The following is a 56,918-nucleotide window of genomic DNA, read 5'->3' on the forward strand; positions in this document are numbered from 1 at the left end:
ACGAACTGCTTACACAACAATGGTCGATAATCAGATTCAACTCATTAAAGTAACCGTAGACGGTATCGAAGTCGAGGTAGAGCCGGGGACAACCATCCTTCAGGCTGCCCGCAAGATCGGTCCCGAAGTGGCCCCGCCGGCCATGTGCTACTACCAGCCCCTGAAAGGTAGCGGCGGCAAATGCCGGGCTTGTCTGGTCCGGGTAGCGGCCGGTTCGGCCAAAGATCCGCGCCCCATGCCCAAGCTGGTGGCCTCGTGCATTACACCCGCGCAGGATGGCATGGTGGTCGAAAATTTCAGCAGCCCACAGGTGCTCGACGCTCGTAAAGGCGTGGTGGAATTTCTGCTCCTCAACCACCCCCTCGACTGCCCCATCTGCGATCAGGCCGGGGAGTGTGACCTCCAGAATTTCGCGTTTGAACACGGCACCTCGGCCACGCGCTACGAAGAGGACCGCCGCACGTTCGAGAAGCACGATTTGGGTCCGTATATCCAACTGCACATGACGCGCTGCATTTTGTGCTACCGCTGCGTGCATACCGCCGACCAAATCACCGACAAGCGCGTTCACGGCGTATTGGGCCGGGGCGACGCCGCTGAAATTGGCACGTATATCGAAAAAGCCATCGATAATGATTTTTCGGGCAACGTGATCGACGTGTGCCCAGTGGGTGCATTGACCGACAAGACGTACCGCTTCAAAAACCGGGTGTGGTTTACCAAACCCGTAGATGCCCACCGCAACTGCCCTACCTGCTCGGGTAAGGTGTCGCTCTGGTATCGGGGCGCCGAGGTGATCCGCGTCACGGCCCGCAAAAACGAGTGGGGCGAGGCGCAGGAGTTCATTTGCAACACCTGCCGGTTCGAGAAAAAAGAAACCGCCGACTGGGTGATTGAAGGGCCAACGAAGATTTCGCGGTCGTCGGTGATTTCGGCCAACAAGTACCGCGCTGACCTCCAGAAGCCCACGTTTGGTGACCGCGTAGCTGCCGCTGAGTACAAACCCATCGACGACAAGCGCGACACCAGCCAACTCGGCATTCAACAGCTTCCCCCCGAACGTTTCGCCAAAACGCTGCCATCAGCGAAAGAATAGACGCTATACTTTGGACACTGGACGTTGGACAACTGAAAAGTCCAGTATCCAGTGTCTGACATCCAGTATCCTCAAAAATGGAATTAACCATTCTCGTTATCAAGTCGCTCGTGATTCTGGCTGTGTTCGGAATCACGTTGCTCATTGCTACCTACTCGACCTATGCCGAGCGGAAGGTAGCCGCGTTTTTGCAGGATCGCATCGGGCCAAACCGGGCGGGTCCGTTTGGGTTGCTTCAGCCCATTGCCGACGCCGGTAAGATGTTTTTCAAGGAAGACTTCATCCCCGCACAGGCCAACAAGTGGCTGTTCATTCTGGGTCCGTGTCTGGCCATGCTTACGGCCCTGATGTCGAGCGCGGTGATTCCCTTCGGCGACAGTATCCGCTACGCCAGCTTCGACGTGCCGGTGCAGGGTATCGATGTCAACGTTGGTGTCTTGTACGTGTTCGGCGTGGTGTCGTTGGGTGTGTATGGCGTCATGATTGGCGGTTGGGCATCGAACAACAAGTTTTCGCTGCTGGGAGCCATCCGGGCGGCATCGCAGAACATTAGTTACGAAGTGGCACTGGGCCTTTCCATTATCGCCATCCTGATGATGACCGGTTCGCTGTCGCTGCGGCACATCGTGAACGAGCAGAACGGCTTTTTGCAATGGAACGTCTTCACCCAGCCATTGGGCTTCGTGATCTTCCTCACCTGCGCCTTTGCTGAGTGTAACCGCACCCCCTTTGATTTACCTGAGTGCGAAACCGAGCTTGTAGGCGGCTACCACACCGAATACAGCTCAATGAAACTGGGTTTCTATCTCTTCGCCGAATACATTAACATGTTCACCTCGTCGGCCATTATTTCGACGTTGTACTTCGGCGGATTCCAGTATCCATTCATGCATCAGGTACACGATGCGCTGGTGAACTCGCTGGGCAGCACCGTTGGTCATAATATTGCCACGGGTATTGGTACGGCGGTTTTGTTCGGCAAAATCTTCTTTTTCATCTTCTTTTTCATGTGGGTACGCTGGACGATTCCCCGCTTTCGGTTTGACCAGCTGATGAACCTCGGCTGGAAAACGCTGATCCCACTCTCGATCTTGAACGTAGTATTGACCGGTGCGGGCCTGCTGTTCGACAAGTTTAAGTACGCGACCTGGCTTATCGTCATCGTGATGATCGTCCTGGCCGCCACCAACGCCATCAAAGCACCCCGACGTAAACCCGTGGCCGTGCCACAGGTTTAAGTTTTAAACGTTTACTGTTCTCAGACAGAAAACACCTTCAAATGTTAACAAATCGATCAAAGCAAGTCAGTAACAAGGAGATGACCCTGGCCGAGCGGATGTATCTGCCTGCCGTTTTAGGTGGTCTGGCTATTACGATCCGGCACTTCTTCATGAAGAAGGCCACGATCCAGTATCCCGAAGTGAAGCGGTATCTGGGTCCGGTGTTTCGGGGGCATCATGTGCTGAAGCGCGATGAGCAGGGCCGCGAACGTTGCACGGCCTGTGGTCTGTGCGCCGTTGCTTGCCCCGCCGAGGCCATCTCGATGGTGGCGGCCGAGCGCAAGAAGGGCGAGGAAACCCTCTACCGCGAAGAGAAATACGCGGCGGTCTACGAGATCAATATGCTCCGCTGCATCTTCTGCGGACTCTGCGAAGAAGCCTGCCCCAAACAGGCTGTGTATCTCCGCCACGACCGCATGGTGCCCGTGTTTACGGAGCGTGATCAGGTCATTTACGGTAAAGACCGCTTGGTCGAAAAGCTCGACGACCGCTACATTCGTAATAACCCCGATGCACAAGCCACCCCCACCGAGCCAACCCTCTCGCGGTCGGTGGGATAAAAAGAGTTTAACGTTTAATGTCCAACGTTTAATGTTGCTTCGCGCTCTGGGATTCCAGGCGCGAAGCAACCGTAACGCGAAGCAACATTAAACGTTGGACTTTAGACTTTAAACTCTTTCCTATGAATCAGTTCAATACCTTTTTGGCGAGTTTCAAGAACCTGACAACGGCGGGTTATTTGTTTTACGGTTTGGGCCTGATTACGCTGATTAGTGCCATTTCGGTGGTGACGGCTAAAAACCCCATCCACAGCGTGCTGGCGCTAATTTTTACGTTCTTCTGCCTCACGGGGCACTACATGCTGCTGAATGCGCAGTTTCTAGCTATCGTGAACATCATCGTCTATGCTGGGGCCATTATGGTGCTGTTTCTGTTTGCGATCATGTTTTTGAACCTGAAAGAAGAAGACGAGGAAGCCAAAACCAATGTAACAAAAATGGCCGCTGTTATTGTGGGCGGCGTACTGATGGTGCTCTTGTTGTCGATCTTCAACTATGCCCCGGTGGGCACCTTTAACCCTGCCTCGTTCGATGCCAAAACGGGCTTGGTAGAGCGCCTCGGCATTGTGCTCTACAGCGACTATATCTTGCCATTTGAACTAGCCTCCATCTTGTTTTTGGTGGCTATGGTAGGGGCCGTAATGCTGGGCAAACGCGAGGCGGGTGATCCTCACTTTTGAGCCGACCTAGCTTCTTTATTCATGACAAAGCCGCCTCTGGGCGGCTTTTTTTGTTTATAAAGTATGACTGTCGCATCGCCGAAAACCCTCCGTCTGATCCTGGGCGACCAACTCAATAGTCAGCATTCCTGGTTTCGTACGGTAGACCCGGCTGTGGTGTACGTACTCATGGAAATGCGCCAGGAAACCGACTACGCCCAGCATCATATTCAGAAAGTAGTGGCCTTTTTTCTGGCCATGCGCCACTTTGCCGACGCACTGCGGCAGGCTGGCCATATGGTCACCTACCTGACCCTCGACAACGGGGCTAACACCCAGTCGTTGCCGAACAACATCAGGGAGCTGATTGACTTGCAGGGATTTACTAAGTTCGAGTACCTGTTGCCCGATGAGTACCGTCTCGATAAGCAATTAGCGGAGTTGGCAGATTTGTTGCCCATTGAGACGGGGGTGGCCGATACGGAGCATTTTTACACCAAACGCGATGATTTTGCCAAACGCTTTGGTGCCCGGAATTTCATCATGGAGCCCTTCTACCGCGACATGCGCCGCAAGCACGGTATCCTGATGGAAAGCAGCGACCCCGACGCCCAACCTGCTACGGGTCAGTGGAACTACGACGCCGACAACCGCAACGGCCTGCCCAAAGGGTTTGTTGGTCCCCCCGCCCGCGAACACCCACGCGACGTAAGCGACATAGTACAGTGGCTTCGGCAACAAGGTGTTGAAACAATGGGCACCATTGACCCGTATCGGTTTTTGTGGCCGGTGACACGAACAGAGTATCTTGACATGCTCGACCACTTTGCTGACAACCTGCTCTATGCCTTTGGCACGTATCAGGACGCAATGGCCCCCGCCGAATGGTCGCTGTTTCATTCGCGGTTGTCGTTTGGCATGAACAGTAAACTCATTTCTCCACGCGAGGTGATTGACCGCGTAGTGGCTGCCTACTGGGCTGACCCTGAACGCATCAGCTATGCGCAGGTAGAAGGATTTGTGCGGCAAATTTTAGGGTGGCGCGAATACATGCGGGGCGTTTATTGGGCTAAAATGCCCGAGTTCGCCAACCTCAATTTCTTTAATCATCAGCGGAGATTACCCCACTATTATTGGGATGCCGACACCCGCATGAACTGCATACACCATGCCGTGCGCCACTCGCTGACCTATGCCTATTCACACCATATTCAGCGGCTGATGATAACGGGTAACTTCGCCCTGCTGGCTGGTATTCATCCCGACGAGGTCGATGCCTGGTATCTGGGCGTGTACATCGACGCCATTCAATGGGTTGAAATTACCAACACGCGGGGCATGAGTCAGTATGCCGACGGGGGTATTGTGGGCACAAAGCCATATGTGTCATCGGCAGCCTACATCAACAAAATGAGCCACTACTGCACTGGTTGTCAGTATGATAAGGCCAAAAAAGTGAATGATGGGAAGGGTAAACCCGCCTGCCCGTTTAACAGCCTGTATTGGGATTTTTACGACCGCAACCGCGCCAAACTAGAGCGTAACCCGCGCATCGTATGATGTATCGGCTCTGGGATAAAATGCAGCCTGTCGACAAGACCGCCATCTTGCAACAGGCTCAAACCTATTTGGCGCAGTTGGAATCCCTCTGAAAGCCGTATGCATGCATACTATTTTTTCTATCTTTGTACGATTCCTGATTTGAATTTGTTATTGAGCAAAGACGCATTTACACGCGTCTCTACGACATATGGACGCATACATTGTAGCGGGCTTTCGCAGCCCAGTTGGTAAAGCCCCCCGCGGTGGCCTCCGCTTCACCCGCCCCGACGACCTAGCCGCCGAGGTTATCAAACACATGCTGGCGCAGGTGCCCAACCTCGACCCCGCTCGCGTAGAAGACCTTATTGTAGGCAATGCCGTGCCCGAAGCTGAGCAGGGTATGCAGATTTCGCGGTACATCGCCCTGCTCTCTTTACCCACCAGCGTACCCGGCTTAACCATCAACCGCTACTGCGGGTCAGGTCTGGAAGCCATTGCCATTGCGTCGGCGAAAATTCACGCGGGTATGGCCGACTGTATCATTGCGGGCGGCACCGAATCAATGTCGATGGTGCCGGTGATGGGTTGGAAAACGGCCCTGAACTATGACATCGCCAAGTCGCACCCCGACTATTACATTGGCATGGGCCTCACCGCCGAGCAGGTAGCTGACCAGTTCAAGATCAGCCGCGATGCGCAGGACGCCTTCGCGCTGGAGTCGCACAAGCGGGCGCTGGCGGCACAGGCCGAGGGTAAGTTTACGGACGAAATAGTGCCCATCAACGTCAAGGAGACCTATTTTGATCAGGAGAGCGGCAAGAAAAAGACTCGCGAGTGGACCGTTTCGCAGGACGAAGGCCCGCGCAAAGACACGAGCGCCGAAGGTCTCGCCAAACTAAAGCCCGTCTTCGCGGCGGGTGGTTCGGTCACGGCGGGTAACTCGTCGCAAACCTCCGATGGGGCGGCGTTTGTGATCGTGATGTCGGAACGGCTGGTGAACGAGTTGAATCTGAAGCCTATTGCCCGGATGATGTCCTACGCCTCGGCGGGGGTTGAGCCGCGCATTATGGGCATCGGTCCCGTAGCGGCCATTCCCATTGCGTTGCAGAAGGCCGGTCTGAAGCAGGACGATATTGACCAGATCGAGTTGAACGAAGCCTTCGCTGCTCAGTCACTTGCTGTTATACAGGAATTGGGTCTCGATCCGTCGAAGATCAACCATAACGGCGGGGCCATTGCCCTGGGTCACGCCCTCGGTTCAACGGGTGGCCGGTTAACGGTACAGCTCTTAAACGAAATGCGCCGCCGCGACGAGAAATACGGCATGGTGTCTGCATGCGTTGGTGGCGGTCAGGGTGTCGCCGGCATTTTTGAGCGGCTGAATTAACTAGTTGATTTTAAGAGATTTATACCAGTAGCTGGGCCACTTCTATGAATGGTTCAGCTATTTTTTTGTAACTTGTATAACTTACTTACAAGCACTTATGGCGGCTATCACTCACCTTTCCCAACTTGACCCCAACGGAACGTACTCTTATGCTGACTACCTGACCTGGCATATTGAGCAGGCTTTGGAAGTGATTAAGGGTAAGATTTTCCCAATGGCTGGTCCCAGTCGAACACATCAGAAACTTTCTTGGAGACTAACAATCGTGTTTGACAATTATTTTAAAAACCACCGCTGTGAAGCTTATGCAGCACCCTTTGATGTTCGACTATATGACCGCAAGAAGTCTCAGAAAGCAGATAAAGATATTTATACTATTGTACAACCTGACCTTTGCGTCATTTGCGATCTTGACAAGTTAGACGAGCGCGGTTGTCTTGGTGCGCCGGATTTGATCGTCGAGATTCTTTCTCCTGGTAATTCTGCCCGCGAAATGAAAATTAAGAAAGACCTTTATGCAGAGACGGGGGTCCGGGAGTACTGGATCGTTGACCCAGTTCATGAGACAGTGACCCGCTATAATATGGCAACTGAAGACACATATGATCGGCCTCTCATTTTTGTTAGTAATGAAGTAATGCCGTCTGCCATTTTTGCCGATTTTATACTAAACCTAGAAGACTTATTTCCTACGGCACAAGTGGGTTCGTAAAGTTGATTAAAACCACCTCATCTTGGCCTGTCCGGAAATAGAACTTACTTCGTTTAATCTGAGTTTACTGATAGCGTAGTTCAACGGATAGAATACATCTCTAACTAAGATGCTGATAGGGGTTCGAGTCCCCTCGCCGATACCCGGAAATGCCCCTACATCACTGTAGGGGCATTTTTATTATAATTTGTATCAGTTACTATACGACCGCCGACGCCTCACCAACCAACTCGTGCTTCACCAAATACTCGGCGATTTGGACGGCGTTGGTGGCGGCCCCTTTGCGGAGGTTATCTGCTACAATCCAGAGATTGAGTGTGTTAGCCTGGCTTTCGTCGCGGCGGATGCGGCCTACGAATACTTCGTCTTTACCGTGGGCAGTCAGGGGCATAGGGTAAACCTTATTGGCGGGGTCGTCCTGCACAACCACGCCCTCGGCCTGGGTCAGCAGGTCGCGTACTTCCTGCACGTCGAAATCGCGCTCGAACTCGATGTTAACGGCCTCAGAATGACCACCAATGGTCGGGATACGTACAGTCGTGGCCGTCACCCGAATCGAGTCGTCGCCCATGATTTTGGTGGTCTCTTTTACCATCTTCATTTCCTCTTTCGTGTAGCCATTGTCGAGGAATACGTCAATATGGGGCAGCACGTTCAGGTCAATAGGATGGGGGTACACTTTAGCCACTGAGTCGTCACCGTTGCGTTCGGCAAAGAGCTGATCTACAGCGGCTTTACCCGTACCCGTCACCGATTGGTAAGTGGAAACGACCACGCGCTTGATACCATATTTCTCGTGCAACGGCTTGAGTACCACTACCATCTGAATCGTCGAGCAGTTGGGGTTGGCAATGATCTTGTCGGCGGCGGTGAGGGTGTCGGCGTTTACTTCGGGCACTACCAGTTTCTTGGTCGGATCCATGCGCCAGGCCGACGAGTTGTCGATAACGGTGATACCTGCTTCGGCAAAGCGCGGAGCCAGTTCGAGGGAGGTGCTACCGCCCGCCGAGAAGATGGCAATCGCGGGTTTGCGGGCGATGGCCTCATCGAAACCGACCACTGTAACGGGTTTACCCTTGAACATCACCTGTTTACCCACTGACCGCTCAGAAGCGACAGCAATTAGTTCGGTGACCGGGAAATTCCGTTCGGCCAGTACTTTCAGCATCTCGCCACCGACTAAGCCTGTGGCCCCAACGACTGCGACTTTCATAGAAATTGATCTGTTTTATTGAAAAATTGCCCGCAAAAGTACGCCATAATTCCGTAAATTGTCAGCTACGGTTTCTTTAAAAATACATAGCCCGACAGGTCATGTCGGGCTGTGTTTATGTTGGTCAACAATTAATTGATTAACGGGCTCCAAAGAAGTAGCCAATGTTAAGGCCGAAGGCAGTATTTAGTAAACTTGTACTAGTTCCTGTGCCTTGAGAAGCATCTTTCGCCAGGTTTATAAAACCGGGTGAAAAATACGCCGACAGCGTCAGACCCCCGGCAGTGTCGTAACCCGCCGATAGCGTAGCGCCCAGGTCAAACCGATTTTGTGCGTCGTCAACGGTGCTACTGCTTGTAGTACCGTCAGATTGGCTTAATAGGTACGCCACGTATGGCCCTGCCCCAAGCGTCACCTTGCCAGACCCCGCCGACAAGCCATACATAAACTGAAGGGGGACTTCTAAATAGTTTAACGTCAGCGAGTTGCCAGACCCCGTTCCACCACCAAACGAACTAGGTAGGCTAAACCCCTTGGTTGAGTATAGAAATTGTGGTCGGAATGATAGGGCATCACTCCCGAAGGGCAGGTCGACCATCACACCCGCCCGAAACCCAATTTTCCTGTCGAATGAAATATTGACGCCGCTGCTGGAAATGGAAAGGTTCGATGATTGGACGCTTCCCTGAATGCCAAATCTGGCTTGACCGTAACTAGCGAATGTGCTGAACAATAGCCCGATAAAAACGATGCACCGTGTTTTCATAACCGTGAGAAACTGAGTTAGTTGAAGACACAAGTACGTAATTTTTCGTTGCACAGAATACACCAGATACACACCTGTAAATAGATTTTTAATACAAGGGCATCTTCGTTTATGTCAAAAATAAACCCAACCAAACCAGGTCATAACCGGGGCTATTTTCTCCTGATTAGATAACCGATGCTAACTCCGTATGACCGGTTGTACAGCGTGCCGCCAAACGAGGATGGGTCGAGTGTAGTGAGGTTAGTAGGGTTGATGGCGGCCAGGTTCAGCGACGAGCGTTTCGAGTAGTTTAGCAAGCCGTAGGAATAGTAGCCGGATATTGAAAAACCTACAGTAAGTTCATACCCTATAGAACCAACGGCACCAAAATCCCATTTGTTGAAATTATCGATGTTGAATTCAATCGGTTTGTCATTGATCGACCCCCCCGTAGCCCCAGCAATATAGGGTCCGGCCCCGATCAGTAGTTTACCCGGCCCGGCGGGCAGACCATACATCAGTTGCACGGGTAATTCGAGGTAGTTGATGACCACGGCCGAGTTGAGGCCACTGCCAAACTGTTTCGGGTCAATGCTACCGCCCAGGCCCAACTTCGTGACCAGATCGGTGGCAAACTGCACGATGTTGGCATTGCCGCCCTTGGTTGAGTACAGCAACTGCGGCCTGACAGACCAACTTGCCGACAGGGGAATATCGGCCATAATACCGCCCCGAAAACCACTACGCTGGCTAATAGGAATGGTCACTTTACCAAGGGTAGTTAACGACGATAAATCGACGCTGGAGTAGATCGTAGACGACTGCCAGCCACCCTGTATCCCGAAACGTACCTGCCCGATAGCATTTGCCACGCAGAGCAACAGGGCAATACCAGTTATCAGAAACTTGTTCATACGTGTTTGTCTGTTCGTGTGGCTGCAAAGCAACAGGATAACGAATCAGTAGCCAACCCGTTGTAGCATTAAAACAGAATACCCCGGCCGTTGGGCCAGGGTATAACAGATAGGGAGCTAACGAAACTTAGTTGCCCGTGCCAAAGAAATAGCCCAGGGTAAGCCCGAATGACCGGTTCTGGACCGTACCCGAAGGTACGAAGTTGGGGTTGTTGGGGTCTGGGTTGGTGGTATTAGGCTCTGAAGAAACGGTATTGGCCAGACCATGCGAATAGTATGCCGAAAAGCTTAGGCCCGCCGGTGTTTCGTAGCCCAACGACAAAGCCGCCCCATAATCAATGCGGGGTACGCCTGGTTCAAACGGCACGTCTGTGCCGTCTACCGAACCACTCAGGGCATAAGCCACATAGGGGCCAGCGCCCACCACAATCCGGCCCGAACCAGCATCGAAACCGTACATGGCCTGCACGGGCATTTCCAGGTAGTTGGTGGTAATCCGAATGGCTGTTGCCTCGCCCAGCAGTCCGCCGCCGAGGCCACCACCGAAGCCGCCAAACAAGGCGCTGAAGTCAACTTTATAGCCTTTGGTAGAATACAGTAGCTGCGGCCGCACCGACAGCCGGTCGGTCACGGGAATGTCGGCCATTACGCCGAACCGATAACCCCACGACGACTTCAGGAACGTGCTGACGTCGATACCGCCAATGCCGCCGCTGCTGATGGAAATATTAGATGATTGGAAGCTACTCTGCACCCCGAAAAGCACCTGAGCCTGAGAGGTAATAGTGATGAAGCAAGCAATAATGCACAGGTAAATTGTTTTCATGTAGTCGAAGTTTTTATAAATGGTGCGCAAAAAAACACCAGCAAGCAACATGAAACAATGAATTCATCATCATTTTCTCTAAAAATCAGGGTAGCCAGTAGAAACGCTCCGGCCCAACACAGCCCTCTAAAGTCACATCGGTCGATTCAACGTCGATTATGGTTGGTACCGGCCCGAAGAGTGATAGGCCTATCTTAAGGCAGTCAGGGCCGGTTTGGGTTAAAAAACGGTCGTAATAACCGCCGCCATACCCTACGCGGTGCCCCTGTTTGTCAAACGCCAGTAATGGTACTAAAACGAGCGTTGGCAGTGACCATACAGGTTCGGGTAGGGTGGCTGGTTCGGGAATACCCAAGTGATTTTCAACCAAAACAGTATCGGGCTGGAGGTCAAACGAGGTCAGCATGTGGGTGGCCAAGTCGGTAACCGACGAAAGCACCCGGACATGCGGGAATTCGGTCCAAATGCGGCGAATAATGGGCCAGGTGTCTACTTCATGCTGGCGGCGGATGGGCAGGAAGGTGTGCAGCACAGCGGTGGGTTCGGCTAACGCATGCTGGATTTTTTGGTCCGCAAAGAATTGATCTGCGACCTGTTGACTTAGCGTGAAAACGACCTCTGGAGTTAGTAAGACCCGTTTTTGCTTGTATTCCGCGCGAAGTTGGGCTTTGTTCATGGGGTGTTTCGTTCATCACCCCTCCAAACAAACCTGCATCTGGTAAGTAAACGGGTCGAAGTTGTGGAGGAGCTTCTGGATAAACTGGCGGTCGTTGAGGAAGAACGTCAGGAAATTATCGGTGCGCTCCTGCGGGGTGCCACCGGGGAACAGCTCTTCTTTTACTGCCAGCAACTGCCGCACGCCAATCTCCTGATTGCGCTCTTCGGCCCGACGCATTTTTTTTTCTAGTCGCGCCACGGCGTTGGCAAACCGCTTTGTTTCAGCCAAAACAGCCTTTTCCAGCGTAGTATCGACCAGTTGAGCCTTCACCAAAATTGTTTCTAACGCCCGGTTCACACTCGTGTTTTCTTCGTCAAAGGTGAGGCAGTGCTCGGTATGGTGTTCTACGTAGTCGCGTTTGAGCGTAACCACGTCCTGAAACATATCGGTCGTGTCGAGGCCCAGTTTAGCTACCCGCTGCGCCGTTACCTTGGGTACGTACAGGGCAAAGTTGCGGGGCATCAGCAACGGAAACGCGATACCATAGTAATCAAATTCACCCTTCAACTGCAACCAGTACGGCACCTCCGACGGCCCACCGATGTAGGCCAAGTTGGGCAGGATAACTTCTTGATATAGAGGCCGCATCACCACGTTCGGGCTAAACCGTTCGGGGTGGCTGGCTAGTTCGGACAGGATCTCGGTTTCGGAAAAACGCAGTTTCGTGCCGTTTACCTCATACATGCCCGCGTCGGTGCGTACAATGCGCTCGCGGAGACCATCGGTTCCAGAACCGGTAAGGTAGAACAGGTTGATATCGCGGGGGGAAATTGGCGTTTTGTAGCCCAGCTCGTTCAGTCTTTCGGTGGTGGCATTCACCAATGTGCTGGTATGCTGTTGCAACAGCTCGTCCTGCATAATAGGCGCAAACACCTGTTTCAGAGCAGGGTCGTCGGCATCGATGCAAACCAAGCCATCGGCTCCAAACAGACTGTGCATGTAGTAGCGGGCGGCATCGGCCAGGGTGCTGTGGGTTAGGTAGGCCCGCTCGAACAGGGCCAGCTTTTCGGGAATCTGATCGAACAGCGAAGCCAGCTCGCGGGGGTCCATCCGGCCCACGGCACCGCGCTGTTCGGTATGCCAGGTGTGGGTCTTGCCAAACAGCCGAAAATGGTTGATTTCGGCAAAGTCATGGTCTTCGGAGGCCATCCAGTAGACCGGCACAAAATGGTAATCGGGGTACTTTTCGGCCAGTTTTCGAGCCAGGTTAATGGTCGTAATGAGCTTATAGACAACGTATAACGGCCCGGTGCAGAGGTTTAGCTGGTGACCCGTGGTAACAGTAAATGTCCGGCTGTTTCGGAGTTGGGCCAGATCGGGCAGGGGTACGTCAGTTTCGGTGGCGAGGTGAGCGTATTGCCGCTCCAGCGCGTCGACCAAAATGGCCCTGTTCACGTCAGAAAAGGCTTTCTTCTGTATTTGCCCAGCAAAGGCATCAATCGTGGGGTAGTCCGAATAAAAAGGCCGCAACTGGGGATTGGGTGTCGCTTCCGGCCCGGTATTAGCGGAACCAATGTAATCGAGGAAAAGGGACGAAAACTGGCCGGTGGCCGAGAGGGGCACGTACTGACACTCCATGCAGCAGGTTGAATGACGGGTTACAGGTGGGGGAACGTGACGAGCGGGCTTCAAGTTTCAGCATTGGCGTAACCCCCGCCCTGAAGGGAGCCTGCTGGCGCGTCAGTAGTTCCGCCTTAGGTATACTGACGCGCCAGCAGGCTCCCTTCAGGGCGGGGGGTTACGCCAATACCGAACCTTCTGAACCTTCCCTATCTTTGCCTTAATGCAAGCTGAATCAACCGTTTCAACGTCGTCCTTGTCAACCACTTACGAAGCCGTTATTGGCCTGGAAGTGCATTGTCAGTTGCTGACCAACAGCAAAATGTTTGCCGCCGACGCCAACGCATTCGGGGCCGAACCCAACACGCAGGTGAGCGTGATTACACTGGCGCACCCCGGCGCGTTGCCCAAAGCCAACCGCGTGGCCGTGGAATATGCCGTGCGTATGGGCTTGGCCTGCGGATCAGAAATTACGCGACGAAACATTTTTGCCCGGAAGAATTATTTCTACCCCGACCTGCCCAAAGGCTACCAACTGTCACAGGACAAAGGCCCTATCTGCGTGGGCGGGCAGATTCCGGTGCGGGCCAAAGACTTCGACGGCACCCTCCGCGATACGGCCATTCAGCTGGACCATATCCATTTGGAAGAAGACGCGGGCAAATCCATCCACGACATCGACCCCAACGCCACCTGCCTCGACTACAACCGCGCCGGTACGCCCCTGATTGAGATGGTGACGGAACCCTGCCTGCGCTCGGCCGACGAAGCGGGGCAATTTCTGACCGAGGTACGTCGGCTGGTGCGCTACCTCGGCATTTGCGACGGCAACCTGGAAGAAGGCTCGCTGCGGTGCGATGTGAACGTGTCTATCCGGCCCAAGGGCGTTACAGAACTGGGTACGAAGGTGGAGGTGAAAAACCTGAACTCCATACGCAACGTGATGCGGGCAGTAGACGCTGAGTTCCGGCGGCAGGTGATGCTAACCGAAACGGGCGGGCGTATTATTCAGGAAACACGCCTGTTCGATGCTGATTCGGGCCAAACGGCGGGGATGCGCGAGAAAGAAACCATGAATGATTACCGGTACTTTCCCGACCCCGATCTGATGCCGGTCGTGATTTCGGATGCCTGGCTGGCCCAGATTCAGGCCGAGATGCCCGCCCTGCCCCGCGAGCTATATCATAAACTGACTACCCACTACGGCTTGCCCGACTACGACGCGGCCATCCTCACGGACTCCCGCGAACTGGTGGAATTCTACGAAGCCGTTTGCGCCGAAACACCCAACTACAAAGCCGCCTCTAATTGGCTAATGGGTCCGGTGAAGGCGCAACTGTCGGAGAAGAACCTGCGCGACCGGCAATTTCCGGTGTCAGCAACGGCCCTGGCAGCACTGATTCGGCTTATTGACGAAGGTACCGTTAGTCAGACCGCTGCCCAGACGGTGTTTGGTTTGTTGGTGGAACAACCCGAAAAGTCGCCCGCCGAACTGGCAACGGCACAAGGTTTGTTACAGAACCGTAATACCAACGACCTGCAATCGTTAATAGATGAGACACTTGCCGCCTGGCCCGATAAGGTGGATCAGTACCGAAAGGGCAAGAAGAATTTGCTGGGCCTCTTTGTGGGCGAAGTAATGAAAAAATCGAAAGGGTCAGCAGATCCTAAATTGGTGAATCAATTGATAATTGAGTCATTAGCCATTGGTCATTAGTCACTGGTGCTTTTTCGCCCAAAACCAATGACAAATGGCTACTGACCAATGACTAAAGAACCATGAAACACGCATTCATTGGCGCGCTTGCTGGCGCAGCCGTATTGCTGGCCCCGTGGGCCATTCAGGCCCAAAACACGAAGAAATCGGTCGTAACGGGGCAGTTAGCTACCGTAGCTGCGGGTAGCAAGATCTACCTTGAAACCAACACCAACCCCGCCATCAAGCTTGACTCGACGGTGGTAGGTGCCGACAAGCGATTTATGTTGGAAATGCCCGTGCCCCAGGGCGGTAACATATACATCTTGAACATGGGGTCGGCCAAATCGCCGATTTTGTTAGAAGGTGGTGAGCAGATTACCGTTGTGGCTGAGCCGGGCATCCGTGGGAAGGAAAAGAACGCCCCCGCCGCTGCGGCGGACCGTCCCAAGCCCAAAATCACCATGAGCGGCGCGAAAGTGAACGACCAGTTTCGGCAGCTGTTCCAGATGCAAAACGAACTGGAGGCGCAGGGTAAAGTGCTGATGAAGTCGTACCAGGAAGCACAGGCCAAGAACGATGCCAAAGCCATGAGCAACGTCGAGCAGATGTTCGACAATATGGCAAAGGCCAACACTCAGAAAGTGAAAACCATGCTGCCTGAGTTGGGTACGTCGCTGGCGGCGCTCTATGCCACTAATTTCCTGAACGTAGAAACGGATTTCCCAACGCTGGATACGCTGGCCCGCCGGTTTGAGAAAGAAAACCCCAACAGCCCCCACACCAAGGCTTTTATTGGCACCATCAGCCGCATCCGGGGCGTAACCGTAGGTGCTGAAGCCCCCGAAATTGCCCTTACCGACACCAACGGCACCGCCGTACCGCTGTCGTCATTGCGGGGTAAATACGTTCTCATCGACTTCTGGGCAAGCTGGTGTGGTCCCTGCCGCAATGAGAACCCCAATGTGGTGCGGATGTATGACAAGTTCAAAGAGAAAGGCTTCGCCATCTACAGCGTGTCGCTCGATAACCCCGGCAAACGCGAAGCTTGGGTACGTGCCATCCGTAACGACGGCCTCACCTGGACACACGTGTCGGACCTGAAAGGCTGGCAGTCGGAGGCGGCGCAGAAATATGGTGTCAGTGCCATCCCGGCCACGTTCCTACTCGACCCTACCGGAAAAATCGTGGCCAAAAACCTGCGTGGCGATGCCCTGGAGGCCAAATTGACGGAAGTGTTGAAACAGTAGGCCCATGCTGCCTGCGTTATTTTCGCTTCCTTTTGTGGCCGTTGGCGTGCGGATTATTGCCAATCCGCTTGCCAACGTGTTTCAGAAGCAGCTCACCCACCGTGCGGCGGCTCCCTTGTTCATTACCTGCGCCACCTACGGGTTTCTCACCCTGGCCTGCCTGACCGTTTTCAATCAGTTTGTGCTGGCAGACCTTTCGCCAGCTTTCTGGCAAAACATGCTGATTTGCAGTGTGTTGGGGGTGCTGGGTAACGTGTTTCTGGTTAAGGCCATGCACCTCGGTGACTTGTCGGTGCTGGGGCCAATAAATGCCTACAAGGCTGTGGTAAGCCTACTGGTGGGTGTAGTAGTGCTTGGCGAGGTGCCCGGCTGGCTGGGGCTTGTTGGCGTTGGGCTTATTGTGGTGGGTAGCTACGTGGTGCTCAGCAAAGGGCACGGAAGCGGTTGGTCATGGGCCATAATCAACCAGCCCGAAGTTCGTTTACGGCTCATTGCTTTACTCTGCTCAGGCATAGACGGTGTATTTCTAAAACGGGCTGTTCAACTATCATCGCCGGGTACGGCGTTTTTCTTCTGGTGCTGGCTGGGTTTTGCTCTCTCGCTAATCTGGTTCGCCGTTACTCAATGGCAAACCGGCCCGGCGCAGGCGAAGTTATTGCTGCAAAAATGGCCTACCTACCTGGCCCTGTTTGTGTGTATTGGCCTCATGCAGGTATCGACAAACATTGCCTTCAGCGCTATGCAGGTGGGTTACGCCTTGGCCTTATTTCAGACGTCTGCCTTGCTAAGCGTTCTGTTTGGTTACCGCTTTTTCAACGAAACGGGCCTCATTCGCAAACTAATTGGGGCGGTAGTCATGGTAACGGGCGCCGTACTGATCATTCTTTTTAAATGACTGTTAACTAGTCAATAAACTTTCCACCTTCCTCCTCAAGGCATGAAAATAGCGATACTTGGCTGTGGTAACATGGGCATGGCGTTTGCCAAGTCCTTCTTGCAGTATGACCTCGTAAAAAAAGATGACCTGCTGCTGATTGAAAAAAGCGCCGAGCGCACCGAAACCCTGCGGGCTGAAAAAGCGGGCGTAGTCGTTGACACCATCGGCCCCCGCACGGGCGAGGCTGACCTGATTATCCTCTCTGTGAAACCGCAGGATTTTGCCTCGGCGCAGGCCGAACTCCGGGCCGTCATTCAACCCCGGCAGGTGGTGCTTTCCATCATGGCGGGCATACCCATCAGCCTGATTCAGGAACGACTGGCGCACCGCATGGTGATTCGGGCCATGCCCAACACTCCCGCTATGCTGGGCATGGGCATCACTGGTTTCACAGCCTCGCCAGAAGTGGACGCGGCCAGCCTGCGCCGTGTAGAAAACCTCATCAACGCCACGGGGCGGTCTATTTTCCTCGAAAACGAGGCCATGCTCGATGCCGTCACAGCCCTCAGTGGCAGTGGACCGGCCTATTTCTATTTTGTTGTAAAGGCAATGGTCGAGGCAGGCAAGCAAATGGGGTTCGACGAAGGCACGGCCTCGCTGCTGGTGAAACAAACCATGCTAGGCTCGTACCACCTCATTAATAACGCAGACAAATCGCTCGACGATCTTATCAAGGCCGTAGCCAGCAAAGGCGGCACCACCGAAGCAGCCCTTCGCACATTTGAGGCAGGTACGCTTGGCGAAACCCTGCAAGCCGGTATCCACGCGGCTCAGGTACGTGCCACAGAGTTGTCGAAGGGATAGAGGATTGGGGATTTGGGATTGGTTGCTGACGCTAGCGTACGTTTGCTCTGGTGTCGGCCCATCCAAAACCCCCAATCATTTCAAAAATGGTTTTCCCTGTAGTGCCTGCACGAAAATGGCTGTAGTTAGCAGGCCGTAGATAAGAGCCACAGCGATAATGCCGCGCACGTTTTGCACGACATAAAAAGCCAGAATTGGCAGTATCTGGAGCGCATGCATCCCTAGAAAATGCGCAATACGCAGGTCGCCATAGATCCGGCTCCAGTTGGTTATTGGCATGCCTGCACTGGTCATGTCGCCCCCAACGGTGTGCGTCAATCGGGCACCCATAGCTAGCCCCTGCATAGAAAACAGCACAAAAATGAGTAACCCCAGCCGTATGCTCCAGAGGTAGGCGGGGGGCAAATCTGGAAAATCGTTTCGAAAGAAAGATAGGCCGATTAGTCCCGTCCAGAGCGAGATACCCACGGCGCCAATGGCCATCATGCTGTATAGCCCTGCATAGACCGGCGTGCTCACGTTGAAATGCGACAGCTGCCCCCGCGCTGCCTGGATGGCCACGTACCCGTCTTCAAAACAAAACAGCACAACCATACCCCACGAGTACCAGACCACCGCGGTGGTGTTGCCAAAATAGCCTGTGTACCAGCCCATTGACCAGACAAAAATGGCGGTAGATAAAAAGAATTTCAGCGGCTTGTACCAGGCGTTGATGCCCAGCACGTTGGTGTGTGTAGTACAGATGAGTACCCCACAAATGGCCACTGCTAACCAGCACACCCAGCCAAATACGTAGAGCACTTCGTTTCGGAATTTCAGTTCGTGAAGGAAAGTAGTGATACTCATCGTTGATCGTAATATTGGTGTTTTGTCATCCCACCCATTACCTGTCTCATAATCAGTATTTTAGCCCAGCGGGGTACTGTTCGGAGTGAGCCAACCAGAAATTTGGTCAATAAGCCGGGTAATACTGTTGCTTGCCGCCCGAGGGCTTTCAGAATCGGAGTACCTACTTGTGCAGGTGTGAGTGACATACTCATCTGCATATTGGCCCGCTGCCCAAAACTGCTCTCTACCGGGCCGGGGGCCGCCGCCAGCACGTCAATACCCTGCGGTTTTAGTTCGACAGCCAGAGCCTCGGCAAGCGACTGCACGTAGGCCTTGGTGGCGGCATAGTGCGCCGCAAACGGTACGCCCTGGAATCCTACCATCGAACTCATCAGGATAATACCCCCTCGCCGTTGGGCAGCAAACTGCCGACTGAAGTGATGGGTCAGCATCAACAACGCTTCGCAATTGACTCGAAGCATTGCCACTTCCTGGGCCAGATCGGCCTTTAGAAAATTGCCCGACGTCCCGAACCCTGCCGATGCCACCAAGAGGCCGATGTTTAACCCATCTGAAGCCTTAATCAGTAGATCAACCGCATTTTGCTGCCCTAAATCGGCCGCTACTGGTTTAACCGCAACCCCATAGGTATTAGTCAGCCGGGTGGCCAGTATAGTCAGTTGATCGCCACGTCGGGCACTGACGATCAGGTTTAAGCCCGATTCGGCAAGGCGTTCGGCCAGTTCCAGCCCGATACCCGACGAAGCACCGGTCACGACCGCCCAGGGACCATACTTCGTTTTCAATCGGTCTTTCTCTTTTTGTGAAAGGGCCATGGTTAGTTCAATACAATGTTGACGGTTAACGTTTTATTGGCTTCTACGGTCACTTTGGCATCTTCAAAAGCGGGTGGACCGAACTTGATTTTCGCCCCTCGCGAAAAGCCGATGGGTTCAGTCGGGAAGCCCAAGAAGTTCGATTTCAGCAGCTTATTTTTGTCAATGTCCTGGAAGGCAACCACGCCATAGTCGCCCACAGGCACATCGGCGAAAAGGACCTGAATGCGGGCGGTGGTAGCGGGCTTTTCGGTACCGACGAATTGCTTACCTACTTTCGGAAAGTTGTCCTTTCGGAATATGCCCACCGTTAACTCGCCGCCTTTGGTGGGTTGAACACCCTCTATGATGACAACCACCGTGCCCGTTTGGGCAAAAGCACCAAACCCAAGCCAGGTTAGCAAGAAAACAAGAATTGTGTTTGTCATGATTATCAGTTGGTTATGTGCTGACAAACGTAGGCATGGTAGCTGCCCAAAAACGATAACAAATGTTTAGATTTTACTACCGTCGACTTTTTTAAGGCGGCTTAAATGCACCGGTGTGATACCCAGATAAGAAGCGATCATTTGCTGAGGCACCCGGTTGTGAATACCAGGAAACGTTTCTTCAATGGCGTCGTAGCGTTCTTTGGGGGTGCGGGCATATAGATTCTGGACACGGGTATCCTGATAAATAAAATAATATTCGGCAATGAGCCGTCCCAGCCTGTCGCCCTGTGTCAGGTTTGTATAACCCCACTCAATGCTAGACCTGGGCAATACTACTACCTGCACTGCATCGACCGCCTGCAACGTATAAGCCGACGGTTGCCTGAGCATAAAGTTGGTGTAATCGGCAATGAACTGATTATCAAGGGCAAAATGAATGGTATGTTCAGTACCCTCCCGGTCAGTAATCATTACCCGGATGGTACCTTCTTCAACAAAAAAAATCTCGTCAGGTACTATACCGGGGTAGCTCAGGGCCTCGCGGCGTTTGAACGATTTGGTGACAGCCCCATCTAGAAACTGGCTCAGTTCTTCGTTGGAGATCTGAATCAACCGGCGAATAGTCTGCCGAAGTGCTTCCATTTATATTCCCGTATATGAAAACGGTGTGATAGCCCGAAGTTCGGCTTTTACTGTATCGCTAACTGCTAGACTGTCAATGAATTCGCTGATTGTTTGTGCTGTAATGGCCTCGTTTTTACGGGTCAGGGCTTTCAGGGCTTCGTAGGGTTGGGGGTAGCCCTCGCGGCGGAGTACGGTTTGAATACCCTCGGCTACCACGGCCCAGTTGGCTTCCAGGTCGGCATTGATCGCGGCCTGATTCAGTTCCAGTTTATTTAGCCCCTTCAACGTCGATTTTAGCGCGATCACCGAGTGGGCAAAGGGCACGCCGATATTGCGCAGCACCGTCGAATCGGTGAGGTCGCGTTGCAGGCGCGAGATGGGCAGTTTGGCCGAAAAGTGCTCAAACAGGGCGTTAGCGATGCCCAGGTTGCCTTCCGAATTTTCAAAATCAATCGGGTTCACTTTGTGCGGCATGGCACTTGACCCGACTTCGCCCGCTTTGATTTTCTGCTTGAAATAATTGGTCGACACATACGTCCAGATGTCGCGGTCCAGGTCGAGCAAAATGGTGTTCAGGCGTTTGTAGGTGTCGAAAAGAGCCGCCAGCATGTCATAATGCTCAATTTGGGTCGTAAACTGACTTCGTTCCAGGCCCAGGTCGGCTACGAATTCATTACCGAAATCAACCCAATCGATAGTGGGATAGGCTACGTGATGGGCGTTGAAGTTGCCCGTGGCCCCGCCAAATTTCGCCGCCATCGGGATAGTGCTCAGCAGCGACAACTGCTTCTCCAACCGTTCTACAAACACCATCAACTCTTTGCCCAAGCGCGTAGGCGAGGCCGGTTGGCCGTGGGTACGGGCTAGCATGGGCACGTCGGCCCATTGGGTGGCCAGTTCCTGCAAGCGCGCATACACCTGCCGGTAGGCCGGTTCAATTTCCTGACTCAACGCCTCCTGCAATAGCAGCGGAATGGCCGTGTTGTTCACGTCCTGTGAGGTCAGCCCGAAGTGGATGAACTCCAGAAATGGCTCTACAGATAGTCCTTTGAGCTTTTCCTTGATGAAATATTCTACCGCCTTTACGTCATGATTAGTCGTGGCTTCAATGGTCTTCACCCGCTCGGCATCGGCTTCTGAAAACTGCTCATATAGCGCCCGCAACTGTGGAAACACCGCTGCATCGACCCCCGCCAACTGCGGTAGGGGCAGTTTACAAAGCGCAATGAAATACTCGATTTCGATACGAACACGGTACCGGATTAGGCCCATTTCAGAGAAAAAAGGAGCCAGATCGGTCACCTGCCGGGCATAGCGCCCATCTATGGGGGAAATTGCTAATAGAGACATGGGAGGGATTTTATAGTCTTCTGTTTACTGTTTCGGTCCGGCGATCCGGCTGTCTTCTGTTGGCTGCGATCCGAAACAGTAAACAGAAGACTATTTTTAAAATGGATTGAAATACAGGCCGATACCGGCCCAGGCAACGGTTTGATACTCATATTGGCCATAAGGCCGGTAACCATAATACATATCCAGCATGGCCGTCAGGTTTTGGGTCGACCGGCCGAGTTCGTAGCCAATGCCCGCGTGAATGCCGGGTCTGAAATTGGTTTGCTGCCAGGCCTTAACGTCAACACCACCCACCAGCCGCTGCTTTTTGGTGCCCGGCTCACGGTAATAAGCCCCGGCCTCCAGGTTAAACCGTTGCCGTTCGGTCTGTCCGCGCAGGCAAACACCCGCCCCGCCATATATCCGCAGGCCAATGGGCAGGTCACGGCTATAGGTGAAGTCAAGCAGTTCGTAGTTAACGGCATTTGGGGTGTAGTAATTAAGCTGATAACGCACGATGTAGTCGTCGCCGAGGTGCGACGAGACGTGATACAGCCGCACCCGGTAGCTGGTACGGCCTTTTCGGAAGTTATACCAGAAGCTGAGCTTATAATCGTTGTTGATGATTTTATAGACCAGCTGCCCCGGTTTTTTGGCTAGCCGCGAGGTGTCGTTGAATACCTGGAATTGGGTAAACGACCCCACGTCGAGGCCCCATTCGTGCGCCTGCCCCGGTGCCGTGGTGACGCGGTAGAAGGGTTTATGAAAGCCAAACGCAAACGGCACGATGGTGCCACGGTTTAGTTCTTTGTCGCGGGTGTCGGTTTCGGTAAAGCCTACTTTCCGTTCGCCGGTGGTGTTGAAAAATGGCAGTGCGCTGCCGTATACCTGCGCCTCAATGGGGTCGAGCAGGATAGGGGCGAACAGGTGATTCTTGGGAAACCATTCCTTACGGGGGTAGGCGGTGGTGTCGGTGGCCGATTGAGGCCGGGCGGTGAGGTAAAGCAGGCACAAGGCCCCGGTCAGTACAAGTCCTCTCATGTAGGTAGGTGAAATAGAGCGCAAAGCTATCAAAAAAGCGGGCGTTGGCTTGCTGCCGGGCTACCAGCATGCGCCTATAAACCCGAACTTTAGGTCTTGTCTTACTCTTCTCTCTTCAGCACATGACTAAACAAACACTCATCGGCTTTTCGCTTATGCTTGCCACCACTGCCGCTACGGCCCAGACCGGGCCGCTGACCTACCCCAACACACGCAAGTCGGACCACGTTGATACCTACCACGGCACCCCTGTTGCTGACCCTTACCGCTGGCTCGAAGATGACCGTTCGGCTGAAACCGCCGAGTGGGTAAAAGCCGAAAACAAGGTCACGTTCGACTACCTGAGCCAGATTCCGTACCGCAAGCAACTTCAGGACCGGATCGAGAAGGTATTCAACTACCCCAAATATTCGGCCCCGTCGCGGAAGGGAGACTGGTTCTACTTCTCGAAAAACGATGGCCTCCAGAATCAGTCGGTGCTGTACCGGCAAAAGGGGCTGGATGGTAAACCCGAACTGGTCATTGACCCAAACAAACTCTCGGCCGACGGCACCACGCGCATGACTGCCTTCGCGCTCTCAAAAAATGGTGAGTACGCCGTGGTAGGTACGTCTAAAGGCGGCTCGGACTGGTACGATTACCGGATCATGAAACTCGCCGACAAGGCCTATTTGCCCGAAACCATTGAATGGGTGAAGGTGTCGGGCACGGCCTGGCAGGGCGACGGGTTCTATTACAGCCGCTACCCCAAGCCCGAAGGCTCGGCGCTGGCGGCGAAAAACGAGAACCATCAGGTCTTTTTCCACAAGCTGAACACCCCCCAATCGGCTGACCGGCTGGTGTTTGAAGACGCCAAAAACCCGCAACGGTTTCATACCGTAAGCACCTCTGACGACGAAAAGTATGCGTTTCTGAACGTCAGCGACCGGGGTAAGGGTAAAGACGGCAACGCCCTCTATTTTCTCGAAACCGCTAAAGCCGGGGCCACTTTCCAGCCTATTGTGTCGGAAATCACTAACTCGCAGTATGGCGTTATTGACAACGTGGGGGCCGATTTTTTGATTGAAACCAACGACAATGCCCCTAATAATAAGGTGATGCGCTACAGCCCCGCCACCCAGAAGTGGACGGTAGTGCTGCCCGAAAAACCCGAACCACTCACCAACAGCAGTTCGGCGGGGGGCAAGCTCTTTGCAGAATACGCCAAAGACGTAACTTCGCGGGTATACGTATATGATTTGAATGGCAAGCTGGAAAACGAGATTACCCTGCCCGGCATTGGCACAGCCAGCGGTTTCGGGGGTGAGCGCGACGATAAATTTGTGTTCTATACCTACACCTCGTTTACGTTTCCGCCCACGATCTACCGGTATGACATTGCCACCAAAAAAAGCAGCGTATTTCGCCAGCCGGAGGTCGATTTCAAACCAACCGACTACGAAACGAAGCAGGTTTTTTACACCAGCAAAGACGGTACGAAGGTGCCCATGTTCATCACCTATCGCAAGGGTCTGAAACTCGATGCTACCAACCCAACTATTCTCTACGGCTACGGCGGGTTCAACGTTAGTCTGCCCCCGGCGTTTAGCTCATTGCTGATTCCGTTTCTGGAGCAGGGCGGCGTATATGCGCAGGCTAATTTGCGCGGCGGCTCGGAATACGGCGAGAAGTGGCACGAGCAGGGCATGAAAGCCAAAAAGCAGAACGTGTTCGACGATTTCATTGCCGCCGCCGAGTACCTGATTGCCGAAAAATATACCTCATCGGCGAAGTTGGCCATTCGGGGTGGGTCAAACGGGGGCTTGCTCGTGGGTGCGGTTATGAACCAGCGGCCTGAGTTGTTTCGGGTGGCCATTCCGCAGGTGGGCGTGATGGATATGCTCCGGTTCCACAAGTTCACCATTGGCTGGAACTGGATTGCCGACTACGGCAGCGCCGACAACGCCGACGAGTTTCCCTTTCTACGGGCCTATTCGCCCCTGCACAACCTGAAGCCCGGCCTGAACTACCCCGCCACGCTCATCACCACCGCCGACCACGACGACCGCGTAGTACCGGCCCACTCGTTCAAATACGCCGCCACGTTGCAGGAGGTCTACAAAGGCAAAAACCCGGTGCTGATTCGCATTGACACCAACTCAGGCCACGGGGCCAGCAACACCAAAAAGAACATCGAACTCACCGCCGACATGTACTCGTTTATCCTCTGGAATATGGGCGTAGGCACGTTGAAAGAGGTAGCCAGTAAGTAGCTGATTAGTAAACCTATAAGGTTTCCAAAAACATTATTGGTTTAAACGTAAAGAAGCCCCGACCAACTGGCCGGGGCTTCTTTGTGAAGAAAAAAGCTGAGTTTATTGACCCAGTTTGAAGGTAATGCCAAGTTTCAGCACTGAGATAGATGAGCCAAGTTCAGCAAAAACCCCCGTTTTCTCGGCAAACATGTAACGACCACCCAAGTGGATGGGTACAGCGATAAATGATGGGTTATAAAAAGAACTGGCTAAGCCCGTGTAAGCGAAGTAGGTTAAACCTAGGCCAGCGTATAAATCCACATTTTCGGGAGTGCTCAGCAATTCGTTGAAGTGATATGATCCACGAGCACCGATATCGTAGCCGCCGTAGCCATCACCGAAACTTCTATAACCAGCAGCACCACCCACAGTGATATTTTTGGCAACGCCAAAATCAGCAGCAGCGTTGAAGGCAATGCCTCCACTGTAATAGAATCCACCACCAACGCCGATACCCAGGTTAACAAATTTTGTACCCTTGTCAATTGACATCTGAGCGAAGCTTGTGGTGGTCAGCAGGGTTAGGCTGAACAAAGCAATTACTGCGAAGAATTTTTTCATTGTGGACAGTCTCGTTTTTGCGTTTATGATTGGACAAATAAAGGGAGGTTGATTGGAACAGAAAAGGAAATCGTCATACGAATTATCCAGCGGTCTGCCTGTTGTTATCTAACGTACCTGTTTCAGAGACAAAGACTACTGCAAACGATGATTTGTTCATAGAATCACCGAAAATTAATGATCACTGCACCTCATTTATCAGGAAGCAGACTCGTTTCGGGCGTTTAGATAACCACGAATAACGGTAAATGTAGTGATACCGAGGAAGAAGAGGATGATCCAGTGTACATAATTAATGATCCACGGAAACTGCACTCCGAAATAGTAGCCACCGCCCACCAGTACTACCGTCCAAAGTGCCCCGCCAATGACATTGTAGGCCATAAACCGGGCCAGATTCATGTGGATGATCCCCGCCAGCAAGGGCGCAAACGTGCGCACCACGGGTAGAAACCGGGCCACAATCAGGGCCTGACTGCCGTAACGCTCGAAGGTCTTGCGCGTGTTTTCGATGTACTTCTGCTTGAAAAACAGCGAATCGGGCCTGTTTTGGAGCTTCACCCCGAAAAAATAGCCCGTGCCATACCCCAGCAGTGCACCCAGCACTGCCGCCCCGAAAATACAGGCCAGCAGCAACCCCAGCGACACCGCCAGCGCCTTGGTGCCGGCAAAGACCCCCGCCAGAAACAACAAATAATCGCCGGGCAGAAAAAACCCGAAAATGACCCCATTCTCGATAAACACGATCAGCGTAACCACCACCAGCCCACCCGTGCGGATGATCTCCTCGGAATTAAGTAGGTAGCGGAAGAAGTCGAGAATGGCGTCCATCTGGGGGATGGAATTAAGAATTAAGAATTAAGAATGTTGCTGACGCGAACGTTCGCGTCAGCAACATTCTTAATTCTTAATTCTTAATTCCCTTTTAAATAAGCTCCGCCAGTGCTAGCCAGCGGTCGGTTTTTTGGGTAATTTGGGCCTCAAGCTGCTGTATATCAAGCGCCCAGGCGGTTAGCTCTTCGTGGTGACCACCGGCGTTGAGTTGTTCGGTTAGGGCGGCTTTGCGGCTTTCGAGGGCCTCAATTTCGGCCTCCAGCGTTTCATATTCACGCTGTTCCTTAAAACTTAACTTTTTCTTTTCGGCAGGCGCCGCCGGTTTGGCGGCCGACAGGTTCACCGGGGCCAGTTTATGGCTTGCCGAAGCGGCCTCTTTTACGTTTGCATTTTTCTTGGGTTGGGCATCGCGCCATTCGCGGTAGTCGGTGTAGTTGCCGGGGTAATCGCGCACTTTGCCCTGCCCCTCCAGCACAAATACGTGGTCGACCAGCCGGTCCATAAAGTAGCGGTCGTGGGTGACGATGATGACGCAGCCGGGGAAATTGAGCAGAAACTCTTCCAGCACGTTCAGCGTCGTAATGTCCAGGTCGTTGGTTGGTTCGTCGAGGATAAGGAAATTGGGGTTCTGCACCAGCACCAGCAGCAGTTGCAGCCGCCGCTTCTCACCGCCGCTCAGTTTGGCCACAAAGTCATACTGCTTCTGCCGGTCGAAGAGGAAGTGGTGGAGTAATTGACTGGCCGTAATAGTCTGTCCATCAGCTAGTTTCATTACTTCGGCCACTTCCTGCACCACATCAATCACGCGCTGATTCTCGGCCAGGTTCAGTTCGGTTTGGGTGTAATAGCCAAACTGCACGGTGCCCCCCGCGCTGATCTTGCCTGAGTCGGGGCGGGTTTCGCCGGTGAGCATGTTGAGCAACGTAGTCTTGCCCATGCCGTTTTTGCCAATCAGCCCCACCCGGTCCAGCCGTTTGAAGGTGTACGTGAAATGGTCGAGCAGGACTTTGTCGCCAAAGCGCTTGCTCAGGTTTTCCACCTCCAGAATCTTGCTCCCCAACCGTGACACGCGCAGGTTCAGGTCCAGTTCGCCATCGGTGCGGCGGCCTTTTACTTTACCTTCCAGATCCTCGAAGGCATCTTCGCGGTATTTGGCTTTGGTGCCCCGCGCTTTGGGTTGCCGACGCATCCAGTCCAGTTCGCGGCGGTAGGTGTTTTTATTCTTCTCAAACTCCGACGCGTCGATGGCCAGGCGTTCGGCTTTCTTTTCCAGGAAATAAGCGTAGTTGCCTTTGTAGCCGTACAACTGCCCATTGTCCATTTCCACAATCTGGTTGCAGACGCGGTCCAGAAAATACCGGTCGTGCGACACCATCAGCAGAGTGCCGTTTTGGGTGTTCAGAAACGATTCGAGGTATTCAATAGCCTCCAGGTCGAGGTGGTTGGTGGGTTCGTCCAGAATCAGTAGGTCGGGGTTTTGAATCAGCACCCGCGCCAGGGCCACCCGCTTGCGCTGCCCGCCGGAGAGGGTGCTCACGCGCTGCTCTACGTCCTGAATGCCCAGTTCGCCCAGAATCTGGCGAATTTGGGCTTCATAATCCCAGGCCTCCAGCTTTTCCATCTGGTTCATAGCCTGTTCCAGCGCGTCGTGGTCGTCGTGCAGCAGGGCTTTTTCATAGGCCCGCACGGCGTCGAGTTGGGCACTTTCGCCCGCCAGCACCTCCTCCATAATGGTCAGGGCCTCGTTCAGGTCGGGCTGCTGATTGAGGTAGCCCACAGTGATGTCTTTCCGAACGCTCACGTGCCCGTCGTCGGGTGGGGCGGCCCCGGCCAGTATTTCCAGCAGCGACGTCTTGCCCGACCCGTTGGCACCCACAATGGCGATTTTGTCGCCCCGGCTAATACCGAAGTTGATGTTCCGAAACAGCGTCCGGTCACCGTATGATTTCGAGAGATTCTCGGCTGAGAGGTAGTTCATAAGAAGATGTTGGATACTGGACGTTGGACTTTGGACACTGCCACTACTGCATAACTGTCCAGAATCCAACGTCCAGAATCTAGCGTCTGGTAAACACGAAAAAAGCCGACTCGGTGAGGAATCGGCTTTTTGTAGTAGCTCGACCAGGATTCGAACCTAGACAGACAGAACCAAAATCTGTTGTACTACCCTTATACTATCGAGCTATTTTGCAATTGCGAGTGCAAAGATACGACCCTCTGCCTACGTAAATCAAGCGCAAGCCCAAAAATTTCTTCTGAAATCTGGCCTACAGCACCTTCGTAACCTTAATAAATTGATCGTCGTGATCAGGGGCATTGGCCAGTGCCTGAGTACGAGGAAGTTGGTTAGCCACCACGTCGTCGCGGAGAATATTGGCCTCGTCCAGCGCCGACATATGCGTGAGGGGTTCCACGCCTGTGGTATCCACTTCGTTGAGTTGTTCCATCCAGTCGAGCACGCTGTTGAGGCTGCTCAGCAACTGCGTTTCTTCTTCGGGCCGCACCGTGAGCCGGGCCAGATGGGCAATTTTTTGCAGCGTTTCGGTATCTACTTTCATGAGTGAGCGGTTAACGTTTAATGTCTAAAGTCTAATGTTGCTTCGCGAACTACCCCTACCGAATGCGAAGCAACATTAGACTTTAAACTTTAAACCTTAGACATTAAACCTTGAACAGCCTTTTTCAATTCTTTATCAATCACCTGATAGGCCTGTTCGCGGAGCACATCGGCGTCGGCCTGAGTGAGGCCAACGGTAGAGATGGGTTCGTGGAAAACAACCCGTACGGGCTGCCAGTGTACTCTGAACAGGGGTACATCGGGTAGAATACGGTAGTTGTTGACGAGCGTAATGGGTACAATGGGTACCTGTTTCTGAATGGCCATCGTGAAAGCACCATCTTTAAACGGGTACACCATTTGGGGCGGGCTTTGGGCTTTGATGCCCCCTTCCGGGAAGATAATAATGCTGCGTCCTTCGCCCAGGGTACGCATGCATTTGGCCAGCGAATAGGCCCGGCTCTGTGCACTCGACCGGTCGACCATCACGTGCAGTTTGGCATACATGTAGCCAAAGAGGGGGATCTTCCGCACACTGATCTTGCCGATGAAGGCATATAGTCCCGGCACGATGGTACCCAGCACGGCAATGTCGAAATACGAAAAGTGGTTGGCGCAATACACGTAGGCCTGCCCTTTTTCGGGCCGAAACCGCCAGTCGGCCCGAATAGGCATGGCCATCAGCAAAAAGGCCAGGATACCCCAAAGCCGAACAGCTCCATGCGCCAGGTGCAGGCCAAACCGTATCTTCTGCGCATACAGCCAGCTACCCAGCAAAATAATAGGCAGCAATGGCAACAGCAACAAGGCAAATACCAGTACACACCAAATCGTGTAAAGCGCTATGAACCAAGTTTTTAACACGATTAAGAGGAGTGGTTTTAAGGGGGAAGGGTAACGTTCTAGATGGCCCGGCGTTCCGGCCTAGAGCGTAAAGCCTAAAGCGCGAAGCCAGCAGTACTATGAATTCATTAGCGATACAAAAGACAAGCCTGAATATCTTCTTTTTGTAAAGAAGGGTAATCTTCCATCAACTCATCATAAGTCATTTCAGCGCTTAGTAATTCCAAAATGGTTGCCACCATTAGTCGTGAACCACGAATAGTAGGTTTTCCATGACATACAGTTGGGTCAACAGTGATACGGCTGATGATAGACTCCATACAGTTAATTGGTCAATGTTTGAAATGACGTATGCCCGTGGTGACCATAGCCATGCCGTGCTGATTGCAGTAGTCGATGCTGTCTTTGTCGCGGATGGAGCCGCCGGGCTGCACCACCGCTGTGACTCCTGCCTGACCGGCAATTTCAACACAATCGGGGAAGGGGAAAAACGCATCGGAAGCCATGACGGAACCCGCCAGATCAAACCCAAAGGCATGGGCTTTCTCGATGGCTTGCCGCAGGGCATCGACCCGGCTGGTTTGGCCCACACCGCTAGCCAGCAGTACATCTTCTTTAGCCAGAATGATGGTGTTCGATTTGGTATGCTTGCACACTTTCAGGGCAAATTCCAAAGCCTTTAACTCGCTGGCGGTGGGTGCTTTGTCGGTAACGGTCGTGAACTGATCGGTGGTTTCGGTCACGTTGTCTTTGTCCTGTTCCAGCGTCCCGTTCAAAATCGTTTTCACCAGTTTGGTGGGCAGCGCCACGGGTTTGCGCAGGAGCAGGATACGGTTCTTTTTCGACTTCAGCAGCTCCAGCGCCTCCGGCGCGTAGGCGGGCGCAATCAGGATCTCCATGAAGAGCTTGTTCAACTCTTCGGCCACTGCCAGATCGACGGGTACGTTGGTGATGACCACCCCACCAAACGCTGACACCGGATCGCAGGCCAGGGCTTTGTCATACGCTTCTTTTGCCGTGGCGGCCGTGGCAATACCACAGGCGTTGGTATGCTTGATAATGGCATAGGTGGGACGACCGTCGAACTCGTCAATCAACCCAACGCAGGCATCAACATCGACTAAGTTATTGAACGACAGTTCCTTGCCGTGCAGCTTGTCGAACATGGCGTCCAGATCGCCGTAGAAAGTGGCCTGCTGATGCGGGTTTTCGCCATAGCGAAGGGTGTTAGCCTTGGGTGTGGCAGCCGAGCCAGCGAAATAGGCATGAATGGCCGTGTCGTAGTGCGAGGTAGTGGCAAAAGCCTCCATCGCGTAGCGGCGGCGGGTGTCGAGGTCGGGTTGGCCGTTTGTTTCGGTCAGGATGCGCAGCACGTCGGCGTACTGGTTGCGCGACGAAACGATGAGTGAATCCTGGAAATTTTTGGCCCCCGCCCGGATGAGCGAAATACCGCCAATGTCGATCTTCTCGATGATATCTTCCGCCAGGGCACCGGAGGCTACGGTTTCTTCAAACGGGTACAGGTCTACCACCGTCATGTCGATGGCCGGGATGTTGTGCTGCTGCGCCTGGGCCAGGTCGCCCTCGTCATCGCGGCGGTAGAGGATACCCCCAAAAACGGCCGGGTGCAGGGTCTTCACCCGCCCCCCAAAGATGGATGGATACCCCGTTAGTGACTCGACCGGGATGACGGGGATACCCAATTGTTCGATAAACGTTTGCGTACCACCTGTAGAGTAGAGCGTAACGCCCTGCTCGTGTAACAACCGGACAATGGGTTCGAGGCCGTCTTTATAATAGACCGATAGCAGCGCAGCAGAAATTTTCATTGATTAGTAAGTCAGGTACAGCTGACAAAGATAGACAGCCGCCGCCAAGCTGAAGCATGGCGTTCAAGCTGACGTGCCCTCCTTTATCTTTGCAAGTCCCCGAACGGGTGGATCTAGCCTAATCGGCAACTATTTTGAGCGCATTTAAAAAATTGGCGGGCGACACGGCCCTGTACGGTATCAGCACCATTGCGGCGCGGTCGATTAATTTTCTGCTGGTTCCTATTCAAACATACGCCTTCAAAAAGGGAGGTACGCTATCGTCGAATGTAACGCTGTATGCCTGGGTCGGGGTGTTGCTGACGGTATATACTCTGGGCCTGGAAACGGCTTTTTTCCGTTATGCCGCCCGTAACAAAGGACCGGAAAATGAGGCAGAGCGGGCGCGGGTATTTAGCCGTACACTCAGTATGGTGGTCTTGGTGAGCGTGGTGGCTACTGCGCTAATTCTGCTCCTGACAAAGCCCATCACCACCGCCCTTGGCTATCCCGGTCAGGAACTGTTTATTCAGTGGACGGCGCTGCTGGTTGGGCTTGATGCCATTATGGCCATTCCGTTTGCGCGGTTACGGGTGGAAGGCAAAGCAAAGCAGTTTGTGGTGGCGAAGTTGATCAACATTGGCTTGAACGTACTGCTCAATGTGTTTTTCATTGTGGTGTGCAAAGACATCACGGAAGGCGATTACCTGACGGGCCTACAGCCCGTTGCCCAGTTTTTTTACCGCCCGGAAATCGGCCCCGGCTATATTCTACTTGCCAATTTGCTGGCCAATGCATTCTATTTTTTGGTGTTGCGCCGGGCGTTTAGCGGCTTCCAGCCAACGTTCGACTGGCCTCAAGCCCGGCTACTGCTGATCTTTGCGTTGCCTATTATGTTCACCAACCTAGCCAGCGTCCTAAACAACCTCACTGACCGGCTTTTCCTGCGTGAATTTCTGCCCAATGGCTTCTACCCTGGCCATTCATCGGAGTGGGCGCTGGACGTATATGGGCAATGTTTTAAGTTATCAGTATTCATTAGCCTGGCCATCCAGTCGTTTAAGTTTGCAGCGGAGCCTTTTTTCTTCGGACAAGCCGATGACAAGAATGCCCCTGACCTATTGGCACGCGTAACCAAGTGGTTTATTGTTGTTTGCGTAGTACTATGGGTGGGTATTAGCCTGAATATGGACCTGGCGGGTCGGCTGCTCAATCCAGAACGCCGCGCAGGCCTGGACGTAGTGCCGCTGCTGATGCTGGGCAACCTGCTGTTGGGTATTTACTACAACATCTCGTTCTGGTTTAAACTGTCGGACAAGACCAAGTTTGGAACGTTGATCACGGTGGTTGGGCTGGCCATCACGTTCGGGCTAAACTGGCTGCTGATTCCCCAACTGGGCTATATGGGCTGTGCATGGGCTTTTCTAGCCTCCAGTTTTGTTATGATGGCCCTTTGCTATGTCCTCGGCGAACGGTACTACCCCGTACCCTACAACGTTCCCTCGGCGGTAGGTTACGTGGCGGGCGGCGGGTTGCTGATTTACCTTAACTCATTTATCCATATCAGCAACCTGTGGGTGGCTGTACCCTTCCATGTTGCCTTATTTGGGCTGTTTCTGGGTTGCGTTCTGGCTGTGGAATGGACTACCGTTCGGGAGGGCCTGGTCCGGCTGAAGAAAATTGGGACACAAAAAAGCCCAACCTCGTAAGGTCGGGCTGCACGCATCTATGGGTTACGGAGCCTTAACTGGCAGCCCCGGAAGGCAACTCATTAGAAGAGATTCTTGATGTCGATTTTGCGGTGCAGGTGCTCTTCGTCTTTAATGGGCAAATTCACCAGTACCTGACCGTGGTCGTGCACGGCTTCAATCTGGTCAGCATCCACAAAGCCGGGGATATCCATCACTTTCAAAAACATAGGTACGGCCAACCGTTGGCCTTCGGTATTGCTATCCTGCACCAGGAGCGTGTAAAGTACCAACTTATTTCCCTCTACCAACACGTTAAACGCATTAGCACTCACGCCCGGTGCCGATAGTTTAATAACCAAACGATCTTCTTCCTGGGTGACATTCATTTTGGTCATGCTCGACCCGCCATACAGCGTGTTAAGCAAATCGATCTGTCCACCAGTACCTTTAAACACATGATCTACAGCTCTCATAGTAGTGGTTGTTTACTGTTCTATTGCCTATAAGACAAATGCCGTGCCGAGGTGAAACTCATGCTTGGAGGGTGCCATGCTGACAGTGAAAACTGGGTTCAGGACTCAGAATCGGCCTTTTTGGCGGTAAGCTACCCAAACATCAGTCGCTTTGTCTGTGGCGAAAATTGCGCAGTCGGGGAAGGTTGGGAACAGTACATTGAGTGAAAGAGCGAATGGTGAAAGAGTGAAAGAGTGGCCTGGTCAGTTCTTTCACTCTTTCACCATTCGCTCTTTCACACATTAACTTTGCTGTATGCATATTCGAATAGGCACCCGTAGTAGTCGGCTGGCGCTTTGGCAGGCTGAATACATACAGCAGTTGCTGGAAGGGGGGGGAGTTACGTCGGAACTGGTCCTGATTGAGACCAAAGGCGACCAGATACTGGACCGGTCGCTGTCGAAGATTGGCAGTAAGGGCATTTTCACGCAGGAACTGGAAGATCAGCTCCGGTCGAGGCAGATTGATATTGCGGTGCATTCGGCCAAAGATCTACAGTCGAGTTTGGCACCGGATCTGAGCATTATTGCCTTCACCGAACGCGAACGCGTCAACGACGTGCTGGTTAGCCGTGATCCGTCGCTGTCGCTCACGAGTGGCCATCCGTTTGTGATTGGCACCTCGTCTACGCGGCGGGTGGCCATGTTGAAGCATTATTGCCCCCACATCAAGGTGGTCGATATGCGCGGCAACCTGCAAACGCGGCTTCGTAAGCTTGACGAGGGCCAGTGCGACGCGCTGCTGCTGGCCTATGCGGGTGTTCACCGGATGCATTACGACGACCTGATTGCCGAGTTTCTGCCCATCGAAGACTTCACGCCCGCCGTGGGGCAGGGGAGTGTGGCCATTGAAGTGGCCGATACGCTGGCGCTCGACAAGATGGACGTTGTGCGCAAACTAACCAACCATGAACCCACCGAAGCCTGCCTGACAGCCGAGCGGGCCTTTTTGCGGCGGCTGGAAGGGGGGTGCAGCATCCCGGTTTTTGCCCTTGCCACCGGCACCGCCGACGCGATTACGCTTACGGGCGGCCTCATCAACCTGGATGGTAACGACCTGCTTCGCGAAACCTTTACCGGCCCCCGTGCCCAGGCCGAACACCTCGGCAATGAACTCGCCGAAGCCATCCTGGCCCGCGGCGGCGACGTCATCCTGCAAGCCATCCGGGCAACTTTATAAGTTTACTATTTACAGTCTTCAGTCTTCTGTTGCTTCGCGTCAGAAACTTCTTTGTCATGACCATACATATCGCCGAAACCGAAGCTGATTTGCGCCGCTGTCTGCCTGCGCTGCTGACCCTGCGTCCTCACCTGACGGCTGAAACAGCGCTGGCAATTTTGCTGCAACAGCAAGCTAATGAGCACGTTAGTGTGGCGTTTGTCGATCTAGGCAACGATACCGCCGCGCCCGCCGCGATTACCTACCGGCTCATGACGTTTTTGTTCAGTGGCAAAACCTGCTACATTGACGACCTCAGCACACAACCCGAAGACCGTGGCAACGGTTATGCCAGTGCCCTGCTCGACTTTGTGAAGCAACAGGCCAAACAGGCCGGGTGCGTCACGCTCTCGCTCGACTCTGGCCACAGCCCCGAACGCAACGATGCCCACCGCCTTTACCTCAACAAAGGCTTCCGCATCAGCAGTCATCATTTCTCACAAAACATTGGGTGAAAGAGTGAATGGTGAAAGAATGAAAGAGCGAAAAACTGGCATCTGAACAGGTTGCGCCATTCACACTTTCACTCTTTCGCCATTCACACTTTCGCCATTCACTCTATGACTCTCGCCAACATTTCCTGGAGTAACCTGAAAGACAAGCCGTTGAGCAGTTTTCTGAGTGGACTGCTCATGACCCTTGGCATTGCCATCATCTCACTGCTACTGTTGCTCAACAAGCAGTTGCAGGACCAGTTTAGCCGCAATATCCGGGGTGTCGATATGGTGATTGGGGCCAAGGGCAGTCCGCTGCAACTGATCCTGTCGAGCATCTACCAGATCGATTCGCCGGTGGGGAACATCCCGCTGGCCGAGGCGCAGCGGCTCACGCGCAATCCGCTGATCAAGTCGGCTATTCCGATGGCGATGGGCGACAGCTACCGGTCGTTTCGGATTGTGGGCACCAACCAGAAGTACCTCGATCAGTTTGGGGCTACCGTGGCGCAGGGAAAACCATTCTCGGCTGATCTGGAGGTCGTTATTGGCCCTCGCGTAGTCGAGGTAACGGGCCTGAAAGTAGGCGATTCGTTTGCCAGTCAGCACGGGTTTGATGCCAACGGCGAAGAGCATGGCAACAAAAAATACCGGGTGGTGGGCCTGTTGGCACCCAGCAACAGCGTGTGTGACCAACTAATTCTCACCAACGTGTCGAGCATCTGGGCGATTCACGAAGGCCACGATGACCACCACGACGAAGCCACCGCCGGACCACCAACCCTGATGCCGATGGCCGGTGCAATGGCTGGAAAAACGCCCAAAGCAGAACACCACGACGATGAAGAAGGTGGCCCCGGCGAAGGCCCCGAAGCTGGGCCAGACGCTGGTCCGCAGATTACGGCGATGCTGGTGAAATTCCGGAACCCCATGGGCATGATGCTCAAGCGCGGTATCGACAACAGCCCCAAATTGCAAGCGGCCCTGCCCGCCATTGAAGTAAACCGCCTGTTCGACTTGCTGGGCGTGGGCATTGAAACCCTCCGCGGGCTGGCCCTGGCCATTATTCTGGTGGCGGGCATCAGTGTATTTGTATCGCTCTACAATTCGCTGAAAGAGCGCCGCTACGAAATGGCCCTGATGCTGTCTATGGGTGCCACGCGGGCGCAGTTGTTTGGTATGCTGCTGCTGGAAGGCCTCGTATTGGCCCTAATTGGCTTCGTGGCGGGCCTGGCGCTCAGCCGCCTCGGCCTTTGGTTGCTGTCGCAGTTTGTAGAAGGCAATTATCACTACAGCTTCAGCAGCCTAGCCGTTTTGCCCGACGAATGGTATTTGCTTATTGTGGCGGTGGTCATTGGCCTACTGGCAGCAGCCCTACCCGCGCTGGGCGTCTACCACATGAACATCTCGCGGGTATTGGCTGAGGAGTAGTGACAGCTTGCTAAGTAGTTACACGGCTGGTATCTTGCCGAATACCTACTAAATCTACTTAGCCTTATTATGAAGCCAGTGCTTTACCTGTTGTTCTTTTTTGCTACCCCCCTGTTTGGCCAGGCACCTACTAATGGCCTGATTGCCTACTATCCGTTCAACGGAAATGCCGACGATGCCAGTGGTAATACTAATAATGGCGTGGTACGGATGGCCACTCTCACCACCGACCGGTTGGGCACAGCCAACAGCGCTTACCACTTTTCTGACGGGGCCAACATCGTTGTAGCCAACAGCACATCGCTACAACTGACCAACAGCTTTACGTTTAGCGGCTGGATGAACCTCCGTTCATTTGTGGGGCGCGATGGTGATTCAGGAGGGTCATCGCCTAATGGTACACACGTGCTCTTCTCGAAAGACTGCGACCGCGATTGGTTAAGTCTGTTACTCGTCATTCAGGCCGCCCCGCGTGGGTACGTTGCCGGGGGTACCTGGAAAGGCTCCCTGTCTCATTTCCTCAGCACCACCCTCGACACCTGGACGCACGTTGGTATGTCTTACAATGGTACTTTTATAAAGCTGTATATCAATGGGTTACCTGTTGCGGCTTCGGCTAGCCCCAACACGTTCACGGCCACCAACGCTCGCGATCTATACATTGGCGGCATGGCCTGCTGGCCCTATTTTTTCAATGGCGACCTCGACGACTTCCGCTTCTATAACCGCGATCTGACCGACGATGAAGTGAAGGCCACGTTTATTGCCGAAAACGGGGTGATCCAATCGATCAAGGCGGGCAACTGGATGGATGCCTCTACCTGGTCGTGCCAGTGCATACCCACGGCGGCTAACCCTGTGGTAGTGAAGCACGTGGTGCAAATTTCCACTACCGAAACGGGCAACGCCTATACCGTAAAGGAAATGCTGGGTGGGCAGGTGGTGCTGGGTGCCACGGCCAAACTACAGATCAGGCGTCCATAAGTTGGTTTAAAACTCTACGTGTGTGCGAATGCCAAACAGGTTCACCGGCCCCCGGTCGCCGTTGTAGCCGGGGTTGGCCACAAACTGGTAGTCGCCAGTGATGAACAGGGTGCGGGTAACGCGGGCTTTGTAGAATACCTCTAAAATATGCTCAGGGCGGTAGTTGGGTAGCTTGCCATCGCCGAGCATGAAGCCAATGCCGCCCGCGTTCAGAAAAGCCGCGTGGGTTGTTGAGAGGCCATTGATGACGCCCGCCACGCCCACAGCATCTTCGGGGCGGCCCCAGCGACTACCGGCAATAAACGCCCCCGCCGATACGCTCTGGTCAATTTCGGTGAAGGCCCAGGTGGCGGTTTTGCCATCGTTCCAACTGGCGCGGGCAAAGAGGCCGCTGTTTTGGGCAAGGGGCTGTTCCAGGCTAAGGCCGAAGCCATATTTCACCCCGCCATAGCGTTCCCCGTTCGAAATATAGGGCCGTTGCGGATCGTTGTCGCCATCTACCAATTTCTGAATGGCATCGGTATAGGTGGGGGCTTTGGTTACGTTGCGGAAGGCCAGAAACCGTACCGTGCCGGGCCGTTTTAGCAAGCGATATCGGCTTTCCAGCTCTACCGTCAGTCCACCCGACTGGGCAATGTTCCAGTCGAGCACATTGCCGTTAGCGGTTTTGGGCATTAGGTTATAGGCCACCCGTAACTCGTAGGCGGGGCGCACATATTCTACGGCCAGCCCCCAGGTGTAGCCACGGGTGTTGGCGGGGTAGTCCCAGGCCCCGTAGCTCATCAACGACCAGTTCATAAACTGCGTCCGGGGGTCGTGCGAGAAAGCATTGTTGTCGAAAATATCGGCGATGGAAAACTTACCGGCGGTGATCACCACCCGCGAGTCGGGGCGTTGCTGGTTTACTTTATTAGCCTCAGAATCAATGTTTTCTGGCTGAGCATCCGGCAGCGCAAATACCTGTTCAACGTACAGCCTTGCCACGTACAACCCTGGTTTTGAGCTACCTATGCGAAAGGTTTCGCCATTGGGGAAGCCTGCGATGCCTACAGCTGGGTTATACAGTGTTTCGTTGTAAGGGTCGGTGGGGTCGCGTCGGCCAACGCCGCGGCCCCCGGCAATTTCGGGGTTGAGAAACAGGCTGCCACCGTTCCAGAGTTTCCGGCCAATAAAAAGCGTGGTGGTCACCGAGAGTGTGGTGTCGGGCAGATCGCTGAGGGTGTTACGGCCCGAGTAGCCCGCGCCCTGAAAGCCCGTATGCCCTTGCACGATAGTAGTAAACTGGTAGTGAAGACTCCAGTTTTTCGATGAGTCGAGGTAGTTATTGTTGTTGTCTTTTTGCGCTGCTGAGGGTAGCACAAGCAAGAGCAGCAACGTGCTAATGAGCAAAAATGCCCGGCTAGCGCGGGCAATAGAAACAATCATAGTAGGTAGTTTGACGGCAGTTAACAAAGGTGATTTATACAGATTAAAGGTTAGTGAACTGAGCATTAAAACACCGTGAAAGGATGGAATTAAAAATTTAAGCCGCTCTTAACAGGTGCTTAATAGGTGTTTAACGGGCTGGCGGGTAATTGCCCTGCGGAAAGAGATATACCCTATGGGCTATCCTGTTTCAGGTATTATATACACCAACCGTTATGTCTTTTTTGATTCAGCATCGCTGCCTGACAAGAGGGTGGCTACCAGCAATTTTGCCGCCCTGGCTGCTGCTCACCTTGATTACACTGGTCGCTCATGGCCAGTCTAAAGCGCCCGAAGCCCCCATCCCGCCTGTGGCCACTGATACCCTCCGCATCAGTTTGCCCGATTTGGAACAGCAGGTGCTGGCTCGAAATTACCAGTTGCTGGCCCAGCGTTATCAGATCGATATTGCCGGGGCCAGTATTACACAGGCAGGCTTGCGGACCAACCCCAATTTGTGGTTTCAGACAAACCTATATAATCCCAACACGGGTAAGGTGCTGCCGTTGGCTACGCCCTCTCAGGCAGACATCAATGCGCAGACGTTCAACAGCGGCTACTTTGCTGTTCAGCTACAACAAGTTATTCTGCTGGCAGGTAAACGTAGCAAACTGGTTGCGCTGGCCGAAAGCAACCGAACGCTGGCCCAGATTGCATTTCGCGACGTGCTACGTTCCCTACGCTACCAACTCTATTCAACTTATGCCAATCTGTATTTCGACATTCAGGCCCTGAACTTGTTTCAGGCTGAATTGGCCCGGCAGCAACGGCTGGTTGAATCCTACCGGATTGCTCAACAAACAGGTGGGGTAGCCCCTTATGAAGTAACCCGACTTGATGTGTCGAACCGGGATCTCCAGGCCAACATAGCAAATTATAGAGGGCAGATTGCCGATGAGCAGGCCACGCTGCGCATCTTGCTCCAGCAGGCATCAACTAAGTTTATTTTCCCCACCGAGATCCCCGCAACCAGCCGCTCATTGCCTGCGCTGAGTGCCGCGCTCGACTCGGCCCTAACTAACCGGCCTGACCTTGCCCTGACTCAGGAGCAAATAAACAATGCCAGCAGAAGCCTGTCTCTGGAACGCGCCCGGCGTGTTCCTGACCTGACGACGGGTGTTCTTTTTGAACGATATGGTAATGCGTACGTCAATTTCACCGGCCTACAGGTGGCCATGGATTTGCCCGTGCGGAATCGCAATCAGGGGGCCATCCGGGCGGCTGAGCTAACGGCCAAAAGCGTGCAGGCAGGCGTAGAAAACCAGCAGGCCGTGGTGCAAAGCGACGTGCTTAACGCCTACGATAAGCTCAATGCCTACTACGACCAGGCAAACACCCGCCCCCCCGGCTACCTCGACCGGATCCAGAATATTTCAGTAGAAGCCACCAAAGCCTACAACGCCCGCGTGATTGGCCTGCTCGATTACCTCGACAAGATCCGCACCTATCAACAGGCTCAACTCAACAACATCAACCTGCTCAATAACCTCTTCCAGAGTCAGCAACAGCTTGACTATGTGACGAATACGAAATTCTTTTAAAGTGTGAAAGACTGAATGAGTGAAAGAGTGGAATAGTATTCCGCGCTGGTTTACAGGAGTAAAATCACTCTTTCGCTCATTCGGTCTTTCGCGCTTTCACGATCCCATGAAAACAATCCACCTCTCAATAATGGCCCTCTTGCTGCTGGCAGCCTGCGGCAAGAAGGATGAAAAAGCGGCCGAGGCACCTACCTCGGCGGCAGATTCCACGGCCAGCTACCTCACCGACTCGGTGCGGCGGATGAACCCGGAAAACGAATTGACCCTCAACGGTACCGTCACCTTCGACCAGGACAACGTGGTGCGGGTGTTTCCGCTGGTGAGTGGCAACGTCGAAAAAGCCACCGTCACGCTGGGTACGTTTGTGAAGAAAGGGCAGGACCTGGCTGTGATCCGGTCGGGCGATATCTCGAACTATGTCAATGATTATCAGTCGGATAAGGCTGACCTGGAAGTGGCGCAGCAGGGGTTGAAAAATACGGAAGCGCAGTTCAAGGCCGGGTTTGCCTCGCAGACAGATATGCTCACGGCCAAGAATAACCTGAAAAAAGCGCAGGAAGAACTGGGCAAATCGGCCAATGTGCTGCGGGTGTATGGCGGGGCCAACGCTGCCAATGGACAGCCTTATTTCACGGTGAAAGCACCCATTGGCGGCTATATCGTGGAAAAGAACGTGAACACCGGTCAGGACCTGCGTTCCGACAATCAGAATCCGCTCTACACCATTTCGAGCCTGCAACGGATCTGGGTGATGGCCAACGTCTATGAGCAGGACATTCCGCAGATCAAGCAGGGTGAAGCCGTTGACGTTCAGATACTTGCCTACCCAGATCGTACCTTCCGCGGCCACATCGACAATGTGAGCAGTGTGCTGGATGAGCAGGCGCGGGTGTTGAAAGTGCGGATCGTGCTCGACAATAAAGAGGGTTTATTGAAACCAGACATGTTTGCCACGATTCATGTGCATGTGGGCAACAATGGCGGCGGCACACCCGGCAATGCACTGGCGGTGCCCCAGAAAGCCGTCGTCTTCGACCGCGATCATTACTACGTAGTCTTGCTCACGGGCAAGGAAAAATACGAAGTGCGGGAGGTGACGGTAGAGAAAAATACAACGCGGTATGCCTTCGTGGAGGGCGGTGGGCTTAAACCCGGCGATACAGTCATTACCGAAGGTAGCTTGCTGTTATACAACGATTTAACAGATTAAAAAAGTCGATAGTCGGAAGTCGGTAGTCAATAGTCGCTTCGCTTGCGGAGGTTCGAGCGCGAAGCGACTATTGACTATCGACTCCTGACTATTGACTCCTCTTCCATGAACAAATTCATTCGCAGTGTCATCACTTTTGCCTTGACAAACCGCTTTGCGGTGTTTTTTGGCATACTGCTGATTATTATCGGTGGAATAGTCAGTTTTATGAACACGCCGGTGGAAACCTTTCCCGACGTGACCAACACCAACGTCATCGTTATTACGCAGTGGCCGGGGCGGTCGGCGGAAGAGATCGAGCGGTTTGTGACCATTCCGCTGGAGACCGAGTTGAACTCGGTGCCTAAAAAAAGTACCCTGCGGTCGGTGTCGTTGTTTGGCCTGAGTGTGGTGACCATGATTTTCGACGATGGCGTGGACAATTTCACGGCTCAGACCAACGTGGCCAACCGCATTGCCGATGTAGAACTTCCCGACGGTGCCAATGCCGAAATAGAACCACCCTACGGTCCAACGGGTGAGATTTACCGCTTTACCCTGGAGAGCAAGACCCAAGACATCACCGAACTGAAGTCGATTCAGGACTGGGTCATCGAGCGGCAGATCAAGAGTGTGCCTGGTATTGCCGACGTGGTGAGCTTTGGGGGCAAGGTGAAAACCATTGAAATAAGCCTGAACCCCACGCTGCTGGCTAACTATGGGTTTACGGCACTCGACATCGATGACGCAATTAAACAAAGTAATATCAACGTAGGGGGCGACATCATTAAAGAAGGCAACCAATCGTTGGTGGTACGGGGCATTGGCCTGCTCACCAAGCCTGAAGATGTGGCCGGCATCATCATCGACAACGTCAACGGGGTGCCTGTACGGGTACGTGACATAGGTGTTGTAAAAGAGTCATTCCAACCCCGGCTGGGCATTGTGGGCCGCGACGCGCAGGACGATGTGGTGGAGTGCATCGTGGTGATGCGCAAGGGCGAAAACCCCAACGAAGTAATTCCCGCCCTGAAGGCCAAGATCGACGAGTTAAACGGCTCGATTCTGCCCAAAGATGTGCGAATCAAGACCTTCTACGACCGCACCACGCTCAACAACTATACGTTGCATACGGTGGGCGAAAACGTGTTTCTGGGCATATTCCTAGTCACCATTATCCTGCTGATCTTCCTGGCCGACTGGCGCACCACGCTCATCGTGGCCATTGTGATTCCGCTGGCCCTGCTGTTTGCCTTCATCTGCCTCAAAATCAGGGGCATGACGGCCAATCTGCTCAGCATTGGGGCACTCGATTTTGGTATCATCATCGACGGGGCGGTGGTGATGGTAGAGGGATTGTTCGTAATGCTGGCTACGCGCGCCGAGCACCTGGGCATGATGCAGTTCAATGGGCGGGCTAAACTGAGCTGGATTGCCCAGACGGCCACTGAAATGGGCAAATCGATCTTCACCTCGAAGGTGATCATCATTACGGCGTTGCTGCCCATTTTCGCCTTCCAGAAGGTAGAGGGCAAGCTCTTTAGCCCCCTGGCCTGGACCATCGGCTTTGCCTTGCTGGGGTCACTCATCGTGAGTCTTACGCTGATTCCGCTGCTGTGCTCGATCCTGCTGCGTAAAAACGTCCGTGAGCGGCACAATCCCATTGTGGAAGGCCTTACGCACGGCTACACACCCGCGCTGGACTGGGCCATTCGGAAGCCCAAAGCCATCATTGGCATTGCCCTGGGTGCGCTGGCGTTTGCGGTGTATGTTTTCCTGTTTCACATTGGCTCCGAGTTTTTGCCGGGCCTGAACGAAGGCTCGATCTACGTGCGGGCCTCGCTGCCCTACTCCGTCTCGCTCGACGAAAGCTATGCCTACACCCGCAAGTTCCGGGCCATTTTCAAGGAGTTCCCCGAGGTGCGGGGCGTGATTTCGCAGACGGGTCGGCCCAACGACGGCACCGACCCCACGGGCTTTTTCAACAACGAGTTCTTTGTGGACCTCTACCCCAAAGAAGACTGGACACGAAGCATTACCAAAGAGGCGCTGATCAAGGAGATGCAGGCTAAGCTGGCCCGGTTTCACGGAGCTACCTTCAACTTCTCGCAGCCCATCTCCGACAACGTGGAGGAGGCCGTCTCGGGGGTGAAGGGGTCGATGGCCATCAAGATCATTGGCCAGGACCTCAACGTGCTCGACAAAGAAGCCACGCGGGTGCTCAACGTGATGCGCAAGATTCGGGGGGTAGAGGACCTGGGCGTGTTTCGCAACCTGGGTCAGCCCGAGTTTCGCATCACGCTCGATCCGCAGAAACTAGCCCTCTACAACGTGCCGACCCAGATGGCGCAGTCGGTGATCGAGACGGCCATTGGCGGTAAAACGGTGTCGCAGTACTTCGAAGGTGAACGCCGCTACGACATCAAAGTGCGCTACGACGAGCGGTTCCGTTTTTCGCCCGCTCAGATTGAAAGCCTGCTGGTGCCAACGCGGTCGGGGGCCAAAGTGCCACTGAAAGAGCTGGCCGTCATAGGCAGGCAGTCGGGACCGGCGTTTGTGTACCGGGAAAACAACGCCCGGTTCATTGCCATCAAATTTTCGGTGCGCGACCGCGACCTGGGCAGCACCATCGCCGAGGCCCAAAAGTCTGTGGGTGAGCAGATTAAGCTACCCGACGGCTACCGGATGCGGTGGGCCGGGGAGTTTGAAAACCAGACCCGTGCCGAGAAGACACTGCTGGTGGTGGTACCTATCTCCATCACGGTAATCTTCCTGATCCTGCTCTTCACTTTCGGCAGCGCGCTCGACGCTACGCTGATTATCCTCAACGTACCCTTTGCGCTCATTGGTGGCATTCTGGCCTTATGGTTTACGGGCATCAATTTCAGCATTTCGGCGGGGGTGGGCTTTATCTGTCTCTTCGGGGTGTCGGTGCAGGATGGGGTGATTCTGATTAACCGGTTTAAAGAAAACCTGCAAAACAGAATGAACATCGCCGACGCCGTGCGTGAGGGTGCCCTCTCGCGGGTACGCCCGGTGGTGATGACCGCCCTGATGGCCTCGCTGGGGCTGATGCCCGCCGCGCTAAGTACCGGTATCGGTTCAGAAACCCAAAAGCCCCTGGCCACGGTTATGATTGGGGGCCTGATGACCTGTACGGTATTGTCGCTGCTGATCTTGCCCGTTGTGTATGACCTGGTGCACAGCCGCCGCGACCGAAAAAAGCAACAAAAACGAAAAGCTGCACCGCAAATGTAGTTAGAAGGGGGCGGTCGTGGCATTGTCACTCTTGCGCTGACCAACCGGTTCGCCGTATTTTTTGGCATATTGCCCATCCTGCGCTCAACGTGCCCTTTGCGCTCGTTAAGCGCAGGATGAGCATTCTCGAACCTATCCGCAAGGGATCTATTGCCCTGGTGCAGCCCATTACGATGACCACCCTGATGGCCTCGCTGGGTCTGTTTCCGGCAGCGCTGAGTACGAGCGTTGGCTCCGAAACCCAGAAGCCCCTGGCCACGGTCATGATTGGCGGGAAGAATCACCAGCACCATCCTGTCGCTGGTGATTCTTCCCGTCATCTACGGCCTCATCTACACGCGCCGCAAGGAAGTGGCAGTGGGCAATGGACATAATGTTAATGTACATTGTACATTCTTTATTCAGTTCACATACTGAATGGGAAACCGGACGCGGATGAGGGTGCCGGTGCCGGAGCGGGTCTCTACGTCGAGGCTGGCGTTGAGCAATTCGCAGAGGCGCTTAACTATATAAAGGCCAATGCCTTCGCCATCAGGCTGAATGACATCACCCACACCTAAATGAATGGCTGGCTGAGGAGGCAGGTTTTCGTTGAAAACCGCCGCCGATTCGGTCACGGGCCGCAGTTGCTCAGACAGCCAGCTGGCCGCTGCCGATGATAACCCCGGCCCTGTATCCTGGATGCTCATGATCCAGCGAAACTGGTTTTCCCGCGACCACGACATCGAAACCTGACCGTCGAGGGTGTTTTTCAGCGCGTTGGTCAGCAGATTCTGAGCAATGCGGAACACCTTGGTGGCGTCGCCCATGACGGGTAGATAGGCGGGGCCGTCGCCGGTGAGGAAAACGGTGCGCTCCAGTGCCAGTGGTTGTGCCGTGTCGATGAGGGAACGGAGCAGTTCGGCGGCATCGAAGGGTTTCACCTGCATACTCTCGTGACCGGCTTCCAGCCGCGCCAGGTCCATCAGTTCGGTAAGCATGATGGCTAGGCGGGGAAAATTACGATTCAGAATTTGCAGCATCTCGGTACGCTCCTGTTCCGTATTGTCGGGCATGTCGAGGAGCGAGGCCGCCCCCTGAATCACGCTGAAACTACTGCGCAGGTCGTGCGAAGCCACTCGCAGCATGGCTCCGCGTTGCCGCACCAGCTCGTTCACGTCATCGAGGGCGCGCTGTAGGTTAAGGGCACGTTCAGTGGCTTCAGCTTTCTGAAATTCGTCATATTGGGCAATGCTGCCGCCAATGGCCTCGTGAATCAGCGTGCCCACCAGCTGGTGGGCCATCATGAGCACATTGGGGCTGGTTTCGGCATATTGCCCCCAGAACGTACGCAGTTCGCCCAGCAATGTTTCGTGCAGGTGCGACAGCTCGTGGAGTAACTCGTTAAGCGCGTAACCTTTATGCCAGCGGTGGCGCCCGTGTTCGCGGGCAATCTGGTAGGGGAGTGGCCCATCGGTCTCCTGCCTTAATCGTTTTTCAAGCACGTTGAGCAGCACCGGTACCTGATCGGTAAATTCTTCGCGGGTAAGACCCGCCACGATAGTCAGGCTGGGGTCGTTTTCGCAGATCGTGCGCCAATTGGTCAGCACTGCTTCCCGCCGACTGAACAGAAACGTGGCCAGTTGGGCTAGCTGTGACGCGATTTGAATAGTTCCTTTTTGCATAACGGCATGATAATCAGGCTTAACAAGGTGGTACATAACTATTAGCTAACCAGCCGTGGTAACAGAGTAAGCAAAAGTACTCAACATAATGATTTTATGGTAGTTGCGTACTGTTGGTGTTAAATTAGCCTAGTTACTATCAACAAGACATTAAACAAATTTCATACTTGAAGCCGACCTTGACGACTTATATTTGCTAGAGAGGCTGGCTTGTCCTGGCGTATTTTACGCGGATGAACTGCTGTTGTGCTAAATACTTTTACACCCCTACGTGAACATTTCCCCCCGCTCGCAGACTGTATTGGTGGTTGAAGACAACCCCGATCATCAGGTGCTACTCCGCTACGTCATGCAACGTAGCCTGGTCAACACAACACCTGTTTTCACCGACTCTGCTGATCAGGCAATGGCATACCTGAATAGCTGTGTCGCCAACGAGATTACGCCACCCAAGCTGGTATTGCTGGATTTGTACTTGCCCAAAGCCGAATATGGCTGGCAATTTTTGCGACACGTGAAACAAATGCCCGCCACCATGCGTCCACCTGTGGTGGTGTTGAGTGTATCGCGTGAAGAAGACGACATAGCCCAGGCCTATCAGTTGGGTGCCAGCTCGTTTATCTCGAAACCCATTGGCCAGGCCGAATGGCTCACCTACTTTGAAACCATCCGCCGTTACTGGTGGGAAACCGTCACGCTGCCGAATCAATAAGTAGAGACAAGAGGTGAGAGGCAAGAAACAAGGGGTAGCCACTATACATTTCACTTCCTGCTTCTTGCCTCTTACTTCTTGTCTCTTGCCTCTATCAATGAAAAAACTCCTCCTCTTCGTTGGCCTGCTCACAGCGGTATCCTGCCAGCGGGGTTTTCACGTGGCCAGGCAACAGAGTGCCCGGCTGGCGGTGGATGCCGCCGTCCCTGCCGATAGCAGTACTGTTCGCTGGCTGGCTCCGTATAAGCAGAAGCTCGACCAGACCATGAATATGCCGCTGGTCACGATAGGCGAACGGCTGGAAAAAAGTACTCCCGAATCGGCCCTCGATGATCTCCTGGCCGATGCCCTGCTGGCGCAGGCTGCCAAACAGTATGGCAAGGCCATTGATGTATCGCACCTCAACTACGGCGGCATTCGCAACGGGTTGCCCGCTGGGGCCGTTACCACAGGCAACTTGTTTGAGGTGATGCCGTTTGATAATCAGCTGGTAGTACTGACGCTCACAGGAGCGCAGCTGATGCAGTTTCTGACCTATTTCGCTGCTAACGACAACGCCCTGGTGGTGGGTGGTGTGCGGGTACGGGTGCATGACAAAGCCGTTACGTCGGCCACGCTCACCAACGGCCGCGCCATCGTGCCCGACCAGACTTATACCGTGGCCATGAGCGATTATGTGGCCAACGGCGGTGGTGGGGCCGATTTTCTGAAAACCATTGCTCAGCGAGACAACGTTAATTACCTCATCCGTGATGCCCTGATCGAGTATTTTCGGGAACTGGGCAAAGCCGGAAAAACCATAACGCCACAAGCCGATGGACGCATCACACTCGAATAGACGGCAGTTTCTGAAATACCTCGGTGCCACGGCCGTGATAGCCCCGGCACTGCCGCAGGCCCTGCTGGCCGCAACAAAAGCTGCTCCTAAAGCCACGGCGCTCACGATCCTGCACACTAACGACGTACACAGCCGCCTCGACCCGTTTCCGATGGACGGCAGCCGTAATGCTGGTAAAGGAGGGGTGGCCCGCCGCATGACGCTGCTGCAACAGATAAGGAGTGAGCAGAAAAACACGCTCCTGTTAGACGCCGGGGACATTTTTCAGGGAACGCCCTACTTCAATCTCTACAAAGGTGAACCCGAAATGCTGGCCATGAACCGCCTTGGCTACGACGCGGGCACCATTGGCAACCACGATTTCGACGGGGGGATCGAGAACATGCGCGACCAGTTTGGCAAGGCTACGTTCCCGCTGCTGGTGGCCAACTATAATTTCAAAAACACGGTGATGGATGGCCGCACCAAGCCCTGGCAGGTGTTCAAAAAAGACGGCATTCGCGTCGGCGTATTTGGCCTCGGCATCCAGCCTAAAGGCCTGATTCCTGAGAACCTATACAAAGAAACCCGCTACCTCGACCCTATCGACATCAGCACCGACATGGCCCGTCGGCTGCGGCAGGAAGAAAAATGCGACTACGTCATCTGTCTCTCGCACCTGGGCTTCAAATACCCCGACGCCACGGTGTCGGATCAGGTCTTGGCCGCTAAGAGTAAGGACATTGACCTCATCATTGGCGGGCATACGCATACGTTTCTCGACGCGCCCGTGACTGTTAATAACGCCAACGGAAAGCCCATGCTGATTAACCAGGTGGGTTTTGCGGGTATCAACCTGGGCCGTATTGACCTGACCTTCGAGCCGGGAAAAGCACCTGTGGTGGGCGGCACGCAGGTGGTACCGGTGGGGTAGAAGGGCATGGCTACCCACACCGTTGCTTACCTAATTTTGGCTCACCGGCAGCCGGGTATGCTGTATAGACTGGCCCTCGCGCTGGCCCACCCGCAGGCCCGCCTGTTTGTACACCTCGACGCCCGTGTAGACCTCGCTACCTTCATGGCTTGCCGCGACTGGCCCGAATCGCTGGCGTTTATTGATGAACGCCTAACGGTCTGGCACAAAGGCTATAGCATGGTGGAAGCCGAACTAGCCCTGATCCGGGCAGCGGGGCAATCGGGCTATTCGTTTCGCTACCTGAAACTGCTCTCCGGCGATAGTTTTCCGCTCTGCTCAGCTTTCGACCTGATTGGTTTTTTTGCCCAACAACAAACCGATTTTTACAGCTTCTGGCGACTGGCCGACCGGCCTTCGTGGCTGCATAAAGTGCGTTTTCGGTACTTCCACGATTATTTTTGGCTCAACAGCCGCCACACCCGCTGGTCGCACCTGTTGCTGCGCATCTATCGCCGTACCCTGCGCGGGGCCTTTCGGCAAAAAGCCCTGCCCGCGGCTTCCGATGGCGGACCAATGATCCCCTACGGTGGGGCGCAGTGGTGGGCATTGCGACCCGAATCGGCTGGTTATGTGGTCGATACGCTGGCTCATCGGCCCGATCTGGTTCGCTTTTTCCGCCATACCGATTCGCCCGATGAACTGGTTTTCCAGACGCTGCTCCAACATTCGCCCTACGCCGATAGGGCAAACCGGAAGGCCGCCTACGAAGCCTGGAGCCGCAACACCCCCGCCGCCGACAAACAAGCCGACCACCTGCTGCACGAAGAATCTTTCCACCTCACCTACATGGACTGGTCGCCCACGCGCGAACTGCCCGCCATCCTCGACGAGCGCGACCTCGACGCCCTGCGCTACACCGACTGCCTCTTCGCCCGCAAATTCGACGAAAACCGGTCGGGGGAGCTGCTGAAGCAGTTTGTTAAAGGGAACGCGGATAACACGGATTGAGCGGATAATCCTGTCCAAAAAAAATCCGTGTTATCCGCTCAATCCGTGTCATCCGTGTTCCACCTAGTTATCTTTGCTCTATGAAAGTTGGCGTTGTTGTTTTTCCCGGTTCCAACTGCGATCAGGACGCGGTTGATGCATTTGAAAGCCTTGATCTGTCGGTGGTTAAGCTCTGGCACAAAGACCACGACTTGCAGGGCTGCGACCTAATCATCTTGCCCGGCGGGTTCTCCTACGGCGACTACCTGCGTACGGGGGCGGTAGCTCGTTTTTCGCCCATCATGACCGAGGTCATTGCCCATGCCAACCGTGGCGGCTACCTGATGGGTATCTGCAACGGTTTCCAGATTCTGGCCGAAGCGCAACTGGTACCCGGCGTACTGCTGCGGAACACCAGCCAGAAATACGTCTGCAAAAACATTTATCTGAAGCCTCAGTCGGGCAGTGCATTGCTCACGGCGGGCCTCGACCAAGACCGGGCCTACAAAATTCCCATCGCCCACGGCGACGGTTGCTATTTCGCTAATAGTGAGACACTTGCTCGTCTGAACGACAACGATCAGGTGTTATTCCGCTACTGCGACGAGGCCGGTAATATCACCGACGCGGCTAATCCTAACGGTAGCCTGAGCAACATTGCCGGTGTCTGCAACGAGCGCCGCAATGTCTTCGGCATGATGCCCCACCCCGAACGCGCCGCCGACCCCGCCCTGGGCAACACTGACGGCCGGATTATCCTGGAGCAGTTGTTAACGGCGGTGTTGGCGTAATCAGTTGGTGGTTTGTAGTTGCGCTCTAGGGGCCAAGCGTCAGCCACCTAGAGCGCAACTACAAACCACCAACCACCAATTACAAACCACCAACTGATCAACCACCAAACTTATTCCGGCTGTCGTAGGCAAGGCCGAGGCCAACGCTCGATAGCTTGTTATCATCGGCGATGGCGGCTTGGGGGAAGAGCCTGCGGAACTCGGTTTGAATGGCCTGCACTTCGGTGGAGCCGCCCGTGAGGATGACCAGTTCAATGGCGTCGTTGCGCACCCCCGCCTCCTGAATACACTGTTGCGCCGACGCCGAAATGCGGGCTACGTCGGTGGCAATGGCTTCGTCGAAAACGGTGCGCAGGATGGGGATAGTGAACCCAGCTTCAATAAAATCGAGCGCGGCCAGGTGCTCAGGCTGATCTGTGAGGGCAATTTTCGCGGTTTCTGTGCCTGAGAGCAGCGTGTGGCCCGTTTCTTCTTCCAGCACCTGCAACAGCCGCCCAAACCGTACTTTGTCGTGCGACTGGTAGAGCAACTGTCTGATCTGCGAGATCAGTTTGGGCGTATACAGAAAGTTTACCTTGCTCCATTCGGCCAGGTCCTGATACGGTTTCAGCGGTACTTCCAGCCCCTTTTCGCCATAGGTGCTGCGGAAGCCCAGTTCGGGCATAATGGCTGCCAGGCTCAGCGCCTTGTCGAAATCATTACCCCCCACCCGAACGCCCGTATTGGCCAGAATATCGGCCGACCGGTCTGCCTTATGAAGGGCTTGGTCTGATAGCCGGATAACGGTGAAATCAGACGTGCCTCCGCCAAGATCCACTACCAGAGCCAGTTTCTCGCCGCGCACGTTGACTTCGTGCGCAAAAGCAGCAGCGATAGGTTCAAATTGAAAGTCAATATGCTGAAAACCAATGCGTTGCGCGATGGCGGTTAGTTCAGCTTCTGCCCGTTCGTCAGCGGCGGGGTCGTTATCGACAAAGTGAACGGGCCGGCCCATCACCACGCAGGTTAAGTCCTGCCCGACGGCGGCATCGGCTTTTTGTTTTAACTCCCGCAGAAACCCTGCAATGATAGTCGTAAATGACATGGCCGTGCCGTTGACTAACGTGCTCTGCTTCATCACCGACGAGCCCAGCACCCGCTTTAGCGACCGCATGAACCGGCCCGGCTCGCGGTCCAGAAAATGCTCGATAGCGCTACGCCCGTAGAAGGCTTTATTGTCATGTTGCCGGAAAAACAGGGCACTAGGTATGGTTACGGAGTTATTTTCAACCGGCACCAGGCTGACCTCACCGGCTTTGTTTAAGGCAATACTTGAGTTTGACGTACCAAAATCAATCCCGCACGAATACGTGTTCATCCCGTTTCTGTAGTGGAAAAAGGGCGCAAAGGTACGCAGGGGAGGGTTAACTATTAATGTGTGGCTATACGTCAGCAATACGCCACAGTGCGAAGCCACACACTAGCCCTATTTCCGCTTGCCGTAGCTAATTTTCTGATAGCCAACTAGCTGGTCGGCGCGGGCGGCGGGCGGACGTTGGTAGACGAAAATCTCGTAGTCGTTTTCGGTCTGCGAAAAGTCGCCCTCAATCAGCGACTCATTGCCAATGGTTGGCCCCACGCCAGAGCGGCTGATGGGCGGCACCACGCCCGTGACGGCGTAATCGTAGTTATACACCCCCTGCTTGAGCCAGATTGTGCCCCGGTAGCCACCCAGCGCGGCATCGTAGGTAAGGCGGTTGCGATCGTTCAAGGCCCAAAAATTGAACGCCCCATTGGCATACACCGACACGTTGGGCAGCTCGTCAATCAGCAGCGTAAAGACCGTTTCGGCGTAGTCGGCCTCGACAGACCCGTTATGCGATTCGAGGTGGTCAACCACAAACAGGCCGTTGAAGTCATCGAACTGCGTGTAGGCCTGCGGGCTGCGCGGTCGCCCGGCCTGCACATAGGCCACGTTACGGTCGGCCAGGCGGCTGATTTTCTCGACATAGTTGGCCCTTGAAAACAGAGTCCGCGTATCGAAATAGCGGAATTCGTTGCCGCCGGGGAAGGTGTTGCGCAGGTCGAGGGCGCGATATTCAAGTAGCTGGTCAAACACCCGCACGTTGGTGGGGCGGAGGTTATACACAGACCGGTCGTCGCGGTAATTCTGGCGGATCACCACCTTGAAATCATCCTGCGGCGAGGTCACCTGCGCCTGATAGGCCCGGTAGTCGAGCGAGAGTTCGATCTGCTGATCGTTGTATTGCCGACTGATGTCGGTAGAGAAGCGCACCCCGGCGGCTACGTTCACCCGTTGTGTATAGAGCCGGAACCGGCGCGTAAACAGGATCTGCTCCTGGTTTTGCTCGTTGTAGACCACCAGCACATAGTTGCCCGGCAGCTTCAGTCGCGGCACAGCGTAGCGGTAGTGGTAGTAGGGTATTTTGGTCGCCACCGACACCTGATACTCCGTGATCGGGTTGTCGTTGTATTCATAGGTGAACTCCACGTCGTTCAGCACCGAGCGTTTCCAGTCGGCATTGCAGTGGATGATCTTCGCCCGGAAGTTGCGGTAAACGGCCGTTAAATCATCGAATTCAAGCACCAGGGGCGTATTTACCTGGTCGTCAATGTTCACAATTGGCACGTTCAATGTCCGGGCGGGGTCGCCCACGGTGCTGCCTAACTGGGGGTACAGCAGGACCGTAGCCATCCTGGGATCAATAATCGTGTCGACGGTGGGCTGAGCCTGGGCAAAAAAGAATGTACAATGAATAATGAACAATGTACAATAGAGCATGCAGGCTACCCGACTTGTCAGACGATGATGCCGAACGTAACCAATGCCGATGCTTCGCCTAGGACGCATTGTACATTGTTCATTATTCATTGTTCATTTCAGCTTAGCCTCCAGCTCTTCGGCTTCAAGCATGGCGTTTTCCCACTGCTGCTGAAGGGCTTCCAGGTCGCGGGTGAGGCGCTGGTAGTCGGTTTGTCGGATTTGTAACGCCCCGTTGGTACCGTATGTTGCAGGGTCGGCCAGTTCGGTTTCGAGTTTCCGCTTCTTCACCTCCAGTGTACCAATCTGCGCTTCGGCCTCTGAGGCCTGCTGCGTGGCCTTTTTCAACGCCTGCTGCCACTCTTTGCGCTGCGTGTCGCTGAGCGTAGAGGGTAGAGCAGAGGGCTTAGAGGCAGGAACTGGCTTAGAAATAAGTGCCGACTTGCTGTCAACTCTACCCTCTACGCCCTCAGCTCCACGCTCCGACATCCACAACTCATACTCGTCATATGTGCCGGGGTATTCCTTGATCTGCTCGTCTTCAATATACCAGATCTTGTTGGCAATCTGCGACACAAAAAACCGGTCGTGCGACACCACCACGTAGGTGCCTTCGTACTGGTCGAGCGCCTGAATCAGAATATTCACCGACTGCATATCGAGGTGGTTGGTCGGTTCGTCCAATAGCAGGAAGTTGGCCTGCGACAGCAACACCTTCGCCAGGGCCACCCGCGATTTTTCACCCCCCGACAGCACCTTGATTTTCTTGAACACCTCGTCGCCCGAAAACAGGAAGCAACCCAACACCCCCCGCAGTTCGCCTTCCGACTTGGTGGTGTTGGCCGATTTCAGCTCTTCCAGCATGTTATCTTCCACGTTCAGCGACTCCAGCTGGTGCTGGGCGTAGAAGCTAAACGACACATTATGACCTAGTTGGCGTTTTCCTTCGTTCACGGGTTCCGAGCCGGAGATAATCCGCAGCAGCGTTGACTTGCCGCGTCCGTTGGCTCCAATTAGGGCCACTTTGTCGCCCCGCTCCAGCCGGATATCGGCTTTGGTCAGAATCCGTTTGGGGCCATAGGCCTTCGTCACGTCGTCGAGGTGCAGGATATGCCGACCGGGCTGAGTGGTAAACTGGAATTTGAAGTTCACCCGTGCCGACTCGTCAATGACGGCATCGACTACGTCCATCCGGGCCAGTTGTTTTACCCGGCTTTGGGCCTGTTTGGCTTTAGAAGCCGTAGCCTTGAACCGCTCGATAAACCGCTCCGTCTGCCTGATTTTGGCCTGTTGGTTCTCGTAAGTGCCCTTCTGAATCTCGTTGCGCTGGGCTTTTTCTTCCAGATAGAACGAGTAGTTGCCGGGGTAATAATTCAGTTTTCCCTGCGACACCTCAACGGTGGTATCGATCACATTGTCGAGAAACTCGCGGTCGTGCGACACCACGATCACGGCCCCTTCGTAGGTCTGAATGTATTTTTCCACCCACTGAATAGACGGCAGGTCCAGGTGGTTGGTTGGCTCATCGAGCATGAGCAGCGAGGGCTTTTGCAGCAGCAGTTTGGCCAGCATCACGCGCATTCGCCACCCACCCGAAAACTGTTGCAGCGGCTTTTGCAGGTCTTCGGTGCTGAAACCAAGCCCCTCCATGATTTCTTCCGCCTTCGACTGCACCGAGTAGCCGTCAAGGGCTTCAAATTCAGACTGCGCCTTCCCCAGTTTATCGACAAGGTCGTCGGTGTAATTGACCTCCATTTCGTGCAAAATCTCGTCGATCTGCACTTGTAGGGCGTTTTGCCGCTCGAACGCCTGCATCGCCACACTCAGGATAGAGTCCTGCGTTTGGTACGAAAGCAGGTCCTGATTGAGGAAGCCAATGGTCACGTCGCCCGCCTTTGAGATGGTGCCACCATCAGGCTGGTATTCGCCGTCGATGATGCGGAGCAGGGTTGATTTACCCGTGCCATTCAGCCCGATCAGCCCAATTTTCTGGCCGGGTTTAATGTGCAGCGAGGCGTTATCATAAAGGGCGCGGCTGCCCAGAAAGTACGAGAGGTTGGTAATGGAAATCATGCCGCAAATTTACGAAAAAACGCCCCCTCGTCATTGCGTCAGTGTGAAGTTTGGCCCTATATTTGCGTCCTCAAAAGCAGTAGCACGCCTCCTTAGCTCAGTTGGTAGAGCAATTCATTCGTAATGAATAGGTCGTAGGTTCAAGTCCTATAGGAGGCTCACAGGAGACATCGGAAACGGTGTCTCTTTTTTTATGTTCCGCCTGTAGCCCTTCGGCACCGGTTCAGCCTTGACACAATGGCTGGGGAAGCGGAAAGCATAAGCCATACACATACAATGCCTTATCTTTGTGTATAAACGTCGCAATTCATGAGAACCAACATTGATCTTGATGCTCATCTAATTGAGCAAGCATTGCTGTTGAGTAAAGCCAAAACGAAGAAAGAAGTAGTCACGATGGCATTGGACAGTTTCGTTAAATTCTTACAACGTCAACAGTTACTCGCGTTACGTGGCAAGGTAGCATGGGAAGTACATACATCATAGGTAATTACCCGATTTGGGTACCACCTGTTGTTGTACAGGAAACGTTACAGGGCGTTCGCGACGATAAGCAATATGACGTTGTCCGAAGCAGCTTATT

General features: G+C 54.0%; 53 protein-coding genes and 2 tRNA genes (1 of these 55 only partly in view). 29 read left to right on the plus strand and 26 right to left on the minus strand.

Features of this window, described 5'->3' with window-relative positions:
- The first annotated feature begins 19 nt into the window (after positions 1-19).
- From J2I48_RS17760 to J2I48_RS17790, 7 genes are all read left to right on the plus strand, one after another.
- Entirely contained in the window at positions 20-1,096 is a 1,077-nt protein-coding gene (locus tag J2I48_RS17760) for an NADH-quinone oxidoreductase subunit G (protein ID WP_207336827.1), read from the plus strand.
- Between the two features lie 77 nt (positions 1,097-1,173).
- Complete coding sequence (gene nuoH / locus J2I48_RS17765) at positions 1,174-2,334, plus strand: NADH-quinone oxidoreductase subunit NuoH (protein ID WP_207336828.1); 1,161 nt, start codon at positions 1,174-1,176, stop codon at positions 2,332-2,334.
- A 41-nt stretch (positions 2,335-2,375) separates the two neighbouring features.
- Complete coding sequence (locus J2I48_RS17770) at positions 2,376-2,936, plus strand: NuoI/complex I 23 kDa subunit family protein (RefSeq protein ID WP_207336829.1); 561 nt, start codon at positions 2,376-2,378, stop codon at positions 2,934-2,936.
- 122 nt (positions 2,937-3,058) lie between these two features.
- Complete coding sequence (locus J2I48_RS17775) at positions 3,059-3,616, plus strand: NADH-quinone oxidoreductase subunit J family protein (RefSeq protein WP_207336830.1); 558 nt, start codon at positions 3,059-3,061, stop codon at positions 3,614-3,616.
- A 63-nt stretch (positions 3,617-3,679) separates the two neighbouring features.
- Complete coding sequence (locus J2I48_RS17780; RefSeq protein ID WP_310587287.1) at positions 3,680-5,155, plus strand: cryptochrome/photolyase family protein; 1,476 nt, start codon at positions 3,680-3,682, stop codon at positions 5,153-5,155.
- Between the two features lie 190 nt (positions 5,156-5,345).
- Positions 5,346-6,524: an acetyl-CoA C-acyltransferase gene (locus J2I48_RS17785; protein ID WP_207336831.1), complete on the plus strand. Its 1,179-nt coding sequence runs from the start codon at positions 5,346-5,348 to the stop codon at positions 6,522-6,524.
- Positions 6,525-6,621: 97 nt separating this feature from the next.
- Positions 6,622-7,236, plus strand: a complete 615-nt coding sequence (locus J2I48_RS17790) for a Uma2 family endonuclease (protein ID WP_207336832.1) — start codon at positions 6,622-6,624, stop codon at positions 7,234-7,236.
- Between the two features lie 199 nt (positions 7,237-7,435).
- Here the strand turns inward: J2I48_RS17790 and J2I48_RS17795 are convergent, their stop codons facing one another.
- From J2I48_RS17795 to bshC, 6 genes are all read right to left on the minus strand, one after another.
- The gene (locus J2I48_RS17795) at positions 7,436-8,449 is read right to left on the minus strand and encodes an aspartate-semialdehyde dehydrogenase (RefSeq protein WP_207336833.1); all 1,014 of its coding nucleotides are present in this window, start codon (positions 8,447-8,449) and stop codon (positions 7,436-7,438) included.
- A gap of 139 nt (positions 8,450-8,588) precedes the next feature.
- Positions 8,589-9,215, minus strand: coding sequence for a porin family protein (locus J2I48_RS17800; protein WP_207336834.1), 627 nt, complete (start codon positions 9,213-9,215; stop codon positions 8,589-8,591).
- A gap of 152 nt (positions 9,216-9,367) precedes the next feature.
- A complete protein-coding gene (locus J2I48_RS17805) occupies positions 9,368-10,111 on the minus strand; it encodes a porin family protein (protein WP_207336835.1) in 744 nt (247 codons plus the stop codon).
- Positions 10,112-10,238: 127 nt separating this feature from the next.
- Positions 10,239-10,937 carry a porin family protein gene (locus J2I48_RS17810; RefSeq protein WP_207336836.1) on the minus strand — a complete coding sequence of 233 codons (699 nt, stop codon included), beginning with the start codon at positions 10,935-10,937 and terminating at the stop codon, positions 10,239-10,241.
- An 85-nt stretch (positions 10,938-11,022) separates the two neighbouring features.
- The gene (locus tag J2I48_RS17815) at positions 11,023-11,613 is read right to left on the minus strand and encodes a 5-formyltetrahydrofolate cyclo-ligase (protein ID WP_207336837.1); all 591 of its coding nucleotides are present in this window, start codon (positions 11,611-11,613) and stop codon (positions 11,023-11,025) included.
- Between the two features lie 15 nt (positions 11,614-11,628).
- Positions 11,629-13,233, minus strand: coding sequence for a bacillithiol biosynthesis cysteine-adding enzyme BshC (gene bshC, locus J2I48_RS17820; RefSeq protein WP_207336838.1), 1,605 nt, complete (start codon positions 13,231-13,233; stop codon positions 11,629-11,631).
- 205 nt (positions 13,234-13,438) lie between these two features.
- Here bshC and gatB point away from each other — a divergent pair, with 205 nt between their 5' ends.
- The 4 genes from gatB (at position 13,439) to proC (ending at position 17,902) form a co-directional block, all read left to right on the plus strand.
- Positions 13,439-14,932, plus strand: coding sequence for an Asp-tRNA(Asn)/Glu-tRNA(Gln) amidotransferase subunit GatB (gatB, locus tag J2I48_RS17825; RefSeq protein ID WP_207336839.1), 1,494 nt, complete (start codon positions 13,439-13,441; stop codon positions 14,930-14,932).
- A gap of 62 nt (positions 14,933-14,994) precedes the next feature.
- Complete coding sequence (locus J2I48_RS17830; RefSeq protein ID WP_207336840.1) at positions 14,995-16,161, plus strand: TlpA disulfide reductase family protein; 1,167 nt, start codon at positions 14,995-14,997, stop codon at positions 16,159-16,161.
- A 4-nt stretch (positions 16,162-16,165) separates the two neighbouring features.
- Complete coding sequence (locus J2I48_RS17835) at positions 16,166-17,056, plus strand: EamA family transporter (RefSeq protein WP_207336841.1); 891 nt, start codon at positions 16,166-16,168, stop codon at positions 17,054-17,056.
- A gap of 42 nt (positions 17,057-17,098) precedes the next feature.
- Positions 17,099-17,902 (plus strand): pyrroline-5-carboxylate reductase, encoded by an 804-nt coding sequence (gene proC, locus J2I48_RS17840; protein ID WP_207336842.1) that lies wholly within the window; start codon positions 17,099-17,101, stop codon positions 17,900-17,902.
- A 75-nt stretch (positions 17,903-17,977) separates the two neighbouring features.
- Here the strand turns inward: proC and J2I48_RS17845 are convergent, their stop codons facing one another.
- The 6 genes from J2I48_RS17845 to J2I48_RS17870 form a co-directional block, all read right to left on the minus strand.
- Positions 17,978-18,748 (minus strand): hypothetical protein, encoded by a 771-nt coding sequence (locus tag J2I48_RS17845; protein WP_229376446.1) that lies wholly within the window; start codon positions 18,746-18,748, stop codon positions 17,978-17,980.
- Positions 18,745-19,566 carry an SDR family NAD(P)-dependent oxidoreductase gene (locus tag J2I48_RS17850; protein WP_207336843.1) on the minus strand — a complete coding sequence of 274 codons (822 nt, stop codon included), beginning with the start codon at positions 19,564-19,566 and terminating at the stop codon, positions 18,745-18,747. Before J2I48_RS17850 ends, J2I48_RS17845 begins: the two co-directional genes overlap by 4 nt.
- Positions 19,567-19,568: 2 nt before the next feature.
- Positions 19,569-19,994 carry a DUF2141 domain-containing protein gene (locus tag J2I48_RS17855; RefSeq protein WP_207336844.1) on the minus strand — a complete coding sequence of 142 codons (426 nt, stop codon included), beginning with the start codon at positions 19,992-19,994 and terminating at the stop codon, positions 19,569-19,571.
- A 66-nt stretch (positions 19,995-20,060) separates the two neighbouring features.
- Entirely contained in the window at positions 20,061-20,639 is a 579-nt protein-coding gene (locus J2I48_RS17860) for a Crp/Fnr family transcriptional regulator (RefSeq protein ID WP_207336845.1), read from the minus strand.
- Positions 20,640-21,971: an adenylosuccinate lyase gene (gene purB / locus J2I48_RS17865; protein ID WP_229376448.1), complete on the minus strand. Its 1,332-nt coding sequence runs from the start codon at positions 21,969-21,971 to the stop codon at positions 20,640-20,642.
- A gap of 96 nt (positions 21,972-22,067) precedes the next feature.
- Positions 22,068-22,994: a DUF1207 domain-containing protein gene (locus J2I48_RS17870; protein WP_207336846.1), complete on the minus strand. Its 927-nt coding sequence runs from the start codon at positions 22,992-22,994 to the stop codon at positions 22,068-22,070.
- Positions 22,995-23,116: 122 nt separating this feature from the next.
- On the opposite strand from J2I48_RS17870, the gene J2I48_RS17875 reads away from it, so the two are divergent.
- The gene (locus tag J2I48_RS17875) at positions 23,117-25,246 is read left to right on the plus strand and encodes a prolyl oligopeptidase family serine peptidase (protein ID WP_374758164.1); all 2,130 of its coding nucleotides are present in this window, start codon (positions 23,117-23,119) and stop codon (positions 25,244-25,246) included.
- Positions 25,247-25,348: 102 nt separating this feature from the next.
- Here J2I48_RS17875 and J2I48_RS17880 read toward each other — a convergent pair whose 3' ends face one another.
- The 8 genes from J2I48_RS17880 to purH all read right to left on the minus strand — a co-directional run bounded on the left by J2I48_RS17880 (position 25,349) and on the right by purH (position 31,912).
- Complete coding sequence (locus J2I48_RS17880; RefSeq protein ID WP_207336847.1) at positions 25,349-25,849, minus strand: hypothetical protein; 501 nt, start codon at positions 25,847-25,849, stop codon at positions 25,349-25,351.
- 198 nt (positions 25,850-26,047) lie between these two features.
- Positions 26,048-26,680 (minus strand): DedA family protein, encoded by a 633-nt coding sequence (locus J2I48_RS17885; RefSeq protein WP_207336848.1) that lies wholly within the window; start codon positions 26,678-26,680, stop codon positions 26,048-26,050.
- Between the two features lie 94 nt (positions 26,681-26,774).
- Positions 26,775-28,661 carry an ABC-F family ATP-binding cassette domain-containing protein gene (locus tag J2I48_RS17890; protein WP_207336849.1) on the minus strand — a complete coding sequence of 629 codons (1,887 nt, stop codon included), beginning with the start codon at positions 28,659-28,661 and terminating at the stop codon, positions 26,775-26,777.
- A 135-nt stretch (positions 28,662-28,796) separates the two neighbouring features.
- Positions 28,797-28,867: transfer RNA gene (locus J2I48_RS17895), tRNA-Gln, on the minus strand.
- Positions 28,868-28,950: 83 nt separating this feature from the next.
- Complete coding sequence (gatC, locus tag J2I48_RS17900) at positions 28,951-29,241, minus strand: Asp-tRNA(Asn)/Glu-tRNA(Gln) amidotransferase subunit GatC (protein ID WP_207336850.1); 291 nt, start codon at positions 29,239-29,241, stop codon at positions 28,951-28,953.
- Positions 29,242-29,330: 89 nt separating this feature from the next.
- Complete coding sequence (locus tag J2I48_RS17905; RefSeq protein ID WP_310587288.1) at positions 29,331-30,104, minus strand: lysophospholipid acyltransferase family protein; 774 nt, start codon at positions 30,102-30,104, stop codon at positions 29,331-29,333.
- Between the two features lie 107 nt (positions 30,105-30,211).
- On the minus strand, positions 30,212-30,403 hold the full coding sequence (locus tag J2I48_RS17910) for a DUF433 domain-containing protein (RefSeq protein WP_207336851.1): 192 nt from the start codon (positions 30,401-30,403) through the stop codon (positions 30,212-30,214).
- A gap of 12 nt (positions 30,404-30,415) precedes the next feature.
- Positions 30,416-31,912: a bifunctional phosphoribosylaminoimidazolecarboxamide formyltransferase/IMP cyclohydrolase gene (gene purH, locus J2I48_RS17915; RefSeq protein ID WP_207336852.1), complete on the minus strand. Its 1,497-nt coding sequence runs from the start codon at positions 31,910-31,912 to the stop codon at positions 30,416-30,418.
- A 134-nt stretch (positions 31,913-32,046) separates the two neighbouring features.
- Between purH and J2I48_RS17920 the strand changes: the two genes are divergently transcribed.
- A complete protein-coding gene (locus J2I48_RS17920; RefSeq protein ID WP_207336853.1) occupies positions 32,047-33,600 on the plus strand; it encodes a polysaccharide biosynthesis C-terminal domain-containing protein in 1,554 nt (517 codons plus the stop codon).
- A gap of 62 nt (positions 33,601-33,662) precedes the next feature.
- Here the strand turns inward: J2I48_RS17920 and J2I48_RS17925 are convergent, their stop codons facing one another.
- Positions 33,663-34,055: an Hsp20/alpha crystallin family protein gene (locus J2I48_RS17925; protein ID WP_207336854.1), complete on the minus strand. Its 393-nt coding sequence runs from the start codon at positions 34,053-34,055 to the stop codon at positions 33,663-33,665.
- A 295-nt stretch (positions 34,056-34,350) separates the two neighbouring features.
- On the opposite strand from J2I48_RS17925, the gene hemC reads away from it, so the two are divergent.
- From hemC to J2I48_RS17945, 4 genes are all read left to right on the plus strand, one after another.
- The gene (gene hemC / locus J2I48_RS17930) at positions 34,351-35,274 is read left to right on the plus strand and encodes a hydroxymethylbilane synthase (RefSeq protein WP_207336855.1); all 924 of its coding nucleotides are present in this window, start codon (positions 34,351-34,353) and stop codon (positions 35,272-35,274) included.
- A 56-nt stretch (positions 35,275-35,330) separates the two neighbouring features.
- Positions 35,331-35,768: a GNAT family N-acetyltransferase gene (locus J2I48_RS17935; RefSeq protein WP_207336856.1), complete on the plus strand. Its 438-nt coding sequence runs from the start codon at positions 35,331-35,333 to the stop codon at positions 35,766-35,768.
- A 105-nt stretch (positions 35,769-35,873) separates the two neighbouring features.
- Positions 35,874-37,178 carry an ABC transporter permease gene (locus J2I48_RS17940; RefSeq protein ID WP_207336857.1) on the plus strand — a complete coding sequence of 435 codons (1,305 nt, stop codon included), beginning with the start codon at positions 35,874-35,876 and terminating at the stop codon, positions 37,176-37,178.
- Positions 37,179-37,247: 69 nt separating this feature from the next.
- The gene (locus tag J2I48_RS17945) at positions 37,248-38,162 is read left to right on the plus strand and encodes a LamG domain-containing protein (RefSeq protein ID WP_207336858.1); all 915 of its coding nucleotides are present in this window, start codon (positions 37,248-37,250) and stop codon (positions 38,160-38,162) included.
- A 6-nt stretch (positions 38,163-38,168) separates the two neighbouring features.
- Here J2I48_RS17945 and J2I48_RS17950 read toward each other — a convergent pair whose 3' ends face one another.
- A complete protein-coding gene (locus J2I48_RS17950) occupies positions 38,169-39,587 on the minus strand; it encodes a carbohydrate porin (protein ID WP_207336859.1) in 1,419 nt (472 codons plus the stop codon).
- Positions 39,588-39,802: 215 nt separating this feature from the next.
- Between J2I48_RS17950 and J2I48_RS17955 the strand changes: the two genes are divergently transcribed.
- The 4 genes from J2I48_RS17955 (at position 39,803) to J2I48_RS17970 (ending at position 45,988) form a co-directional block, all read left to right on the plus strand.
- Positions 39,803-41,167 carry a TolC family protein gene (locus J2I48_RS17955; protein ID WP_207336860.1) on the plus strand — a complete coding sequence of 455 codons (1,365 nt, stop codon included), beginning with the start codon at positions 39,803-39,805 and terminating at the stop codon, positions 41,165-41,167.
- A 106-nt stretch (positions 41,168-41,273) separates the two neighbouring features.
- Positions 41,274-42,377: an efflux RND transporter periplasmic adaptor subunit gene (locus tag J2I48_RS17960; protein WP_207336861.1), complete on the plus strand. Its 1,104-nt coding sequence runs from the start codon at positions 41,274-41,276 to the stop codon at positions 42,375-42,377.
- A 105-nt stretch (positions 42,378-42,482) separates the two neighbouring features.
- Entirely contained in the window at positions 42,483-45,614 is a 3,132-nt protein-coding gene (locus J2I48_RS17965; RefSeq protein WP_207336862.1) for an efflux RND transporter permease subunit, read from the plus strand.
- Positions 45,615-45,730: 116 nt separating this feature from the next.
- A complete protein-coding gene (locus J2I48_RS17970) occupies positions 45,731-45,988 on the plus strand; it encodes an efflux RND transporter permease subunit (protein ID WP_207336863.1) in 258 nt (85 codons plus the stop codon).
- A gap of 27 nt (positions 45,989-46,015) precedes the next feature.
- Here J2I48_RS17970 and J2I48_RS17975 read toward each other — a convergent pair whose 3' ends face one another.
- Entirely contained in the window at positions 46,016-47,278 is a 1,263-nt protein-coding gene (locus J2I48_RS17975; protein WP_207336864.1) for a sensor histidine kinase, read from the minus strand.
- Positions 47,279-47,549: 271 nt separating this feature from the next.
- On the opposite strand from J2I48_RS17975, the gene J2I48_RS17980 reads away from it, so the two are divergent.
- The 5 genes from J2I48_RS17980 (at position 47,550) to purQ (ending at position 51,501) form a co-directional block, all read left to right on the plus strand.
- A complete protein-coding gene (locus J2I48_RS17980) occupies positions 47,550-47,990 on the plus strand; it encodes a response regulator (RefSeq protein WP_310587289.1) in 441 nt (146 codons plus the stop codon).
- A gap of 97 nt (positions 47,991-48,087) precedes the next feature.
- Positions 48,088-48,828 (plus strand): 5'-nucleotidase C-terminal domain-containing protein, encoded by a 741-nt coding sequence (locus tag J2I48_RS17985; protein WP_207336865.1) that lies wholly within the window; start codon positions 48,088-48,090, stop codon positions 48,826-48,828.
- The gene (locus J2I48_RS17990) at positions 48,806-49,741 is read left to right on the plus strand and encodes a bifunctional metallophosphatase/5'-nucleotidase (RefSeq protein WP_207336866.1); all 936 of its coding nucleotides are present in this window, start codon (positions 48,806-48,808) and stop codon (positions 49,739-49,741) included. The genes J2I48_RS17985 and J2I48_RS17990 overlap by 23 nt, the downstream gene beginning before the upstream one ends.
- A gap of 6 nt (positions 49,742-49,747) precedes the next feature.
- Positions 49,748-50,731, plus strand: coding sequence for a beta-1,6-N-acetylglucosaminyltransferase (locus J2I48_RS17995; RefSeq protein WP_207336867.1), 984 nt, complete (start codon positions 49,748-49,750; stop codon positions 50,729-50,731).
- An 80-nt stretch (positions 50,732-50,811) separates the two neighbouring features.
- The gene (purQ, locus tag J2I48_RS18000) at positions 50,812-51,501 is read left to right on the plus strand and encodes a phosphoribosylformylglycinamidine synthase subunit PurQ (RefSeq protein WP_207336868.1); all 690 of its coding nucleotides are present in this window, start codon (positions 50,812-50,814) and stop codon (positions 51,499-51,501) included.
- Between the two features lie 97 nt (positions 51,502-51,598).
- Here the strand turns inward: purQ and J2I48_RS18005 are convergent, their stop codons facing one another.
- The 3 genes from J2I48_RS18005 to J2I48_RS18015 all read right to left on the minus strand — a co-directional run bounded on the left by J2I48_RS18005 (position 51,599) and on the right by J2I48_RS18015 (position 56,335).
- Entirely contained in the window at positions 51,599-52,858 is a 1,260-nt protein-coding gene (locus tag J2I48_RS18005) for an Hsp70 family protein (RefSeq protein WP_207336869.1), read from the minus strand.
- 108 nt (positions 52,859-52,966) lie between these two features.
- The gene (locus tag J2I48_RS18010; RefSeq protein ID WP_207336870.1) at positions 52,967-54,283 is read right to left on the minus strand and encodes a type IX secretion system plug protein; all 1,317 of its coding nucleotides are present in this window, start codon (positions 54,281-54,283) and stop codon (positions 52,967-52,969) included.
- Between the two features lie 93 nt (positions 54,284-54,376).
- Positions 54,377-56,335, minus strand: coding sequence for an ABC-F family ATP-binding cassette domain-containing protein (locus tag J2I48_RS18015; protein ID WP_207336871.1), 1,959 nt, complete (start codon positions 56,333-56,335; stop codon positions 54,377-54,379).
- 86 nt (positions 56,336-56,421) lie between these two features.
- Between J2I48_RS18015 and J2I48_RS18020 the strand changes: the two genes are divergently transcribed.
- The 3 genes from J2I48_RS18020 to vapC all read left to right on the plus strand — a co-directional run.
- Positions 56,422-56,494 (plus strand) — tRNA-Thr (locus J2I48_RS18020).
- 150 nt (positions 56,495-56,644) lie between these two features.
- On the plus strand, positions 56,645-56,821 hold the full coding sequence (locus J2I48_RS18025; RefSeq protein ID WP_207336872.1) for a type II toxin-antitoxin system VapB family antitoxin: 177 nt from the start codon (positions 56,645-56,647) through the stop codon (positions 56,819-56,821).
- On the plus strand, positions 56,800-56,918 hold the beginning of the coding sequence (vapC, locus tag J2I48_RS28685) for a type II toxin-antitoxin system VapC family toxin (RefSeq protein WP_207336873.1). It continues 214 nt past the right edge of the window; only the first 119 of its 333 coding nucleotides appear in the window; its start codon is at positions 56,800-56,802; its stop codon lies beyond the right edge, outside the window. Before J2I48_RS18025 ends, vapC begins: the two co-directional genes overlap by 22 nt.

The sequence above is a fragment of the Fibrella aquatilis genome (assembly GCF_017353255.1).
Lineage (GTDB): Bacteria > Bacteroidota > Bacteroidia > Cytophagales > Spirosomataceae > Fibrella > Fibrella aquatilis.

What these genes read in the sequence shown, in the direction of transcription:
- J2I48_RS17800 (WP_207336834.1), bottom strand. Translation starts at nt 9,215, where the DNA reads ATGAAAACACGGTGCATCGTTTTTATCGGGCTATTGTTCAGCACATTC.
- J2I48_RS17945 (WP_207336858.1), top strand. Translation starts at nt 37,248, where the DNA reads ATGAAGCCAGTGCTTTACCTGTTGTTCTTTTTTGCTACCCCCCTGTTT.
- J2I48_RS17950 (WP_207336859.1), bottom strand. Translation starts at nt 39,587, where the DNA reads ATGATTGTTTCTATTGCCCGCGCTAGCCGGGCATTTTTGCTCATTAGC.
- gatB (WP_207336839.1), top strand. Translation starts at nt 13,439, where the DNA reads ATGCAAGCTGAATCAACCGTTTCAACGTCGTCCTTGTCAACCACTTAC.
- J2I48_RS17850 (WP_207336843.1), bottom strand. Translation starts at nt 19,566, where the DNA reads ATGGCCCTTTCACAAAAAGAGAAAGACCGATTGAAAACGAAGTATGGT.
- J2I48_RS18015 (WP_207336871.1), bottom strand. Translation starts at nt 56,335, where the DNA reads ATGATTTCCATTACCAACCTCTCGTACTTTCTGGGCAGCCGCGCCCTT.
- J2I48_RS17775 (WP_207336830.1), top strand. Translation starts at nt 3,059, where the DNA reads ATGAATCAGTTCAATACCTTTTTGGCGAGTTTCAAGAACCTGACAACG.
- J2I48_RS17985 (WP_207336865.1), top strand. Translation starts at nt 48,088, where the DNA reads ATGAAAAAACTCCTCCTCTTCGTTGGCCTGCTCACAGCGGTATCCTGC.
- J2I48_RS17785 (WP_207336831.1), top strand. Translation starts at nt 5,346, where the DNA reads ATGGACGCATACATTGTAGCGGGCTTTCGCAGCCCAGTTGGTAAAGCC.
- bshC (WP_207336838.1), bottom strand. Translation starts at nt 13,233, where the DNA reads ATGGAGTGTCAGTACGTGCCCCTCTCGGCCACCGGCCAGTTTTCGTCC.
- J2I48_RS17965 (WP_207336862.1), top strand. Translation starts at nt 42,483, where the DNA reads ATGAACAAATTCATTCGCAGTGTCATCACTTTTGCCTTGACAAACCGC.
- J2I48_RS17970 (WP_207336863.1), top strand. Translation starts at nt 45,731, where the DNA reads ATGAGCATTCTCGAACCTATCCGCAAGGGATCTATTGCCCTGGTGCAG.
- J2I48_RS17975 (WP_207336864.1), bottom strand. Translation starts at nt 47,278, where the DNA reads ATGCAAAAAGGAACTATTCAAATCGCGTCACAGCTAGCCCAACTGGCC.
- J2I48_RS17860 (WP_207336845.1), bottom strand. Translation starts at nt 20,639, where the DNA reads ATGGAAGCACTTCGGCAGACTATTCGCCGGTTGATTCAGATCTCCAAC.
- proC (WP_207336842.1), top strand. Translation starts at nt 17,099, where the DNA reads ATGAAAATAGCGATACTTGGCTGTGGTAACATGGGCATGGCGTTTGCC.
- hemC (WP_207336855.1), top strand. Translation starts at nt 34,351, where the DNA reads ATGCATATTCGAATAGGCACCCGTAGTAGTCGGCTGGCGCTTTGGCAG.
- purB (WP_229376448.1), bottom strand. Translation starts at nt 21,971, where the DNA reads ATGTCTCTATTAGCAATTTCCCCCATAGATGGGCGCTATGCCCGGCAG.
- J2I48_RS17790 (WP_207336832.1), top strand. Translation starts at nt 6,622, where the DNA reads ATGGCGGCTATCACTCACCTTTCCCAACTTGACCCCAACGGAACGTAC.
- purH (WP_207336852.1), bottom strand. Translation starts at nt 31,912, where the DNA reads ATGAAAATTTCTGCTGCGCTGCTATCGGTCTATTATAAAGACGGCCTC.
- J2I48_RS17935 (WP_207336856.1), top strand. Translation starts at nt 35,331, where the DNA reads ATGACCATACATATCGCCGAAACCGAAGCTGATTTGCGCCGCTGTCTG.
- J2I48_RS17770 (WP_207336829.1), top strand. Translation starts at nt 2,376, where the DNA reads ATGTTAACAAATCGATCAAAGCAAGTCAGTAACAAGGAGATGACCCTG.
- J2I48_RS17815 (WP_207336837.1), bottom strand. Translation starts at nt 11,613, where the DNA reads ATGAACAAAGCCCAACTTCGCGCGGAATACAAGCAAAAACGGGTCTTA.
- J2I48_RS17955 (WP_207336860.1), top strand. Translation starts at nt 39,803, where the DNA reads ATGTCTTTTTTGATTCAGCATCGCTGCCTGACAAGAGGGTGGCTACCA.
- J2I48_RS17830 (WP_207336840.1), top strand. Translation starts at nt 14,995, where the DNA reads ATGAAACACGCATTCATTGGCGCGCTTGCTGGCGCAGCCGTATTGCTG.
- J2I48_RS17890 (WP_207336849.1), bottom strand. Translation starts at nt 28,661, where the DNA reads ATGAACTACCTCTCAGCCGAGAATCTCTCGAAATCATACGGTGACCGG.
- J2I48_RS17810 (WP_207336836.1), bottom strand. Translation starts at nt 10,937, where the DNA reads ATGAAAACAATTTACCTGTGCATTATTGCTTGCTTCATCACTATTACC.
- J2I48_RS17795 (WP_207336833.1), bottom strand. Translation starts at nt 8,449, where the DNA reads ATGAAAGTCGCAGTCGTTGGGGCCACAGGCTTAGTCGGTGGCGAGATG.
- gatC (WP_207336850.1), bottom strand. Translation starts at nt 29,241, where the DNA reads ATGAAAGTAGATACCGAAACGCTGCAAAAAATTGCCCATCTGGCCCGG.
- J2I48_RS17805 (WP_207336835.1), bottom strand. Translation starts at nt 10,111, where the DNA reads ATGAACAAGTTTCTGATAACTGGTATTGCCCTGTTGCTCTGCGTGGCA.
- J2I48_RS17925 (WP_207336854.1), bottom strand. Translation starts at nt 34,055, where the DNA reads ATGAGAGCTGTAGATCATGTGTTTAAAGGTACTGGTGGACAGATCGAT.
- J2I48_RS17760 (WP_207336827.1), top strand. Translation starts at nt 20, where the DNA reads ATGGTCGATAATCAGATTCAACTCATTAAAGTAACCGTAGACGGTATC.
- J2I48_RS17870 (WP_207336846.1), bottom strand. Translation starts at nt 22,994, where the DNA reads ATGAGAGGACTTGTACTGACCGGGGCCTTGTGCCTGCTTTACCTCACC.
- J2I48_RS17910 (WP_207336851.1), bottom strand. Translation starts at nt 30,403, where the DNA reads ATGGAGTCTATCATCAGCCGTATCACTGTTGACCCAACTGTATGTCAT.
- J2I48_RS17940 (WP_207336857.1), top strand. Translation starts at nt 35,874, where the DNA reads ATGACTCTCGCCAACATTTCCTGGAGTAACCTGAAAGACAAGCCGTTG.
- J2I48_RS17780 (WP_310587287.1), top strand. Translation starts at nt 3,680, where the DNA reads ATGACTGTCGCATCGCCGAAAACCCTCCGTCTGATCCTGGGCGACCAA.
- J2I48_RS17875 (WP_374758164.1), top strand. Translation starts at nt 23,117, where the DNA reads ATGACTAAACAAACACTCATCGGCTTTTCGCTTATGCTTGCCACCACT.
- J2I48_RS17995 (WP_207336867.1), top strand. Translation starts at nt 49,748, where the DNA reads ATGGCTACCCACACCGTTGCTTACCTAATTTTGGCTCACCGGCAGCCG.
- J2I48_RS17885 (WP_207336848.1), bottom strand. Translation starts at nt 26,680, where the DNA reads ATGGACGCCATTCTCGACTTCTTCCGCTACCTACTTAATTCCGAGGAG.
- J2I48_RS17845 (WP_229376446.1), bottom strand. Translation starts at nt 18,748, where the DNA reads ATGAGTATCACTACTTTCCTTCACGAACTGAAATTCCGAAACGAAGTG.
- J2I48_RS17990 (WP_207336866.1), top strand. Translation starts at nt 48,806, where the DNA reads ATGGACGCATCACACTCGAATAGACGGCAGTTTCTGAAATACCTCGGT.
- nuoH (WP_207336828.1), top strand. Translation starts at nt 1,174, where the DNA reads ATGGAATTAACCATTCTCGTTATCAAGTCGCTCGTGATTCTGGCTGTG.
- J2I48_RS17855 (WP_207336844.1), bottom strand. Translation starts at nt 19,994, where the DNA reads ATGACAAACACAATTCTTGTTTTCTTGCTAACCTGGCTTGGGTTTGGT.
- J2I48_RS18010 (WP_207336870.1), bottom strand. Translation starts at nt 54,283, where the DNA reads ATGCTCTATTGTACATTGTTCATTATTCATTGTACATTCTTTTTTGCC.
- J2I48_RS17960 (WP_207336861.1), top strand. Translation starts at nt 41,274, where the DNA reads ATGAAAACAATCCACCTCTCAATAATGGCCCTCTTGCTGCTGGCAGCC.
- J2I48_RS17880 (WP_207336847.1), bottom strand. Translation starts at nt 25,849, where the DNA reads ATGAAAAAATTCTTCGCAGTAATTGCTTTGTTCAGCCTAACCCTGCTG.
- J2I48_RS18025 (WP_207336872.1), top strand. Translation starts at nt 56,645, where the DNA reads ATGAGAACCAACATTGATCTTGATGCTCATCTAATTGAGCAAGCATTG.
- J2I48_RS17835 (WP_207336841.1), top strand. Translation starts at nt 16,166, where the DNA reads ATGCTGCCTGCGTTATTTTCGCTTCCTTTTGTGGCCGTTGGCGTGCGG.
- J2I48_RS18005 (WP_207336869.1), bottom strand. Translation starts at nt 52,858, where the DNA reads ATGAACACGTATTCGTGCGGGATTGATTTTGGTACGTCAAACTCAAGT.
- purQ (WP_207336868.1), top strand. Translation starts at nt 50,812, where the DNA reads ATGAAAGTTGGCGTTGTTGTTTTTCCCGGTTCCAACTGCGATCAGGAC.